The organism is Bradyrhizobium sp. CCGUVB23 (genome assembly GCF_024199885.1).
Classification (GTDB): domain Bacteria; phylum Pseudomonadota; class Alphaproteobacteria; order Rhizobiales; family Xanthobacteraceae; genus Bradyrhizobium.
Genome location: NZ_JANADQ010000001.1, coordinates 7890424 through 7947205 on the forward strand (window position 1 = coordinate 7890424; position 56782 = coordinate 7947205).

General features: G+C 63.3%; 55 protein-coding genes and 1 pseudogene (2 of these 56 running past the window's edge). 28 read left to right on the forward strand and 28 right to left on the reverse strand.

The annotated features are described in order from the left end of the window. The 13 genes from NLN62_RS36685 to NLN62_RS36745 form a co-directional block, all read right to left on the reverse strand. Positions 1–200: the 5' portion of a hydantoinase/oxoprolinase family protein gene (locus tag NLN62_RS36685; RefSeq protein ID WP_027524202.1), read on the reverse strand. The gene continues 1825 nt to the left of window position 1, outside the view; 200 of the gene's 2025 nt are visible here — the first part of the coding sequence; the start codon lies at positions 198–200; its stop codon lies off the left edge, out of view. A gap of 170 nt (positions 201–370) precedes the next feature. Next, positions 371–1330 (reverse strand): helix-turn-helix domain-containing protein, encoded by a 960-nt coding sequence (locus NLN62_RS36690; protein WP_254112018.1) that lies wholly within the window; start codon positions 1328–1330, stop codon positions 371–373. A 106-nt stretch (positions 1331–1436) separates the two neighbouring features. Continuing rightward, positions 1437–2402, reverse strand: a complete 966-nt coding sequence (locus NLN62_RS36695) for a LysR family transcriptional regulator (RefSeq protein ID WP_254112019.1) — start codon at positions 2400–2402, stop codon at positions 1437–1439. 172 nt (positions 2403–2574) lie between these two features. Then, the gene (locus NLN62_RS36700; protein WP_027524205.1) at positions 2575–3552 is read right to left on the reverse strand and encodes a biotin-dependent carboxyltransferase family protein; all 978 of its coding nucleotides are present in this window, start codon (positions 3550–3552) and stop codon (positions 2575–2577) included. After that, positions 3542–4417, reverse strand: a complete 876-nt coding sequence (locus tag NLN62_RS36705) for an allophanate hydrolase subunit 1 (RefSeq protein ID WP_027524206.1) — start codon at positions 4415–4417, stop codon at positions 3542–3544. The genes NLN62_RS36700 and NLN62_RS36705 overlap by 11 nt, the downstream gene beginning before the upstream one ends. Positions 4418–4460: 43 nt before the next feature. Continuing rightward, positions 4461–5855 (reverse strand): acetyl-CoA carboxylase biotin carboxylase subunit, encoded by a 1395-nt coding sequence (locus NLN62_RS36710; protein WP_254112020.1) that lies wholly within the window; start codon positions 5853–5855, stop codon positions 4461–4463. Between the two features lie 16 nt (positions 5856–5871). Next, a complete protein-coding gene (locus NLN62_RS36715; RefSeq protein ID WP_027524208.1) occupies positions 5872–6114 on the reverse strand; it encodes an acetyl-CoA carboxylase in 243 nt (80 codons plus the stop codon). Between the two features lie 43 nt (positions 6115–6157). Next, the gene (pxpA, locus tag NLN62_RS36720) at positions 6158–6886 is read right to left on the reverse strand and encodes a 5-oxoprolinase subunit PxpA (RefSeq protein ID WP_027524209.1); all 729 of its coding nucleotides are present in this window, start codon (positions 6884–6886) and stop codon (positions 6158–6160) included. A gap of 88 nt (positions 6887–6974) precedes the next feature. Further along, entirely contained in the window at positions 6975–8162 is a 1188-nt protein-coding gene (locus NLN62_RS36725; protein ID WP_051389826.1) for an ABC transporter substrate-binding protein, read from the reverse strand. 30 nt (positions 8163–8192) lie between these two features. Next, positions 8193–9266: a branched-chain amino acid ABC transporter permease gene (locus tag NLN62_RS36730; protein ID WP_254112021.1), complete on the reverse strand. Its 1074-nt coding sequence runs from the start codon at positions 9264–9266 to the stop codon at positions 8193–8195. A 4-nt stretch (positions 9267–9270) separates the two neighbouring features. Continuing rightward, positions 9271–10185 (reverse strand): branched-chain amino acid ABC transporter permease, encoded by a 915-nt coding sequence (locus tag NLN62_RS36735; RefSeq protein WP_254112022.1) that lies wholly within the window; start codon positions 10183–10185, stop codon positions 9271–9273. A gap of 1 nt (position 10186) precedes the next feature. Beyond that, positions 10187–10909 (reverse strand): ABC transporter ATP-binding protein, encoded by a 723-nt coding sequence (locus NLN62_RS36740; RefSeq protein ID WP_027524213.1) that lies wholly within the window; start codon positions 10907–10909, stop codon positions 10187–10189. After that, positions 10906–11682, reverse strand: a complete 777-nt coding sequence (locus tag NLN62_RS36745; protein WP_254112023.1) for an ABC transporter ATP-binding protein — start codon at positions 11680–11682, stop codon at positions 10906–10908. Before NLN62_RS36745 ends, NLN62_RS36740 begins: the two co-directional genes overlap by 4 nt. Before the next feature lie 98 nt (positions 11683–11780). Between NLN62_RS36745 and NLN62_RS36750 the strand changes: the two genes are divergently transcribed. Continuing rightward, complete coding sequence (locus NLN62_RS36750) at positions 11781–12701, forward strand: LysR substrate-binding domain-containing protein (protein ID WP_027524215.1); 921 nt, start codon at positions 11781–11783, stop codon at positions 12699–12701. Positions 12702–12804: 103 nt separating this feature from the next. Here NLN62_RS36750 and NLN62_RS36755 read toward each other — a convergent pair whose 3' ends face one another. Then, the gene (locus tag NLN62_RS36755; RefSeq protein ID WP_027524216.1) at positions 12805–13836 is read right to left on the reverse strand and encodes a LacI family DNA-binding transcriptional regulator; all 1032 of its coding nucleotides are present in this window, start codon (positions 13834–13836) and stop codon (positions 12805–12807) included. 326 nt (positions 13837–14162) lie between these two features. On the opposite strand from NLN62_RS36755, the gene NLN62_RS36760 reads away from it, so the two are divergent. The 9 genes and pseudogenes from NLN62_RS36760 to iolB all read left to right on the forward strand — a co-directional run bounded on the left by NLN62_RS36760 (position 14163) and on the right by iolB (position 24670). Continuing rightward, the gene (locus tag NLN62_RS36760; RefSeq protein WP_254112024.1) at positions 14163–14981 is read left to right on the forward strand and encodes a TIM barrel protein; all 819 of its coding nucleotides are present in this window, start codon (positions 14163–14165) and stop codon (positions 14979–14981) included. 82 nt (positions 14982–15063) lie between these two features. Further along, positions 15064–15864, forward strand: a pseudogene (locus NLN62_RS36765) (substrate-binding domain-containing protein); the annotation flags it as partial. A 34-nt stretch (positions 15865–15898) separates the two neighbouring features. After that, positions 15899–17074: a Gfo/Idh/MocA family protein gene (locus NLN62_RS36770; RefSeq protein WP_254112025.1), complete on the forward strand. Its 1176-nt coding sequence runs from the start codon at positions 15899–15901 to the stop codon at positions 17072–17074. A gap of 10 nt (positions 17075–17084) precedes the next feature. Further along, positions 17085–18014 (forward strand): sugar phosphate isomerase/epimerase, encoded by a 930-nt coding sequence (locus NLN62_RS36775; RefSeq protein WP_254112026.1) that lies wholly within the window; start codon positions 17085–17087, stop codon positions 18012–18014. A gap of 28 nt (positions 18015–18042) precedes the next feature. Then, the gene (locus tag NLN62_RS36780) at positions 18043–19053 is read left to right on the forward strand and encodes a Gfo/Idh/MocA family protein (RefSeq protein WP_254112027.1); all 1011 of its coding nucleotides are present in this window, start codon (positions 18043–18045) and stop codon (positions 19051–19053) included. 14 nt (positions 19054–19067) lie between these two features. Beyond that, positions 19068–20978: a 5-dehydro-2-deoxygluconokinase gene (gene iolC, locus NLN62_RS36785; protein WP_254112028.1), complete on the forward strand. Its 1911-nt coding sequence runs from the start codon at positions 19068–19070 to the stop codon at positions 20976–20978. Beyond that, positions 20975–22810, forward strand: coding sequence for a 3D-(3,5/4)-trihydroxycyclohexane-1,2-dione acylhydrolase (decyclizing) (iolD, locus tag NLN62_RS36790; protein WP_254112029.1), 1836 nt, complete (start codon positions 20975–20977; stop codon positions 22808–22810). Before iolC ends, iolD begins: the two co-directional genes overlap by 4 nt. A gap of 8 nt (positions 22811–22818) precedes the next feature. Continuing rightward, positions 22819–23712, forward strand: a complete 894-nt coding sequence (iolE, locus tag NLN62_RS36795; protein WP_254112030.1) for a myo-inosose-2 dehydratase — start codon at positions 22819–22821, stop codon at positions 23710–23712. A gap of 151 nt (positions 23713–23863) precedes the next feature. Then, on the forward strand, positions 23864–24670 hold the full coding sequence (gene iolB / locus NLN62_RS36800) for a 5-deoxy-glucuronate isomerase (RefSeq protein WP_027524228.1): 807 nt from the start codon (positions 23864–23866) through the stop codon (positions 24668–24670). A gap of 146 nt (positions 24671–24816) precedes the next feature. Here the strand turns inward: iolB and NLN62_RS36805 are convergent, their stop codons facing one another. Continuing rightward, the gene (locus tag NLN62_RS36805) at positions 24817–26271 is read right to left on the reverse strand and encodes a short-chain fatty acid transporter (protein ID WP_254112031.1); all 1455 of its coding nucleotides are present in this window, start codon (positions 26269–26271) and stop codon (positions 24817–24819) included. Between the two features lie 49 nt (positions 26272–26320). Further along, the gene (locus NLN62_RS36810) at positions 26321–29725 is read right to left on the reverse strand and encodes a molybdopterin-dependent oxidoreductase (RefSeq protein WP_254112032.1); all 3405 of its coding nucleotides are present in this window, start codon (positions 29723–29725) and stop codon (positions 26321–26323) included. Between the two features lie 172 nt (positions 29726–29897). Here NLN62_RS36810 and NLN62_RS36815 point away from each other — a divergent pair, with 172 nt between their 5' ends. Beyond that, on the forward strand, positions 29898–30578 hold the full coding sequence (locus tag NLN62_RS36815) for a GntR family transcriptional regulator (RefSeq protein WP_035662924.1): 681 nt from the start codon (positions 29898–29900) through the stop codon (positions 30576–30578). Between the two features lie 382 nt (positions 30579–30960). Here NLN62_RS36815 and NLN62_RS36820 read toward each other — a convergent pair whose 3' ends face one another. Both NLN62_RS36820 and pxpB read right to left on the reverse strand, forming a co-directional pair. Then, positions 30961–32013, reverse strand: coding sequence for a biotin-dependent carboxyltransferase family protein (locus NLN62_RS36820; protein ID WP_254112033.1), 1053 nt, complete (start codon positions 32011–32013; stop codon positions 30961–30963). An 8-nt stretch (positions 32014–32021) separates the two neighbouring features. Beyond that, a complete protein-coding gene (pxpB, locus tag NLN62_RS36825; protein WP_254112034.1) occupies positions 32022–32771 on the reverse strand; it encodes a 5-oxoprolinase subunit PxpB in 750 nt (249 codons plus the stop codon). A 145-nt stretch (positions 32772–32916) separates the two neighbouring features. Between pxpB and NLN62_RS36830 the strand changes: the two genes are divergently transcribed. After that, a complete protein-coding gene (locus NLN62_RS36830) occupies positions 32917–33693 on the forward strand; it encodes a LamB/YcsF family protein (protein ID WP_254112035.1) in 777 nt (258 codons plus the stop codon). Positions 33694–33800: 107 nt separating this feature from the next. On the opposite strand, the gene NLN62_RS36835 is transcribed toward NLN62_RS36830, so the two are convergent. Next, positions 33801–34058, reverse strand: a complete 258-nt coding sequence (locus tag NLN62_RS36835; RefSeq protein WP_198031794.1) for a hypothetical protein — start codon at positions 34056–34058, stop codon at positions 33801–33803. A 348-nt stretch (positions 34059–34406) separates the two neighbouring features. On the opposite strand from NLN62_RS36835, the gene NLN62_RS36840 reads away from it, so the two are divergent. After that, a complete protein-coding gene (locus NLN62_RS36840) occupies positions 34407–34781 on the forward strand; it encodes a hypothetical protein (RefSeq protein ID WP_027524235.1) in 375 nt (124 codons plus the stop codon). Between the two features lie 12 nt (positions 34782–34793). Here the strand turns inward: NLN62_RS36840 and NLN62_RS36845 are convergent, their stop codons facing one another. Together NLN62_RS36845 and NLN62_RS36850 are read right to left on the reverse strand one after the other, a co-directional pair. Beyond that, positions 34794–36065, reverse strand: coding sequence for a polysaccharide deacetylase family protein (locus NLN62_RS36845; RefSeq protein WP_254112036.1), 1272 nt, complete (start codon positions 36063–36065; stop codon positions 34794–34796). Between the two features lie 182 nt (positions 36066–36247). Then, complete coding sequence (locus NLN62_RS36850; RefSeq protein WP_254112037.1) at positions 36248–37048, reverse strand: polysaccharide deacetylase family protein; 801 nt, start codon at positions 37046–37048, stop codon at positions 36248–36250. Between the two features lie 82 nt (positions 37049–37130). Between NLN62_RS36850 and mgtE the strand changes: the two genes are divergently transcribed. The 4 genes from mgtE to NLN62_RS36870 all read left to right on the forward strand — a co-directional run bounded on the left by mgtE (position 37131) and on the right by NLN62_RS36870 (position 40893). Then, a complete protein-coding gene (mgtE, locus tag NLN62_RS36855; RefSeq protein WP_027524238.1) occupies positions 37131–38552 on the forward strand; it encodes a magnesium transporter in 1422 nt (473 codons plus the stop codon). 223 nt (positions 38553–38775) lie between these two features. Continuing rightward, positions 38776–39072: a DNA-binding transcriptional regulator gene (locus tag NLN62_RS36860; protein WP_254113811.1), complete on the forward strand. Its 297-nt coding sequence runs from the start codon at positions 38776–38778 to the stop codon at positions 39070–39072. 95 nt (positions 39073–39167) lie between these two features. After that, the gene (locus NLN62_RS36865) at positions 39168–39986 is read left to right on the forward strand and encodes an aldo/keto reductase (RefSeq protein WP_254112038.1); all 819 of its coding nucleotides are present in this window, start codon (positions 39168–39170) and stop codon (positions 39984–39986) included. A gap of 49 nt (positions 39987–40035) precedes the next feature. Beyond that, complete coding sequence (locus tag NLN62_RS36870; protein ID WP_254112039.1) at positions 40036–40893, forward strand: hypothetical protein; 858 nt, start codon at positions 40036–40038, stop codon at positions 40891–40893. Positions 40894–41086: 193 nt separating this feature from the next. On the opposite strand, the gene NLN62_RS36875 is transcribed toward NLN62_RS36870, so the two are convergent. From NLN62_RS36875 to NLN62_RS36885, 3 genes are all read right to left on the reverse strand, one after another. Further along, entirely contained in the window at positions 41087–41374 is a 288-nt protein-coding gene (locus NLN62_RS36875; protein WP_051389829.1) for a hypothetical protein, read from the reverse strand. 76 nt (positions 41375–41450) lie between these two features. After that, a complete protein-coding gene (locus NLN62_RS36880; protein WP_254108197.1) occupies positions 41451–42308 on the reverse strand; it encodes an IS3 family transposase in 858 nt (285 codons plus the stop codon). Further along, entirely contained in the window at positions 42305–42706 is a 402-nt protein-coding gene (locus NLN62_RS36885) for a helix-turn-helix domain-containing protein (protein WP_254108196.1), read from the reverse strand. Before NLN62_RS36885 ends, NLN62_RS36880 begins: the two co-directional genes overlap by 4 nt. A 160-nt stretch (positions 42707–42866) precedes the next feature. On the opposite strand from NLN62_RS36885, the gene NLN62_RS36890 reads away from it, so the two are divergent. Beyond that, the gene (locus tag NLN62_RS36890; protein WP_254107295.1) at positions 42867–43880 is read left to right on the forward strand and encodes an IS110 family transposase; all 1014 of its coding nucleotides are present in this window, start codon (positions 42867–42869) and stop codon (positions 43878–43880) included. Positions 43881–44800: 920 nt separating this feature from the next. Here NLN62_RS36890 and NLN62_RS36895 read toward each other — a convergent pair. Further along, a complete protein-coding gene (locus NLN62_RS36895; RefSeq protein ID WP_198031795.1) occupies positions 44801–45730 on the reverse strand; it encodes a YiiG family protein in 930 nt (309 codons plus the stop codon). 377 nt (positions 45731–46107) lie between these two features. On the opposite strand from NLN62_RS36895, the gene NLN62_RS36900 reads away from it, so the two are divergent. Both NLN62_RS36900 and NLN62_RS36905 read left to right on the forward strand, forming a co-directional pair. After that, on the forward strand, positions 46108–47307 hold the full coding sequence (locus NLN62_RS36900) for a tetratricopeptide repeat protein (protein ID WP_254112040.1): 1200 nt from the start codon (positions 46108–46110) through the stop codon (positions 47305–47307). 61 nt (positions 47308–47368) lie between these two features. Beyond that, on the forward strand, positions 47369–47878 hold the full coding sequence (locus NLN62_RS36905) for a tetratricopeptide repeat protein (RefSeq protein ID WP_198031796.1): 510 nt from the start codon (positions 47369–47371) through the stop codon (positions 47876–47878). Between the two features lie 283 nt (positions 47879–48161). On the opposite strand, the gene NLN62_RS36910 is transcribed toward NLN62_RS36905, so the two are convergent. Further along, positions 48162–48584, reverse strand: coding sequence for a hypothetical protein (locus NLN62_RS36910; RefSeq protein ID WP_027524245.1), 423 nt, complete (start codon positions 48582–48584; stop codon positions 48162–48164). A 39-nt stretch (positions 48585–48623) separates the two neighbouring features. On the opposite strand from NLN62_RS36910, the gene NLN62_RS36915 reads away from it, so the two are divergent. The 3 genes from NLN62_RS36915 (at position 48624) to NLN62_RS36925 (ending at position 51943) form a co-directional block, all read left to right on the forward strand. After that, the gene (locus NLN62_RS36915; RefSeq protein ID WP_254112041.1) at positions 48624–49070 is read left to right on the forward strand and encodes an outer membrane protein; all 447 of its coding nucleotides are present in this window, start codon (positions 48624–48626) and stop codon (positions 49068–49070) included. A 577-nt stretch (positions 49071–49647) separates the two neighbouring features. Further along, positions 49648–50253: a hypothetical protein gene (locus NLN62_RS36920; RefSeq protein WP_254112042.1), complete on the forward strand. Its 606-nt coding sequence runs from the start codon at positions 49648–49650 to the stop codon at positions 50251–50253. A 454-nt stretch (positions 50254–50707) separates the two neighbouring features. Beyond that, a complete protein-coding gene (locus tag NLN62_RS36925) occupies positions 50708–51943 on the forward strand; it encodes an IS701 family transposase (protein ID WP_254108561.1) in 1236 nt (411 codons plus the stop codon). Positions 51944–52101: 158 nt separating this feature from the next. Here the strand turns inward: NLN62_RS36925 and NLN62_RS36930 are convergent, their stop codons facing one another. Then, a complete protein-coding gene (locus tag NLN62_RS36930) occupies positions 52102–52800 on the reverse strand; it encodes a DUF599 domain-containing protein (RefSeq protein WP_027523035.1) in 699 nt (232 codons plus the stop codon). 125 nt (positions 52801–52925) lie between these two features. Between NLN62_RS36930 and NLN62_RS36935 the strand changes: the two genes are divergently transcribed. The 5 genes from NLN62_RS36935 to NLN62_RS36955 all read left to right on the forward strand — a co-directional run bounded on the left by NLN62_RS36935 (position 52926) and on the right by NLN62_RS36955 (position 56086). Beyond that, complete coding sequence (locus NLN62_RS36935) at positions 52926–53585, forward strand: glutathione S-transferase family protein (protein WP_027523034.1); 660 nt, start codon at positions 52926–52928, stop codon at positions 53583–53585. 115 nt (positions 53586–53700) lie between these two features. Beyond that, positions 53701–54069: a YidB family protein gene (locus tag NLN62_RS36940; RefSeq protein WP_027523033.1), complete on the forward strand. Its 369-nt coding sequence runs from the start codon at positions 53701–53703 to the stop codon at positions 54067–54069. Between the two features lie 203 nt (positions 54070–54272). Continuing rightward, a complete protein-coding gene (locus NLN62_RS36945; RefSeq protein WP_156944292.1) occupies positions 54273–54476 on the forward strand; it encodes a hypothetical protein in 204 nt (67 codons plus the stop codon). A 147-nt stretch (positions 54477–54623) separates the two neighbouring features. Further along, positions 54624–55604: a hypothetical protein gene (locus NLN62_RS36950; RefSeq protein ID WP_027523031.1), complete on the forward strand. Its 981-nt coding sequence runs from the start codon at positions 54624–54626 to the stop codon at positions 55602–55604. Between the two features lie 41 nt (positions 55605–55645). Beyond that, complete coding sequence (locus NLN62_RS36955) at positions 55646–56086, forward strand: DUF1489 family protein (protein WP_027523030.1); 441 nt, start codon at positions 55646–55648, stop codon at positions 56084–56086. A 7-nt stretch (positions 56087–56093) separates the two neighbouring features. Here NLN62_RS36955 and NLN62_RS36960 read toward each other — a convergent pair whose 3' ends face one another. Then, on the reverse strand, positions 56094–56782 hold the 3' portion of the coding sequence (locus NLN62_RS36960; protein WP_027523029.1) for a hypothetical protein. 61 nt of this gene lie beyond the right edge of the window; the window shows 689 of its 750 coding nt (coding positions 62–750); the start codon falls outside the window, past its right edge; the stop codon is at positions 56094–56096.

Consider the following 56782-nt stretch of genomic DNA (forward strand, 5'->3'; position numbering starts at 1 on the left):
GTGGCGACCGTGGTGCCGTGCGAGAACAAGGCGACCTTGGACAGATCGATTCCCGCCTTGGAGACGCCGCCCATGATCCCTTCGATCGGATCGCGCGTGGACGAGGTCTTCTCGATCCGGATGAGACCGGTCGTCTCATCCATAATGCAGATGTCGGTAAAGGTGCCGCCGACATCGACGGCCACGCGAAGGTTCTGCACGATGCGTCTTCCTTTCGAACAAGCGTTTCGCCGATCATAGGCAGATCGGCGGCTTGCGTTCTTGACGCTGAGCGCAGGAAGATTTGTGCGAGAGAGCGACGGGCAGGTGTGCCCGGATCGGCGGCGGGTTGCCTAAGAATCGATCACTCGGACGTCAGGTGACGTTGTTTTCAGGAATTGGAAGCGCGCGAGGTCGCTCGCGCCTCGCTCGGTGTGCGGCCGAACCGGCTGCGATAGTTGCGGCTGAATTGTGCCTGGTCGGCGAAGCCCCACTGATAGGCGATTTCCGAAATGCTCTTGCGGCAATTGGGATCGCGCAGCAGGGCATCGCACATCGAAAGGCGCTGGTTGCGAATATAGGCGCAGACGGTCATGCCCTCGCCCTCGAAAATCTGGTGCAGATATCGAAGCGAGATGCCGCAGCCATCGGCGATCATCTGGGGCGTGAGCCGCATGTCGTCGAGGCGAGTACGAATGAAATGCTCGCAGCGGAGCAGGTGGCCATTGCGCACGGACGAGGAGTGCCCGGTCAGCACGCGGTCGTCGGACTCGATGGCCATCGCCAGGAGCTCGATGAGGTGCTTGCCTATCATCGCGCGAGCTGTCTCGTCCATCTCGCCGATGCGGTCGCCGGCGAGGCGCAGCGTGTCGACGAACAGCGCACCGACGCTGCGGCTGGCGTCGATCTGCAGGGTTGCCAGGCGCTCGGGGCGGGAAATCCGCGCGCGCAGCACGGCGCTTGGGATCTTTAGCACCCAGAGCGCGGCAGGATCTTGATGGCTGAACTCATAGGGCAGGTGGCTGCGCTCGATCAGGAAGGCGCCCGGCTTGCAACGCACATCCCTGCCGTCCTGCTCGAATCGGATTTCCGCAAGCTCCGGCACGGTGATCAGGAAGCATTCGTCTCGCTCATTGAGCAGATGGCGTTCATGTCGCTTGTAGAGCAGGCCGTTGGAGGCCTGGCGGGACATCGAGACCGGCCCGAGCGACCACGCGCCCAGTGTGCCGTGAAAGTCCTGCCCCCCGAAAAAACGAAGGTCCAGCGAGTAATAAGTGCTGGAGACGACCTCCTGCCAGTACTGGCGCCGGGCTTGCAATGGAATGTCAGTAGTCGCGTACGTGACTTGCATGTCTCACTCCCGGCCGCCGGCTGTGCCTCCGGTCGTCTTGTCCCAGCGCGAGTGTGGCGAGGGCAGCCGGACGGCGTCAAGTCGAACAAATACGGAAACAGATATCTTAGATTTCGATCGCCTCCTCGGCCCGATGCTGATGGTCGAGGCTCACCGGGGGCCTGGCCGGGCCGACGCCGGCAACCGCAAAGCGCATGAAATCGAGGAATGCCTTGGCGGCTTCCGAGAGTTTTGTGTCGCGCCGCCAGGCGAGGCCCACGTCCATGCTGGGAACCTCATCCTCGATGACACGGGTCTCGATCCGCTGTCCCTCCAGCGACCAGGGCCGGTAGATCAGGTCGGACAGAATGGCGATACCCATGCCGCCTGCAACCATGGAGCGCACCGCTTCGACCGAGGAAGTGCGGAAGACCGTTTTCGGTTCGAGCGCCGCGTGGGTCCAATAGCGCATCGAGGTGTGCTTGGCCTCGTCGACGGTGAGCATAACGTAGGGATAGGTCGCGATCTCCGCGAGATGGACCCGCTCGGCGCGGGTCAGTGGATGCTCAGGCGCAAGCCACAGCCGGCGCGGCGACCGCAGCAGGGTCTCGCTGACGAGCATGGCATTGTCGCGCAGGTTGGAGACCAGCATCACCGCCAGATCGAGCGCGCCGTCGACGAGCGCACGTTCGAGCACGTCGCGCGGGGCCTCAAACAGTTCGATGGTGATACCGGGAAAGCTCGCCTGGAAGCGCATCTGGTGACGCGGCAGGAAATAGCCGGACACCGTGTAGGTCACGCCGATGCGCACCGTCCCGAACAGCGGCCCTGCGGACATGTGCGTGCTCCGCACCGCTTCGGCGACCGCAGCAAGAATCTGACGGCCCTGGGACAGGAAGCGACTGCCTTCCATGGTGACGGTCACGCCGTTCGGCGCGCGCTCCAGAAGGCGTGCGCAAACGGTCGCTTCGAGCTGCTGGATCGCCGCGGTTACGGCCGATTGCGAGACGTTGAGGTCCATGGCCGCCTGGCTGATGCGTCCGGTCTCGGCAGCGGCGACGAAATAGCGGATCTGTTTCAGAGAAACGGACATCGCGGTTATTCCGATGTTTGCATAGTTCATGTCTGGTTTGTCAGCCCCAGCGCGTCCGTTGCAACTCTCGTGCCGAACGAGGAGGTTCGACCGCGGACGTGACGCGCAGACAGAGCTATTCACCCCGACCGCTGCCGGTCGGGGCGTTGACAGATCGTGCGTCCCCTGGCGATTACGCCAGGGCTGTCCGGAGCTTGCCCAGCAGCTCCGTCCGGTTCTTGCGGGCCGCAAGCGCCTGATCCATGCCGACCTTGACGAACCTCACCGGCGTGTTGGGCTGAAGCTGGCCGATCAAATCCATGTCTGCAGCAATCACGGTGCCGACCATGAAATAACCACCGCCCGAGACTGCGTCACGATGCAGCACGATCGGCTCGGTGCCGCCGGGCACCTGGATCGAGCCGTAGGGATAGCAGGCATCGGTGATGTTGGACGGATCGGAGCCGGCGCCGAACGGCGGTTCGCGTGGCACGAATTCGAGCGATTTGCCGCCCTTGAAACGGTAGCCGATGCGATCCGCTTCCGGAGCAACCTTCCAGGTGTCAGAGAAGAAGCCGTTGCCGGCGGCTTCGGTGATGCGGTGCCAGTAGAGCCCCGGCATGGCGCGCACCTCCGTCGGCATCCCGGCCGGCTGGCCGCGCAGGTCCCTCGTGACCGTACGGCCATCTTTCACTGCTGCTGCGACCTTGCCGACCGGCAGTTCGTCGCCGGCTTCCAGCTTTCGGCCCTTGAAGCCGCCGAGCGCGCCGAGCGCGTAGGTCGAGCGCGAGCCGAGAACGACGGGAACATCGATGCCGCCGGCGACCGCGATGTAGCCGCGCGCGCCCTGCTTGAGGAAATCGAACGAGAGGATCTGACCACGCCTTACCTTGAAGCTGGTCCAGGTCTCGCGCGGTTCGCCATCGAGCTTGGGTGGCAGCTCGGCGCCGGCAATCGCCACCGTGGCGTCCTCGGTGAATTCGAGTTCTGGCCCCATGAACACGGCTTCGAGCACGGCCGCACCTTCCGGGTTGCCGACGAGCAAATTAGCCGCCGCGAGCGCGTGACGGTCCATGCCGCCGGAAAGGGGGATGCCGATGTGATAGTAGCCGGGACGCCCGAGGTCCTGGACGGTGGTTGCAAGACCCGGCTTTAGAACCTTAATGGCCATGGAGGACTCCATCGAGCTTGCGGTTATAGGCATCAATATCGCGGTTGAACTCGGTCAGCGAGAACGAGACGTCGCGGATGATCGGCGCAAATCGCCCGGCATCGACGTCGGCGACCGCAGCGTCATAGGCCACCCGGTCGATCGGCTTCCACTTCACGATGTCGCCCGGCCTGAACAGGCACATGAAGTCGCGCAGATAACTGATCTTCTGATTTGGATCGTAGATCGGCATCGGCGTGATGCCGAACATCTGGTAGCCGCCCGCACCGCGCACCGAATAGATGCAACTGAAGCATCCACCGTGCCCGACGGTGAGCTTTGGCGTATCCGTGCGCGGCCGCAGGTATTTCGGCGCCTGAAGCTGCCGCTTGCGCTCCACCATCTGGTAGAGGAAGGGCAGGCCTGCGACGAAGCCGACCATCGAAACAAACCAGGGGGCGCTTGAATGCGCCTTGATGAAGGCATCGACGCCATCGAGCCCGTTGATGCGCGCGGCGTATTCGAGATCAGTCCCATTTGGATCCTGATGCCGCTCGCGGAAGCGCATCAGGGTCTCGTGCGTCCAGGGATCGTTGTAGAGCACGGGGATTTCGATGATCCGCGTCTTGATCACCGGCTCGGACTTCTCGGACCCCGTATCCAGTCGCTTCAGCTCGGTGAGGAGATCGTCGGGCTTGATCTGATCTGGATCGAACTTGATCTGATAGGATGCATTCGCTGGGCAGATCTCGGTCACGCCCTTGATCTTGGCGTCCCGCACCGCATTGGTGACGAAGAGACTTTTGAAGAATGCCTCCAGCGACATCGCTTCACCGACTTCGGCGAAGATATGCTCATCGCCGCCGAAGGAAAATCGGGTTTGCATGACTAGCGGCCTCCTGTTGCTGACGGGACGGTTTCTCTCGCGATCATGGCGCAACCTTTGCGGTCGGTAACGGTGCCGCAAGCGTCGCGGCATGGGATTCCAGCCATGGTTCGAGCCAGGCTGTGTGAAAGCGTCCGGCCTGCACGTCGGCGTCGCGGGTAAGCGCCTGATGCAGCGACTTCGTGGTCGCCAGGCCCTCGACGTTGAGCTCGGCAAGGGCGCGCTCGAGCTTTCGGATCGCGCTGGCCCGATCTTCGTCATGTACGATCAGCTTGGCGAGCAGGCTGTCGTAGAAGGGCGGCACCGTGTAGCCCTGATAGAGCATGCTGTCGAAGCGTACGCCGTCGCCGCCGGGTACGCCGAGTGCGCTGACGGTGCCCGGGTTCGGCGAGAAGTTTTTCGAGGGATCCTCGGCATTGATGCGGACCTCGATCGAATGACCGCTGACGCGCACCTCGTGCTGGCGGATTCGCAGGCGCTCGCCGCCGGCGATCCGGATCATCTCGCCCACGAGATCGATCCCGGTGATCATCTCCGTGACGGGATGCTCGACCTGGATGCGGGTATTCATTTCCAGGAAATAGAAGTCGTGGGTCCGGTCGTCGTAGAGATATTCGAGCGTTCCGGCGCCGCGATAGTTGACCGCTTGGGCCAGCGCGACAGCAGAGGCACAGAGTTTTTCACGGACAGCTGGAGCCAGCGAAGGCGAGGGCGCTTCTTCCCAGACTTTCTGGCGGCGACGCTGCAAAGAGCATTCGCGCTCGAAGCAATGGATGACATCGTGCCCGTCGCCGAGCACCTGTACCTCTATGTGTCGCGCGCCTTCGACCAGCTTCTCGACGTAAAGCCCGCCATCGCCGAACGCGGCGAGCGCTTCGGCCTGAGCCTGCGGCATCAGATGACGGAATTCCTCGGCCGAGCGCGCGATGCGGATCCCGCGCCCACCGCCGCCGGCCGCCGCCTTGATCATGACGGGAAAGCCCGTCTTGTCGACCAGCGCGAAGGCCTCGTCAATGGACTCCAGGCGACCGCGGCTGCCAGGGACAGTGGGAACGCCGGCCGAGGCAGCAGCTTCCCGCGCCGCGACCTTGTCGCCCATCAGCCGGATCGATTGCGCGGTCGGACCAACGAAGATCAGGCCTGACGCTTCGACAGCCCCGGCGAATTCGGCATTCTCGGCCAAGAACCCGTAGCCGGGATGGATGGCGTCCGCTCCGGCACTCTTGGCGGCCTCGAGGATGACGGCCTGGTTGAGATAGGATTTTGACGCCTGGGGCGGGCCGATCTCGATCGACTCGTCGGCGAGCCTGGTGGCGAGCGAGTCCTTGTCGGCCTTGCTATAGACCTGCACGATCACAATGCCGAGCTCGCGCGCTGCGCGAATGATGCGCACCGCGATTTCGCCGCGATTGGCTATGAGGAGCTTTTTGATCGCCATGGAGATGCGACGAGCCTCAAACGTCGATTTCGGCGATCGGCTGACCGGCCATCACGGGCTCCTCGTTCTCGGCGAGGAACCGCAGGATCTTGCCAGCGGCGCCGGCCTTCACCTCGTTGAACGACTTCATCACCTCGACGAGCCCGATCGTGTCGCTGTCCGCGACCACGTCGCCGTCGTTCTTGTAGACCGGCTTGTCCGGTGCAGGCTTGCGGTAGAAGATGCCGGGAAGCGGCGAGAAGATTTGTTGGGTTGCCATGGGTTCCTCATGATGTGATTGCTTTGATTGTTGGCGCACCGGATCAGCGCGCGGTGAGGTAGGGACGGACCGCCTCGCGAACGGCTTCTGCGATCGCCACCGCGTTGGGCGTGTCGGAATGGATGCAGATCGAATCCGCGCCTACGGTGATGTCGTTTCCGGCCACCGTCCGCGTCTTGCCTTCGCTCACGGCGCGCGTGCACCGTGAGGCGGCATCGATGGGGTCCTTGGCCTCGTGTTCGCGGGTGATGATGAGGCTGCCGTCGGCGTTATAGTCGAGGTCGGCATAATATTCGGCGACGAATGTGTGGCCGCGCCGCTCATAAACCTTTTGATGCAGCGTTCCCTTCATGCCGAGCAGTGGCACCTTGTAGACGTCGGCCGCATCAGCCACGGCTTCGGCGATCTCCTCGTTGCGCGACGCCATGCCATAGAGCGCGCCGTGCGGCTTGATGTGGTTGAGCGTCATGCCCTCGGCGTCCAGGAATGCCTTGAGTGCTCCGATCTGATAGAGCAGGCAGTTGGCCAGTTCCTCGCGGCTGATCTTCATCTCCCTGCGGCCAAAGCCCTGCAAGTCCGGCAGCGAGGGGTGCGCGCCGACCTTGACGCCGAACTCCTTGGCGAGCTGCACCGTCTTGCGCATGTGATTGAAGTCGGAGGCATGAAAGCCGCAAGCGACGTTGGCGACGTCGATATGGGGCATCAGTGCCTTGTCGTCGCCCATCTTGTAGAGGCCGTAGGCCTCGCCCATGTCGCAGTTGATCACGACCATCTCTCCATTTCCTCCCAACGGCTTTGCAGACGAAGAAGCAAGGCCGTCCGGGGCGCGCCTGGCGTACCCCGGACGGCGCATTTGCGGGTTACTTGGACACCAGATAGTCGAGCGGAATCTTTTCCGAAATGGTCCACTGATCGACCACCTTCGGCTTGCCGGCCTCGGTGTCGACGATCAGGTAACGGCCCTGGTTCTGGTGGTGGATGTCCTTGGTGAAGGTGCGCGGCCCGAACAGCGTGGCTTCGTTGTTCATCTTCTCGAGCTCGACCACGACAGCGGCCGCATCGGTCGACTTGGCGCGTTCGACCGCCTTGGCCCAGACGTCGATCAGGACGTAGCCGGGATAGACGTACTGGCTGGACGGATCGCCACCGGTGACTTCCTTGTACTTCTTGTTGAACTCATTGACCTTGGGATTGGGATCGTCGCCATACACCGAGCCCTGCACGGGGACATAGAAGTTCGAGAGGTCAGGCACGGCGTTCAGCCAATAGCTGCCGTCGACGCCGGAGCCATTCAGGATCATCGACTTGATGCCGGCGGCGCGGATCTGCTTGATGGCGGAAACGGCACCCGGCATCATCGTGCAGAGCATGATGGCGTCGGGTTCCTTCGGCAGGCTCTTGATGCGCGTGATCTGCGAGGCGATCGAGGCGTCATCGTTCTTGAAAGTGTCGCTGCCGACGAGCTTGGCTTCCTTCAGGTGCGGCATCTGCCAGTCGAAGCCGTCGCAGATGCCCTTGTTGTAGACGGTCCAGCTATCGAGCAGCCGGTAGAAGTTGCGCGCGTTCTTCTTGTTGTAGGCCCATTCCGCCATGGTAGCGCCTTGTACGGCCGCGAGCACCGAGGCCGAGAACGAGAAGGGGCCGACGCCGGGAATGCCGGCCTTGATCGACTCCGCGCAGAGGAAGAAGGAAACCTTGCCGGCCGCCTGCGCTTGCAGCGCTGCGGGTGCGCCGAAATCATAGTCGCAGGAGACGATGACGAGATCGGCGCCCTGGTCGAGCACCGCGAGACCGGCTTTGGCGCCTTCGGCCTGGTCGGTCTTGGTGTCGGCGAAGACGGGCTTGATCTTCTTGCCGAGCAGGCCGCCGGCCTTGTTGATCTCGTCGATCCGGATCAGGGCCGCATCCTGCGCCGGCTTGTCGTAGGCCTGCATGAATCCGGATGCCGCGGTCGCGAAGCCGACGACGATCTCGTCGGCCGCCTGTGCCGGCGTGAACCCGAGCGCGGACGCTCCGGCCAGAAAGCCAAGTACTGTATTCAAACGCATGAGCCACTCCTCCAATTGAGCAAACGAACGTCAGTTCAGTTCCTTCAGCGCCGTCTGGACGGGGCGCGCCAGACGCCGCTGCAACGGCCATCCACGCCAGGAGAATTCCTGGTTGCGGGTCAGTCCCATGGGCAGGTACATCAGGATCACGATGGTGATGATGCCGATCGCGATCTCCTGGACGCCGTTCGGCAATGCGACGGTGTGGCCGCCGAGGCTGATGCCCTTCTCGAGATTGCGGAACAGCTCGATCAGTACCGACATCAAAACGACGCCCGAGACGGCCCCGCTGAGGCTGTACATGCCGCCGACCACCAGCATCGACAGCGTGACGAAGGTCGTCCGCAGATAGAACGCGCCGGGATTCACTATGCTGAGGAAGTGCGCATAGAGCGCGCCCGCGAGCCCGATGATGAAGGCGCTGACGACGAACGCGATCAGCCGCTCGCGGACGATGTCGATACCGGAGGCGCTCGCCGCGACCGCTTCGTCGCGTGTGGCGCGAAGCGCAAGCCCCGAGCGCGAGATCGAATAGAGATAGGCGATCACGATCGCGACGGCGGCACCGAGCCAGCCGATCCAGACATTCATGGTCGGCGGAATGCCGACGATCGAGCCTTGTCCGCCCGTCACGGAGTCCCAGTTCGAATAGACGTTGTTGACGACGCCGAGCAGGCCGAAGGTCGCGATCGAGGCGGCGATGCCCGACAGGCGCATGATGACGCGCCCGATGATCAGCGCGAACAGTGCCGCGAACACGCCCGAGATCGGGGTCGCCACCCACATCGGCAGTTGCGTGTGCAGGAGCCAGGCCGGCAATCCCTTCAGCGTGATCGACTTCATCACCGGCGGAATGGCGAGCCAGGCTGTCATATAGGCGCCAAGGCACATGAAGCTGATGTGGCCGAACGACAAGAGGCCGGAATTGCCGACGAAGACATAGAGCCCGACGACCACCATGATGTTGATGAACATCTCGACTGCAGTGCGGTTGAAGGCCCGGCTGCCGAACTGATAGGTGAGGGCGGCCATGATGAGCAGCGCCACGATCAGGATGATCGGTGTTACGATCGTCTGCCGGATGACGGAGGGCCGCGTCGACATACGATCAGACTCTCTGCTTGGAGGATTTCGGTGCGAACAGGCCCTGCGGCCGCACCAGGAGCACGACGATGACGGCGCCATAGACGAAGGCGTCGCGGAACACGCGGGCGTCGTGCGGCAAGGTTGCCTGGAACACGACGCTCGCCCCGCCGATCAGGAAGCCGGCGGCCACCGCTCCGGGAATGCTGCCGAGGCCGCCGATCACGGTCGCGATGAAGGCGATCAGCATCACGTTGGCGCCCATGCCGATATCGGCGGTGCCGGAGTTGGTGGCCAGGATCAGGCCGATCGCAGCGGCCAGCATGCCGCTGATGGCGAAGGCCAGCAGGATCACGCCGTTGGCGCGAACCCCGAGCATGCGGGCCATGGTGAAATTCTCCGCCGCCGCGCGCATCTCCAGCCCATAGCGCGTGCGCTTGAGGAACAGGACGAGCACGACCAGCACGACCAGCGTGATGATGATGGTCAGGATCTGGAGCATCGGAATGTGGGCCCCGAGGAATTCGACCGGCAGGCCCAAGCTCGGCCACAGTGTGATCGATTTCGGACGGCTCGAATACAACATCAAAAGGAGATGCCTGATGACGAAGCCGAGCGCGAAGGATGCAATCATCATCGTCGCCGGATTGGCGTTGCGGAAGCGGCGGAAGACGACGATCTCCGAGAGGACCGAAAGCACGGCACCAATCAGGAGGAGAAGCGGGATCAGCAGATAGAACGGCAGTTGGCCGGCAAATACGATCGCCGCTGCGTCGACCGAGGGCCACAGCATTGCGAACACGCAGAAGGCGATGAAATCGCCGTGGGCGAAATTGACGAGCCGCATGACACCGAAGATCAGGGCGATGCCGAGCGCGCCGAGGGCGTAGAGGCTGCCGAGGCTCAGGGCGTCGAAGACTATCTGGAGGATCTCCGTCATCTCAGTGATCTCCGAAGCCGAAATAGGCCTGCTTCAGGCGATCGTCCTTGATCATGTCGGTGGCCGCCCCCTCCAGAACGATGCGACCGCCGCGGATCAGGATCATCCGTCCACCGGTCATCATGGCGCGGGTCGAGCTTTGCTCGACGATCAGGAGCGTGAGCTTGCGCTGCGCCCGCAGCCGCACCAGGATCTCGTAGACCTGGTCGATGATCTTTGGCGCGAGGCCGAGCGACGGCTCGTCGATCGCCATGATGCGCGGAGCGGCCATCAGTGCGCGACCGATGACCAGCATCTGCTGCTGGCCGCCGGAGAGCATGCCGGCCGGGGTGTGGCGGCGCTCGGCCAGCATCGGGAATTCTTCGTAGACGGACGCAAGATCGTCGGCGATGTTCTTGCGGTCGCGCCGCATGCCGGTGCCGACCTTCAGATTCTCCTCGATCGTCAGCGCGCCAAAGACGTTCCGCCCCTCCGGCACCAGCGAGAATCCGCGCCGGGCGATGTCTTCCGGTGATGCGCCCGCGACTTTTACGCCGTCCATCGTGATGGAGCCTGATCCGGGCGGCACGACGCCCGCGATCGCGTTGAGCAAGGTCGACTTGCCGGCGCCGTTCGGGCCGGTCACGAACAGAACTTCGCCTTCGTCGATTTTCAGTGTGACCCCACGCAGGGCCGTCAAGCGCCCGTAGCTGACCGTGATATCGTCGACGGCGAGCAGCGTCATGACGCGACCACCTCTTCAGCGACGATCGGCGGAATCAATTCGTCGCGCTGCGTGCCCATATAGGCGTGTCGCACCGCATCGCTGTCGCGGATCTCCGCGGGTGTACCGTCTTCGATGATTTCGCCGGAGTCGAGGACGAAAATGCGCTCGCAGAGCTCGAGAACGAGGCCGATATTGTGTTCGATCAGGAGCACGCCGACGTTGAGCTCACCCGCGATCCGCCGGATGATCGCGGCGAGATCGTGGCTCTCATGCTCGGACATGCCCGCCGCAGGCTCGTCGAGCAGCAGATAGCGCGGCGTGCACATGATGGCGCGGCCGATGGCGACACGCCGCTCGTCCGTGTAGGGCAGGGCACCCGCGATGGTATTGGCCAGATGCGAAATGCCGAGCCAGGCCAGGACACGCTCGGCCTCCGCCATCGCATCACGACGGGCCTGGCCGAGGCCGACGCCGGTCACCTCCAGGTTGTCCATCACCGGCAGGTCGCGGAAAAGCCGGCCCGACTGGAAAGTCCGCGCCACGCCTTTGCGTCGCAACTTGTGCGCCGCAATGCCGTTGACCGGTTCGCCCTCCAGTTCGACGCTACCGATGCCGACCGGCTGAAAACCTGTAAGTACATTGATAAGGGTGGTTTTCCCGGCGCCATTCGGGCCGATCAGCCCGGTGATACGTCCCCGCGGTACGGTCAGGGTAACGCCGGACAACGCTTTCAAGCCTTCGAATTGGACGCTGACATCGCGAGCGACCAACTCCGAGCCACCGGACATCATCTCAACGCCTTCTTACCCGCGAACCGATGGATTGATTTTTCCGTTCCACCGGGTGATTGTAAAATTCGAAATATCGTTCGCTGATATCGGAAATTTTGATGTCTCTGACGTTCCGTCAGGTTCGGCATTTCATCGCCACGGCCGAAACCGGACGCGTTTCGGCGGCCGCGGCCGCTCTGAACGTGACGCAGTCGGCGGTTACGGCCTCGATCAAGGCGCTGGAAGCCGAGCTCGGCCGCAAGCTGTTCGACCGTCACTCGAACGGCGTGACGCTGACCTTCGACGGACAGGAGTTTTTGCAACGCGCCCGCGCCATCGAGGCGAGTGTGTCAGATGCGATGCGCGGTCCGCATCGCTGGGGAACGCAGGTTGACGGCACAGTCGACGTGGCCGTCAGCTACACCGTTGCCGGATATTTCTTGCCGCCGCTGTTGTCCCGCTTCTGGCGTTCCTTTCCAGGTATAACGATACGTCTGCACGAATTTCAGCGCGATGCGATCGAGCAGAGTCTGATCAGCGGCAGTGTCGATGCGGCGGTCATGCTCGTCTCGAATCTGCATGACCGGCACTCCATTCGTTCGCGGCTGTTGCTGCGTTCGCCGCGTCGCTTGTGGACTTGTGCCAATCATCCGCTGCTCCGGAAAGATAGCATCAAGCTGGCAGATCTGGCGAGCGAGCCCTATCTGATGTTGACCGTCGACGAAGCCGAGCGCTCCGCGATGCGTTACTGGCAGCACACGACGCACGTGCCAAACGTTATCTTCCGCACTTTGTCGGTCGAAGCCGTTCGCAGCATGGTCGCGACCGGCATGGGAATCACCATCCTTTCGGACATGGTCTATCGTCCGTGGTCGCTCGAGGGACATCGTATCGATCTCAAGACGCTCGATGACGATGTCCACACCATGGATGTCGGGCTTGCCTGGAAGAGCAAGGCAGAGCTTTCTCCGGCGGCCCGCGCGTTCTGCGAGTTCGTCGCTCATTCCTATCCCGGATCCGAGCCGGTCCAATTCGACTAGCGAGCCGCTTGGCTCTGCCGAGGTGGGTTGAAGCTTGATCTCAATGCCTTCGTCCACGCGCTGGATTTAGGTACTGTTTGGCGCCAGCGGGTTTATTCCCCAGTCATAGCGATTCCGGCAGATAGAGATGAGGTTCCAGAAAGCGCTGTCCAGGTAGGCTTTCGCCGGGGCCCCGCGTGGCATTGACCATTAAAGACACGAGATCCCTGCTGAACTCCTCAAGTGGAGTGCAGACCGCCAACAATACGTAGCGATCAGACAGCGCGGCCCGGGATTCGGGCGTCAACTCGTTCACGATGAGCTTGACCTCTCCCGGCCTGCGCGCTTCGCGCAAAGCCGAGATTGCGCCCTCCATGCCGCCTCCGGCAACGTACAATCCTTTGAGGTCAGAGTGGCGCTCGAGCAGGTCGAGCGTCGCTTCATGCGTGAGTTGAGGTGTCTCCAAGTTGACGAGAGTATCGAGCACTGTGCATCTTGGGTGGTATTCTCGGAAGTAGCTGCGGAAGCCTGTTTCTCGCAATTCATGCCCGTGCCAGCGATGACCGCCGACGAAGACCGCGACTTTTCCCGGCTCGTGCATGGCCGTCGCAAGCATATAGGCCGCGACACGCCCCACCTTGAGATTGTTAAGTCCGACATAGGCTGCGCGTTCACCTTGGGCGTAGTCCGAAAGCAACGAGACTGTCGGCACGCTGGCCGCCTTGAGATCGGTTACGGCTGCAGTGGTGTCCTGATGATTGGCGGCGACGGCGGCCAGCGCATCGACCCGGGAGCCGATCGCGCGCATCATCTGCGCCATGTCCTTGGTTGTCTGTGTCGGGCAGAACTCGATGATCGCCTGCGCTGAAATGCCTGGAGCGGTTTTGACCGCATGTTCCAGATGCCGCGCCATCGACTGATAGAAGCTCTGCTCCGGTTTGGTCAGCAAAAAACCCAGCCGGAAATTCGGCAGATCCGGGTTCAGACGCTGCTCGATCAGCCGCGTGGCGTGATAGCCGACTCGTACGGCGGCCGCGAAGACGCGGTGCGCAGTGTCGGAGCGGACGTTCTGGCGCCCGTTGAGAACACGGTCGACGGTCGAAGGGCTGACACCCGCTTCCCTCGCCACGTCGATGATGGTCGGTCTGTCAGCCATTTGCACGGCCCATCCTGATGTAATTTACATCATTTAGCCTCAACGTATTGATGCTTTTACGGCGCGTCAAGCTTGATCGACTGAATGAGCATTGGAGTCAGTGGGCGAGAAATGAGGTTCATCTATCGGAAAAGCGAGGGACATCTGTTCTGATGGCTATCACGGCTAGCGTGGTGGCGTCGCCTCATAAATACGTCATGATACGTCATACAATGACGTGAAATACCCCACTTTCCTTGACGTTCACTGCTTCAGCATCGTTACATCCTCGCGTCGACACGCCGAATAAACAAGCAGACATCAACAGGCCGGAGGAACAGGCGGACATGCTGCCCATAGCGATCAATCACATGACGGTGCCGGGGCTGCGCTACGAGGGCCTCTTTGCGCTTGCCAAGCGGCTCGGTTGCATTGGCGTCGAACTGCGCAATGATCTGGCTCAGCCGCTATTCAATGGCGACGCCCCCGGCGTCGTGGCCGCCAAGGCCAAGGACCAGGGGTTGCGGATCGTCGGCCTGTCACAGGTCTATCCGTTCAACGACTGGTCGGATGCCCGTCGCGCCGCTGTAGATGCCCTGATCCGGACGGCGTCGGCTTGCGGGGCGGAGACCATCAGTCTCATTCCGCGTAACGACGGCCGGGGCCTCGGCGCGGGCGAGCGGATCGGCAACCTGCGCCTTGCTTTGCGTGAGATCGCGCCCATGCTGGAGGCGGCGGGCATGATCGCCCTTGTCGAGCCGCTCGGCTTCGAAACTTCCTCGCTCCGTAGCAAGGCGGAGACGATCGAAGTGATCGAGAGTCTCGGTGTGGCGCGCCAATACAGGCTCGTTCACGACACCTTCCATCATCACCTCGCCGGCGGCGGTCCCCTTTTCCCGGAATACACGGGCATCGTCCACGTCTCCGGCGTTGTCGATGTCGATCTCGCGGTAGCCGACATGCGCGATGCCCACCGGGTTCTCGTCGACGAGGCGGACCGGCTCGGCAACATCGCCCAGATCGAAGCTCTGCTGGCAGCCGGATATGCCGGACCGATCTCGTACGAGGCCTTCTCTCCGGCAGTGCACGCGCTGGCCGATCCGGAGAGCGCGCTGCGTCGATCAATTGGCTTCTTGAACGAAAGGGTCTCTCTCACGCCAGCGTAACGGCAGCCGCCGGCATGCGGCGGAAAACACGACCGGCGTAATCAGCGTGGACGCCGGCCACGCAGAAAAACGGGAGGAAATAATGAGGAAGCTTGTGCTCGCGGCCGCCATTTCGGCGCTCATGTCCGGATCGGCCTTGGCCGAGAACATCGGCGTCTCGATGGCCCTGTTCGACGATAATTTTCTGACAGTGCTGCGCAAGGCGATCCAGGACAGTGCCGCGAAGCAGAACGTGAAGCTGCAAATCGAAGACGCACAGAACGATGTCGGCAAGCAGCTGAACCAGATCCAGAACTTCGCCGCGGCCAAAGTCGATGCCATCATCGTCAACCCGGTCGATACCGACGCCACGGCGGCGATGAGCAAGGCCGCGGCGGACGCCGGCATCCCGCTCGTCTTCGTCAACCGCATGCCGGTCAATCTCGAAAAGCTTCCGTCCGATCAGGCCTTCGTTGGCTCGAACGAGGCCGAGTCCGGCACGCTTGAAACCAAGGAAATCTGCCGCGCACTGAAGGACAAAGGCAAGAAGGAAGCCCGGATTGTCGTCATGATGGGCGAACTTTCGAACCAAGCGGCCCGCCAGCGGACCAAGGACATCGAGGATGTGATCGCCACTCCGGACTGTAGCTTCATGAAGATCGTGGAGAAGCAGGCCGCCAACTGGTCGCGCACCCAGGCGGCCGACCTCATGACCAACTGGCTGTCGGCCGGGCTCAAGTTCGATGCTTTCATCCCGAACAACGACGAGATGGCGATCGGCGGCATCGGGTCGATCAAGACTGCGGGCCTCTCGACGAAGGAGATCCTCGTCGGCGGCATTGACGGCACCAAGGACGGACTCGCGGCCATGCAGGCCGGCGATCTCGCGGTGACCGTGTTCCGGAAGAAGTAGTCGGAACGGAAAGCGAGGAGCGTCCATGCTGAACGGCGAGAGAGTGATCCAGCGACCGCTTCGCTGGGGTTTGGTGGGCGGTGGGCGCACGAGCCAGGTGGGCTACAAGCACCGCACCGGCGCGCTGCGGGACAACACGGCCTATACGCTGGTGTGCGGCGCCTTCGATGTCGATGCGGCACGCGGGCGGGATTTCGGGATCAATATCGGCGTCGATGGTGAGCGCTGTTATCCCGACTACCGGACCCTGATAGGCGAAGAAGCGAGGCGACCGGATGGGGTGGAGGTCGTCACGGTGGCCACGCCCAATCACACGCATTTCGAGATCACGACAGCCTGCCTCATGGCCGGACTTCACGTCATCTGCGAGAAGCCTCTCTTCTTCAAAATGGAGGAATGCCGCGAGATCGAGCGGCTCGCGGGCGACAAGGGATTGATCGTCGGCGTTGCCTACAGCTATTCGGCCTTTCCCATGCTCCTGCAGATGCGGGCCATGGTCGCCAAGGGCGTGCTGGGTGATATCCGCATCGTCGACCTCTGCTACATCCACGGTTTCAATTCGGCTGACGATTCCAACGCGTCCGAAGCGCAGAGGTGGCGGACGAACCCCGCAACGAGCGGGCCGACATTCGTGCTTGGCGACCTCTCCACGCACACTTATTACATGAGCCAGATGGTGCTGCCGCATATGAAGGTCACCAGACTCCTGTGCGACCGGCAGAGCTTCATCAAGTCGCGCGCGCCGCTCGAAGACAACGCCTATGTGCTCTTCCACTACGACAACGGTGCCGTCGGCCGCTTATGGTGCTCGTCGGTCTGTGCAGGCTCGATGGACTCGCAGACGATCCGTATCGTCGGCTCGCAAGGTAGCCTCATCTGGCGTGACGCCCATCCCAACGAACTCTGGTATGAGGTTCAGGGCCGGCCGGTTCAACTCATGAGCCACGGCATGCCTTACCTCGACGAGCTGTCGCTTGGCAGCGATCGGATGGGCGCCCTGCACGCCGAAGGTCTTGGGGACTCCTGGTCGAACGTCTATCTGCGCCTCGCGCAGGCGATCGACGCGAAGCGGCGAGGCGACCAGGCAGCGCTCGATGGCCTGATCTATCCGGGTCTCAAGGACGGCGCCGAAGGCGTCCGCTGGATCGAGAACTGCGTACGCTCGGCCGATGCCGGTTCGGTGTGGGTGGATTTCCACTGAGGGGTCGGGGATGATCAAGCCGATCACCATCACGACCGCCCCCTGTTGCTGGGGCGTTGACGACGTCAGGAATCCCCATCTGCCGGCGTGGGAGAAGGTGCTTGACGAAGCGGCCGCGGCCGGGTTCGGCGGTCTCGAGCTCGGGCCCTACGGCTACCTGCCCCTCGATTCGGCCCGGGTCTCGGACGCGCTTGAGCGCCACCGGCTCAGCATCGTCGCCGGGACCATCTTCGATGATTTGGTCTCTCCGGAAAATCGTGACAATCTGCTCCGGCAAACTGATGAGATCTGCGCGCTGATCGTGAGCCTTCCCAAACCCGCGACCCATGATGGCCAGCGTCATAAGGCGCCTTACCTCACGGTCATGGATTGGGGACACGACGTGCGCGACTTCGCAGCCGGCCATTCGGATCGCGCGCCGCGCCTTGGTGCGAACGGCTGGCGAATCATGGTCGAGACCATTCGCGCCATCGCGGCGCTCGCCCGGAACAAATACGGCGTGCGCGCCGTGATCCATCCCCATGTCGGCGGTTACATCGAGTTCGCCGACGAGATCGAGCGCATCGTTGCGGATGTTCCGTCCGAGCTAGCCGGCCTCTGCCTCGACACCGGTCATCTCGCCTATGCGGGCATGGATCCGGTCGACATGCTGTGGCAATACCGTGAGCGCGCCGACTACATCCATTTCAAGGACATTGACGCAGGCGTCTTCGGCACCGTGATGAACCAGCGTATCCGTTTCTTCGATGCTTGCGCCAAGGGCGTGATGTGCCCGATCGGCAAAGGCTCTATAGACTATCCGGCCATCCGGACGCTGCTTAGCGACATCGGCTATGGCGGTTACATCACGATCGAGCAGGAGCGCGATCCCCGCAATACCGGCTCGATCCTCGGCGATCTCGCGGCCAGCCGCGATTTCCTGCGGCGAGCAGGCTTCTAACACCACCGAACAGAAGGTGAGACCAGCAATGACAGTCAAGATCGGCGTGATCGGCTCGGGAGCCATCGGCCGCGACCATGCCCGCAGGATCAATTACGTGCTCGCGGGAGGCAGGATCGTTGCCGTCACCGACATGAACCGGGCGGCGGCGGAGGCCGTCAAGGCGGACGTGGCGCCGGATGCGGCGATCTACGCGACGGGGGAGGAGCTGGTCGCGGCGAAGGACGTCGATGCAGTTCTCGTCACCTCCTGGGGCGCGACGCACGAGCAATATGTTCTTGCGTCCATTGCTGCCGGCAAGCCCTGCTTCTGCGAGAAGCCGCTCGCCACGACGGCGGAGGGCGCGCGGCGGATCGTCGAGGCGGAGGCGGCTCTCGGCCGCCGGCTCGTGCAGGTCGGTTTCATGCGCCGCTATGATGCGGGCTACGTCGCCCTCAAGGAGGCGATCCGGACGCGAACGGGCGCACCGATCATGGTCCACGCCGCCCATCGAAACCCCACGGTGCCCGAGGCCTACGTCACGCCGATGGCGATCCACGACACGCTGATCCACGAGATCGACGTGCTGCGCTGGCTGCTGGACGACGACTACGTCTCGGCCCGTGTGCTGTTTCCGCGCCGGGCCGCGCGGTCGCATGCCAAGCTGCGGGACCCGCAGGTGGTGGTGCTCGAGACGAAGAAGGGCGTGCTTATCAACGTCGAGATATTCGTGAACTGCCACTACGGCTATGACATCCAGTGCGAAATCGTAGGCGAGGACGGAACCGCGTGCCTGCCCGAACCCATGGCGGTCGAGCTGCGGCTCGGTGCGAAATTGCAGAACGACATCCTGACCGATTGGAAGGACCGTTTCGTCGCGGCCTATGACGTCGAGCTTCAGGACTTCCTGAAAGCAGCCGCGGCGGGGACGGCAACGGGTCCGAGCTCCTGGGACGGCTATGTCGCAGCGATCACCTCCGATGCCTGCGTCGCTGCACAGGAAAGGGAAGGCGCGCCCGTCGCCATCAAGATGGCAGACCGGCCGTCGCTCTACCGCTGACGAGGAGCTGGCCGATGAAGAAACTCGACGTCATCACGATCGGAAGGTCTTCGGTCGATCTCTACGGCGCGCAGGTGGGCGGCCGGCTCGAGGACATGGGATCGTTCAACAAGTATATCGGCGGCTCTCCGACCAATATCGCCTGCGGGGCGGCGCGGCTCGGGCTGAAGTCCGGGCTGATCACCCGCGTCGGCGACGAGCACATGGGCCGGTTCATCCGCGAGCAGCTCCAGCGGGAGGGCGTCGACGTGCAGGGGGTCAAGACTGACCCTACGCGTCTGACCGCTCTGGTGCTGCTCGGCATCCGCGACGAGGACCAGTTCCCGCTGATCTTCTATCGCGAGAACTGTGCCGACATGGCACTCTCCGAGGACGACATCGAGGAAACCTTCATCGCCGATGCTCGCGCCGTCGTGGCGACCGGCACGCATTTGTCGAACCCGCGCACCGAAGCCGCCGTCCTCAAGGCGCTGCGGCTCGCCCGCGCCCACGGCGCCCGCACCGCGCTCGACATCGACTATCGCCCGAACCTCTGGGGCCTCGCCGGCCATGGCGCAGGTGAAAGCCGCTTCATCGAAAGCGCGGCGGTCACGAAGAAGCTCCAGGGCACGCTCCATCTCTTCGACCTGATCGTCGGCACGGAGGAGGAATTCCACATCGCTGGCGGTTCGACCGACACGGTCGCGGCCCTCCGGGCGGTCCGCGCGCTGACCCCGGCGACGCTCGTCTGCAAGCGCGGCGCGAAGGGTGCAGTCGCCTTCGCTGCCGCCATCCCCGACAATCTCGACGACGGCGAGATGGGCCCGGGATTTCCGATTGAAGTCTTCAACGTGCTCGGCGCCGGCGACGGCTTCTTCGCCGGGCTCCTGCGCGGCTGGCTCGACGACGCGAGCTGGCCGAAGGCGCTCGAATACGCCAACGCCTGCGGCGCCTTCGCGGTCAGCCGCCACGGCTGCACGCCGGCCTATCCGTCCTGGGAGGAGCTCCAGTTCTTCCTGAAGCGCGGCATCAAGGTGAAGGCGCTGCGCCACGACACCGAGCTCGAACAGATCCACTGGGCCACCAACCGGTCGGGCGACTGGTCGGAATGCCGGGTGTTCGCCTTCGACCACCGTTCGCAGCTCGAGCAGATGGACGGCTACACGCTCGCCAGGGGCGGCGCGTTCAAGGAGCTATGCCTTGAGGCCGCGCTCGAGGTGCAGGGCGGGAAGCCCGGCTACGGCATCCTTTGCGACAACCGCATCGGTCGGCGCGCGCTCCACGCCGCCTCCGGTTCGGGCCTCTGGATCGGCAGGCCCTGCGAACGGCCGGGCTCGCGGCCGCTCTCCTTCGAGCCGGAGCTGGGGTCAGACTGTGGGGCCCTCGGTGAGTGGGCGCGCGAAAACGTCGTGAAGGTGCTCTGCTTCTGCCATCCGGACGACGACTCGGCGACGCGCGCCGCGCAGGAGGAGAGCGTCAAGCGCCTGTTTGAGGCATCACGGCGCAACAATCTCGAATTTTTGCTGGAGATCGTGGCCTCGAAGGTCGGGGCGGTCGACGATGAGACGATGGCGACGCTGATCCGGCAGTTCTACGCCGCCGGAATCTATCCCGACTGGTGGAAGCTCGAACCGCTGGCAAGCGCTGCCGCCTGGGATGCCGCCTGCAAGGCGATCGAAGAGCACGACCGCTATACCCGCGGCATCGTCGTGCTCGGTCTCGATGCGCCTGACGCCGAACTCGCCGCGAGCTTCCGCGTCGCCGCCGGCTTCCCGCTAGTAAAAGGCTTTGCGGTCGGGCGCACCATTTTTGGCGAGGTGGCGCGGGCGTGGTTCAAGGGTGAGACGTCCGACGAGGCGGCGGTCGCCGAGATGGCACGGCGCTACCGCCGGCTCTGCGAGATCTGGGACGAGGCGCGCGCGACGGCGCGGGAGAAGGCGGCATGACCAAGACGATCCGACTGACCGCGGCGCAGGCCATGGTGCGCTGGCTCTCGGTGCAGATGACCGAAGAAGGCGGACGCTTCATCGAGGGTGTCTGGGCGATCTTCGGTCACGGCAACGTCGCCGGTCTCGGCGAGGCGCTGCACGGCATCGGCACGGCGTTGCCGACCTGGCGGGGCCAGAACGAGCAGACGATGGCGCATACGGCGATCGCCTATGCCAAGACCATGAAGCGTCGTAGGGCAATGGCGGTGACCTCGTCGATCGGCCCCGGCGCCACCAACATGGTGACGGCGGCGGCGCTCGCGCATGTCAACCGCCTGCCGGTGCTGCTCGTCCCCGGCGACGTGTTCGCCAACCGTCGCCCGGATCCGGTGTTGCAACAGGTCGAAGATTTCGACGACGGCACGGTCTCGGCCAACGACGCCTTCCGGCCGGTGGTGCGCTACTTCGATCGCATCACGCGGCCCGAACAGTTGTTGACCGCGCTGCCGCGCGCGCTCGCCGTGATGACCGATCCGGCCAATTGCGGCCCGGTGTGTCTGGCCTTCTGCCAGGACGTTCAGGCCGAGGCCTGCGATTATCCGGAGAGCTTCTTCGAGCCCAAGGTCTGGCGCATCCGCCGGCCGCTGGCTGACCCGCGCGAGGTCGAGGAGGTCGCGAGCCTGATCCGCGCGGCCAGGAAGCCGGTGCTGATCTCGGGCGGCGGTGTGATCTATGCCGGCGCCGAAGCGACGCTCGCCGCTTTTGCCAGGAAGCATAACATTGCCTTCCTCGAGACCCAGGCCGGCAAGGGGGCGAACGCCTGGACCGATCCTCTGAACTTCGGCTCGCCCGGCGTGACGGGTTCGGAATGCGGCAACGCGCTCGCGTCCGAGGCAGATCTCGTCGTTGGCGTCGGCACGCGTTTCCAGGATTTCACGACCGGCAGCTGGGCCCTGTTCAAGAACGGCGCCCGCAAGCTCGTCTCGATCAATCTGCATGGCTACGACGCCACCAAGCACGGCGCGATCGGTGTGGTCGGCGATGCCAAAGTAACGCTCGAACAGCTCTCGGCCCTGCTAGGCGACCACAAAGCGCAAGCCCCGGATGCTGCTTCGCGCGCCGCCTGGCACGCCAAAGTGAAGGCTGTTACCGGTGCGCCGGAGGGGATGGCCAACGTGCTGCCGACTGACGCGCAGGTGATCGGCGCGGTGCAGCGGGTCGCGACCGATAAGACGGTCGTCATGTGCGCCGCCGGCACCATGCCGGGCGCGCTGCAGGTTCTGTGGCGGGCGGCCGCGGGTGGCTACCACATGGAATACGGCTATTCCTGCATGGGCTACGAGGTCGCCGGCGCGCTCGGCATCGCGCTCGCTGCGCCGGATAAGGAGGTCATCTGCTTCGTCGGCGACGGCTCCTACATGATGGCGAATTCCGAACTTGCCACCGCCGTCATGCGCCGCGTGCCCTTCACGATCGTTCTGACCGACAATCGGGGCTACGGCTGCATCAACCGTCTGCAGATCGAGACCGGCGGCGCGGAGTTCAACAATCTCTACAAGGACTGCGCCGTCGAGGGCGGGCCGGAGATCGACTTCGTCGCCCATGCCCGCTCCATGGGCGCCCACGCCGAGAAGGCGACGAGCATCGCCGATCTCGAGGCCCGCATCGTCGCCGCGCGCGGCCGGACCAAGCCGACCGTCATCCTGATCGACACCGATCCCGTGCCGGGCACCGGCGCCGGCGGTCACTGGTGGGACGTCGCGGTGCCCGAAGCCGGCGGTCCAGAGCGTCTGGAGCACGCGCGAGAACGCTACGCAGTCAATTCACAATTTCAACGCACTTTCGATTGAGGCCTCTCATGATCCTGTACGGTACCAACCCCATCGCCTGGTCGAACGACGACGACTGGAGCATCGGCGACCATCTCTCGCTCGAAGACTGCCTCGGAGACTGCCGGACGATCGGGTTTGACGGCATCGAAAAGGGCCACAAGATGCCCGATGATGGCCGGGCGCTCAAAGCGAAGCTCGCCGAATACGGCCTGCGTTTTGCCGCCGGCTGGCATTCGACCAATATTCTCGTGAACGATATCGACACCGAGAAGAGGAACCTTCAGAGCTTCATCGACATGGTGAGGGCTGCCGGTGGAGATCATGTCAACGCGTGCGAGTGCTCGAACACGGTGCATGGCAATGACGGTGAAGCGGTCAACAACCGTCCGATCATGACCGATGAACAATGGGATCGCTTTTCGAAAGGATATGAGGAGCTTTCGAAATACGCCCACGATCAGGGCGTGAAGATGGGGTACCACCACCACATGGGCACCATCATCGAAAGCGGAGCCGACATCGACCGCTTCATGGAGATGGCCGGTCCCCATACCCGGCTGCTATTCGATACCGGCCACGCTTTCTTCGGAGGTGCCGATCCAATGGAGGTCGTGCGCAAATATATCGGCCGCATCACGCACATCCATTGCAAGAATATTCGCCCCCCGATCATGCGCGAGGTGCGTGAGAAAGGGTTGAGTTTCCTCGAGGGCGTGCGGCGCGGCGCGTTCACGGTGCCGGGCGATCCGGAAGGCTGCATCGACTTCGAGCCGGTGCTGACGACCGCCGCCCAACATGGCTATTCGGGCTGGATCGTCATCGAGGCCGAGCAGGACAGCCTCGTTCGCGAGCCACTGAAATATCAGGGCATGGGCTTGCGCTCGCTGAAGGAAATTGCCGCCCGCGTCGGGCTTGCGTAACTACTAAAGCGCGATGAGATTGGGATGAACCGTCATCGCGCTTTAGATTATTGTTTGAGCATGATCTTTTCGGAAAACCGCTTCACACTTTTCCGGATCATGCTCTAGCGGTTGTCATGCCGCCGACCGTGCGGCACGTCGGGAGAGACACATGGCGGAATTGCTACGCAAGCCCTTTGGCACACACGGCAAGGTGCACGAGATCACGCCGCAATCGGCGGGCTGGCGCTATGTCGGCTTCTCGCTCTACCGGCTGCGTCCGGGCGAGCGTGCCGCGGAAACGACGGGAGATCGCGAGGTCGTCCTGGTCATGGTCGAGGGCAAGGCCTCCGTGACTGGCGGTGGGCAGGATTGGGGCAGTTTCGGCGAGCGCATGAACGTCTTTGAAAAGACGCCGCCACATTGCGTCTACTTGCCGAACGGTGCGGCCTGGGAGGCGACCGCGGAAACCGAGTGCACGATCGCCGTGTGTTCGGCCCCTGGCAAGGGGCTGCACGCGGCACGCCGGATCGACCCGCAGGGGATCCGTCTGACCGAGCGCGGCAAGGGGACGAATACGCGCTACATCAACAATATCGCGATGGAGAACGAGGACTATTGCGACAGCTTGCTAGTCACGGAGGTCTTCACCCCCGCGGGCCACTGGTCCAGTTACCCCTCACATCGCCACGACGAGGACGATTTCCCGCGCATCACTTATCTCGAGGAGACGTATTATCACCGCATCAATCCATCCGTCGGCTTCGGCATTCAGCGTGTCTACACGGACGATTTGCAGCTCGACGTGACGATGGCCGTGCATGACGGCGACGTGGTTCTGGTTCCGCGCGGGCACCATCCCTGCGGCGCGCCCTATGGCTTCGAGATGTACTATCTCAACGTCATGGCCGGCCCCTTGCGCAAATGGCGCTTCGTGCCGAGTCCGGCGGTCGAATGGATCATGAAACGCGACGCCTGAGATGAGGACGCCTCGTCGTCCGGAGCGCAGACCCGAAACCGGGGCAATTCTGGCGGTACAGATGGCGGCGAGGGAGCGGACATGAGCGACCGGGATGTCGGGTCGGAGAGATCCCGACATCCCGCATTGTCAGGTTCGACGATCGATCACGGCAGAATTGGTGCGTGGTACGTGAAAGTCGTCATCAGGATCGCAGCCAAGATCATGACGATCGGGAAGTGCACGAAGAATTGCACGGAGGTGTAGCCAACCAGGTCTTTCGACTTCAACCCGAGCACGCCAAGCAGTGGCAGCATCCAGAATGGGTTGATAAAGTTCGGCAGCGTCTCGGCGATGTTGTAGACCATGGTAGTCCAGCCCAGATGAGCTCCGATTTCGTTGGCCGCCTTCATGATGTAGGGCGCCTCGATGATCCATTTGCCGCCGGCCGACGGGATGAAGAAGCCGAGCACTGCGGAATAGATTCCGATCAGGAAGGAGAAGACGGTCGAGTTGACCGAGACGCTTGCGAACCAGTGAGCGACGGTATCGGAAAGCGTCAGACCGCTGGCGTTCGGGACCTTGGTCAGCATGTGGGCGATTCCGGCATAGAAGGGGAACTGCAACAGCAGGCCCGAGATGCTCGGCGTCCCCTTGGAAAATGCCTCGAGAAGGCTGCGAGGACGCCAGTGCAGGAGAATGCCAAGCACCAGAAACACGAAATTATAGGTGTTTAGGCCCGACAGGGTGATCAGCGGATTGCCGGATTGAAAGGTCTGCCAGAGCCAGCCTGATGCCAGCGCCACGATCAGAATGGTCAGAACGGGGCTGAACTCGAGAAAGTCACCCGGCCGTGCCGGCTTCTTTGGCTCGATCCGGTCGTCGCCGAGAGATACGCCGAGATCCTCTGCGGTTCTGGTCAGCGCCTCAGTTGGCGCCGTCAGGTAACAGATCGCCGCGGACAGTGCGGTCACGACGATGATCGTCACCAGGTTTTGCCATGTCAGGATCGTCTCGGCGAAACCGATGACACCGGTGATCGGCAGCAGCGAACTCGGAATGCTTGCCGCGTTCGCCTGAAGCTGCGCGACCGAAGAGGTGATGCCGAGCGTGAAGCCGCAACCCAGACCCAGATAGCCTGCCGCACCAGCTGCGCGATAATCGAGCTTGATGTCCTTGCGTCGGGCGATTTCGCGCACCAAGAGGCCCGAGAAGATCAGGCTCAGACTCCAGTTCAGAAGTGACAGAAGGATGCTGAGCACGCCGACGAAAACCACGGCGCCGCGCGCGCTGGAGGGGACGCCGGCCAGCCATCGCATCAACGCTGAGACAGGCGGGGACATCGCAACCACGTAGCCTCCGACGGCGGCCAGAGCCAGCTGCATGGTGAAAGGAATGAGATTCCAGAAGCCGTCGCCGAAGGCGCGGCTGACCGCAAGCGGTGAGCCACCGTGCGCGATCGTACCGAGCGCGACCGCGACAACGGCGATCAGCACAAACACGTAAGCATCGGGAAACCAGCGCTCGGCAAAGCTCACCATGTACTGCGAGAATCTTGCAAGCGGGTTGGCTTGCGTTGGTCCTTTGTCCAGGAAGATGGCTTTATCTGTCGTGTCGGTCATTGCGGCCCCCATAGTCGCGTTGATGTTGCGTCTGTTTCGTCATTGCCAATCAAAGTGCGAGCGTGAGTTCCGAGAGCGGAACGGATTGACAGGTCAGGCACTGATCGGTCGCGCTGTGATCGCCGTCGAGCCGCGCGACGTTGCCGTCGACGACGCGCATGAGGCAGCTCTCGCACTGGCCGACCCGGCAGCCGCTGGGTAACGACAGACCGGCCGCCTGGGCCGCATCGAGAAGCGTTCCGAGCTCGGGCGTCCAGGTGAAGCTTCTGTCACCGTCCGCGATGTGGACGGTCTGCGGCTTCAGCGTCCGCGGCACATTCGGGGGTGACGCGAAAGCTTCTGTGAATATGTCGAAGCTGGGGACGCCCCGCTCGATCAGCCGGGTCGCCATTGATGTCGTGAAGTCCGGCGAGCCGCAGAGATAGGTGAGGGGGCTTAGCGGCAGCAACGGATCGATCGCCGACAGGTCCAGCCGGCCCGCGTAATCGTAATCCGCGGGGCATCGATCTTGCGCGCGCGGGGCCGAATACGCCGTCACGAGCTCGAGCTCCGGCAAGAGGTCTGCGAGCTCCCGCAACCGCCGGGCGAAGGCATGCTCGCCGCCATTGCGGCAGCCATGGAGCAGCAGGACCCGGGCGACGCGTTCAGCTGGCCGCTGTCTCGCCAGCGCCTCCAGGTGACTGATAAAGGGCGTGATGCCGATTCCGGCAGCAAGAAAAATCAGGGGCCGGCGTCCTTGCAGCGGTGGAGTGAAAATGCCCTTGGGCGATTCGATCTGAACTTCATCTCCGACCGCCAGACGATGGATGCGATCGGAAATGTGAACCGCTTGGCCGGCAAATCCGGAATCGTCGGACCGGCGCTTCTTGACCGCGATCGACAGCACATTTCGGTCGTCGTGGCCGGTCAACGAATAGGCGCGCGCAGCATCGAATCCCGGCAGGCTCAGCAGCACGTGTTGTCCCGGGCGAAACGCAGGAATCGCACCGCCATCGCGCGGCGCAAGCTCCAGCGCGACGACATCGTCGGCCTCGCGGCGAATGGCGGCGACCGCGAAGCCGCGCTTGCCGGTCCAGTGACCGCGGCTCGCAGCCTCGTCCTTGCGGATGTCGCAACTTGTGGCGCGCAGCGGCACCGAACCGCTGACCGGATCGCGTGTCGCGTCACTCAAGGCATCGTTGATATTCGAGGTCGGCGATCCGGCTGCCTGAATTGCGGCGCGTCCTAGTGGCGGACAATCCTCCCACCAGCCGAACTCGGCGACAGTGACGCGGTCGTCGAGCGCTTCGTTTAGCCGTACGCGCAGCCGGACTTCGCCGGCTGAGGTTGTGACGATCACCCAGTCACCGTCCGTGAGGCCACGTTCCGCTGCGAGCGTTGGGCTGATTTCGAGCGCCGGATCGGGCGTCTTCTTGCGAAGGGAAGCGACGTGACGATGTGAAGTATGGACGAACCAGCCGCTCTTGGCCGTCGTGAGCACCAGCGGAAAGCGGCTGTCGGCGCGCTCAGCGAGCGGACTTTCGGCAGGCTCGATATGGCCCGGCAACGGCGCGTAGCCGTGCTCGAGCATCAACTCCGAATAGATCTCGACGCGGCGGGTGGCGGTGGCAAAGCCCGCAACCGTGCCATCCTGTTGCGGCAGCGCGTATTTCTCGTGACGAAGGAGTTGAGGGAAACGCAGGCCCTCGGGATGGCGGCGCAACTCTTCGACGGTAACACCGAGTGGTGCGAGCTGATAATTCCAGCCGGCCTGGATATCGCCGCCGAAAAACTCATCGGCCAGGCCGAGCCTGACCGCAAGTTCGGCGACAATTTCATAGTCCGCCTTGCACGCGCCGAACCGCGGCAACATCTGCGGGCGGAACTGGATCGTTTCGACGGCCTCCTGCGTGATCTCGAAGCCGATCTTCAGGGCGTCTCGTTCCCACGGCATGTTTGCCGGCAGCACGATATCGGCGTTCTCGGCCGTCGGATTCATGAACATATCGACGTGGACGTGGAAGTCGAGCGCGCGCAGAGCTTCGCGATTACGCGAAGAGTGACCCTGCGACACCACGAAATTGGTGCCGAAGCTCATCAGCGCCTCGACCCGGTAGGGTTCGCCGGTCAGAACCGCGCGGCTGAAATCCCGTGCCGTGATCCAACCCCGGCTTGGCGGTCCGAGCGGCAATTCGCTGAGGCCGAGCGCCTTGGCCTGCTGCTCCGGCGGCAACAAGGTGTAGTCGTTGACGGTTCGCGTCGGGGGCGGTGCTGGCCAGACATTGCCGCCACGCCTGTCGCAGGCGCCAGTGAGTGCGTAAAGCGTCGCAATGGCTCGCTCAGTCATGGTCGCGTTGGTGTGCTGGCCGACGCCGGTCCAGGAATGATACGCGAGCCGCGGACAGCTCTCGAACAACTCGTAGAAGGCCGTGATCTTGCTCTCGTCGAGCCAGGTCAATTCGGCCACACGAGCGACCGTATAGGGAGCTGCCTCGGCAGTCAGCAGACTGAAGGCTGTCGCTGCAACGATCGTACGACCGTCCTGCGCGGTGAGCGTTACCCAAGCATCCAATTCGCAGCTGCCGGGATCGAACGCCGCAACGCGGGTATCGACGGCGCGCGCCGCTCCGGACCTGTCCAGCGCAACGAAATTGTCGTTTGCTTGATCAGCCCAGAGTTCGCTCGCGCGAACGAAGCGACCCGTCTCGGTGTCGATCAGCAGCGGTCCGTTGGTCCACCGCGTCACGAAGTCCGCGTCGAACGATCTCGTCGTGATGAGGTGCCGGATCGCGCCCATCGCCAGCGCGCCGTCCGCGCCGGGACGAATACGCAACCAGATGTCGGCCTGTTGCCCGGATCCGTTCGGTTTGGGATCGACCACCGCGACGCGCGCGCCACGCCGCCTTGCATCGGCGACGCGTGTTGCCTGGGCAAGCCAGGTGCGGGCCGGATTGTGTCCCCATAGCACGATAGCGTCGGCGCGCTCATAATCGGGAACGCCGATGCCGCGCCCGAAAGTCAGGGCATGGGCAAAGTCCTTGTGCCAGCCGCAGATTTCGATCGCGTAGACCAGGTTTGGACTGCCGAAGCAGCGGATGAATCGCTCGACCCATTCGAAGCTGTCGACCATCGGCGTGCCGCTCGGCGTGGTGAGGGCGAAGGCCACCGCTTCGGCACCGGATGTCTTGCGGATATCGCCAAGCTTTTGGGCGATCTCGCCCAGCGCCTCGTCCCAGGAAATCTCGGTCCAGCCGGGATCGGCAGCATCCCGTGGCGCCGTCCGGCGAAGCGGTTTGGTCAGCCGGCGCGGACTGTGCACCATCTCGGGCGCGGCACGGCCTTTCGCACACAGCGCTCCGCCGGTCGGATGTCCGGACAACGGCTCGACACCGATCAGTCGCCCATTCTCGATCACCATGCTCGAGCCGCAGCGGGATCGGCAGAGCGTGCAATAGCCGGGTACGCGCTGCGCCATAGGGGAGGCCGCACCGTTCCAAAGGGTCAATAGTGGCGCATTACAGTAAAGCGCTACACAGTTTCATCTGCTGCATACCCTTCGTCAAGCCCATTTATTGTGCCGTAGCCAAACGCGATTATTGTGCCGCGGACGAGCCGGATGATTCCGGAGCCGACGAAGCGGGAATGAAATGGACCAGAATTTGCGGGAGCAGGTGCTGCAGCAGGTGCGCACGGAGATTATTTCCGGCCAGAGCATGCCGGGGTCGATGTATTCCGTGCCGACGCTTGCCGCGAGCCTTGGCGTGTCGACGACCCCGGTCCGGGAAGCACTGCTCGAACTGGCGCGCAGCGGGTTGATCGAGCCGATGCGTAACCGCGGCTTCAAGGTGGTCGAGCCGACCTTGACCGAGCTTCGCAATCTCTTTGATCTGCGCGAGGTGCTGGAGCTCCACGCAGCGACCATCGTCGCGCGCAAGAAGAAAAATCTCAAGGAGCTGGTTCGCTTTGCCGACGAGGTCGCCCGTGCGGTCAAGATGGAGGACATCAGGCTTTACCTCGAAGCCGATCGCACCTTTCACCAATTGCTGACGGCAGCCGCAGACAATGCGCGCCTGACCGAAATGGTGATGGGGCTCCGCGATCAGATGCGGCTTTACGGCATCAAGTCGCGTGCGGGTCTTGCCCGCCAGAACGAATCCGCCGCGGAGCACTATCAGATCATCGAGCTTGCGATGGCCGGCGAGGAAGACGCCCTCGCCGATCTGCTGCGGCGTCATATCAGGGCGTGGGAACCGATCTTCATCGAGGCCTTGTCGCGGATGGCGAACCCGCGCGAGCCGATCGTCGCCAGTCGCGGCCATGGCCGGTGATTGCCGGGCAAGATCAAAGCGCCCGAGCGGCCGCCTGCGCGCATGCGCGTGAACGCCGGCGGAGCATCACCTTCAGCAATGGGCTCGATGATCGCGAGGTGCTCGCGGCATCATCACGAACGCTGCGGCTATCGAAATGGCCGCCGAACCAATTTCGCGCCGGCAGCAGTTGTTGACGTTTCTGTCAGTTGAGTTCTTTGAGGCGGCGAGTCTGACGCGCTATCAGACGTTCGATATCGGCAATGAGTCGGTAAACGGTGTTACAGCGATCACGTAAACGCCGCTCGCAGTTTCGCTAAGCAAAGCCATGGATAGTTTCCCTTTGTCTTCAGGAGGCTATTAGGCATGGGACGGTCAGTCGATCTCGCAACGGCAGACAGAACTAGGATGTCGCGACATCGGCTTGAACCCATTCGAGAGCAGAGATCACGCCGCTGATGAGGTTGCTGGCCAGGAGATGCTCACTTGTGAGATTGCTGCCGCCATGAACCTCGATCATTGAATCGCCCACACGATCGATCTGCCGTCGCATCTCACGCACGAGCTTCACGGCTTCGTCTTCCTCGATCGATTGAAAATGGACGCGCTCACCAGGGCGAAGCTGGGCCAGCCGGGGAAGATCTGCGGAGATGACGGTGGCGATCTTCGGATAGCCGCCGGTCGTCTGGCGATCGGCAAGCAGGATGATCGGCTGTCCGTTGCCGGGGATCTGGATACTGCCGAAGACGATGCCATCGGAGACGATCCCCACGGCGCCCGCATGGGCGACCCGGGGTCCTTCGAGCCGGCAACCCATGCGATCGGACAAGGGAGTGACAGCGTAGTCGGAGCCGAGGAACGTTGCGATACCCTCGGCGCTGAAGGCGTCGTCCTGCGGGCCAAGGAGGACGCGGACAGGTCCATTGGGTCGGACGCGGTTGGTGGGGGACACCATGAGATGCGGCCTGCCCGGCAGGCCCGGGAGCGCCAGCGGCAGCAGGTCGCCCTTGCGCAGCGGACCGCCGTTCAGCCCACCGAGTTGGCTACGCGACTGCGTCGCCACGCTGCCGAGCATCGGCTTGATCTGGAAGCCGCCAGAGACGGCGAGAACGGCACGCGCGCCGTCCCGCGCCGCGCCGATCACGAGATGCTGGCCTGATTTCAAATCATGCGTCTCGTGGGAGGCAACCGGACGGCCATCGATCGCTATCGCAAAATCGGCGCCGGCAAGCGCGATGCGCGTGTCGCCATTGATGCAAGCGAGCACCGGTCCGGCCAGAGTGACTTCGAGCGCAGCGGTCCCGACGGTGTTGCCGACCAGCGCATTCGCGGTTGCAAGCGCAACGGGATCCATCGCCCCGGACTCGGAAATGCCGAACCGTTGCCAGCCGCGACGGCCGAGATCCTGAATTGTCGTGGCGAGACCGGGCTCGATCACTTCGAGATGTACAGACATCGCGCCGCTCACACCGTGTGCTCGTCTTTTTCGGCGATGATCTCGCCGGCTTCCGCGGCGCGTTCGAGTGCAGCACATTCGGCACCGTCGATCGGACGAAAGCGAACGAGATCGCCGGCGCGAAACAAAAAGGGCTCGGCCTCGCGCCGCGGATCATAGGAGCGCACCGGCGTGCGTCCCAACATGTGCCAGCCGCTCGGCGCGGGGAGCGGCGGAGAAATGGCGGCCTGCTGGCCTCCGACGGAGACGCTGCCTGGAGGCACGACCAGCCTCGGCTCGGGGCGCCGGTCGACGTGAAGGAAGGGGTCGAGCCCGCCGAGATAGGTCAGCCCGGGCATGAAGCCGATCATGTAGACGCGATATTCAGCCGCGCTGTGCCGCGCCACGATGTCGTCGGTCGTCGTATCGAGGCGCTGCGCGAGCCAGTCGAGATCCATCCCGTTGTCGCCGCCATAGGCGACGGGAACGGTCCAGCGACGACGAACCTGTCCCGCCGGCGGCGCCGGTGGCCACAGCGACATCACCTCGGTTTCGACGGCGCGTCGCGATAGCACCGTCGGATCGAAGCAGACCAGCAGCGTGCGGTAGGTCGGTACGATCTCCACGATACCTCGCAGTGCGCGCTCGGTCAGCGCGCGGTCGAGATCGACGACGCGCGCATTGACGTCCGCGTCGATCCCGTCTCCGACTTCGATCGTCAGTGCTGCGTCGCCGGACCGGCGGAAACGCGGCAGAGCGTAGAGAGCGTCGGTTGTCATGCTGGTTGATCGCTCGTCATGAGATTTATGGCCGCGCATCTACTCTTCGAAAACTGACGCCGTTCCATGCAAGCAGCGCGCCGGATTCCTCGTGACCTGCGCCTCACGCCATGTCTATATCGCACACGCGCGAAACGAGGACGAGATGACTCTGATCGATATGAACTGCGACATGGGTGAGGGTTTTGGTGTCTATACGCTCGGCGATGACGCCGAGATGTTGCGAACCGTCACCTCCGCCAACATCGCCTGTGGCTTCCATGCCGGTGATCCCCTGGTGATGCATCGCACCTTGACGGAGGCGAAGGCCAAGGGCGTGCAGGCCGGCGCGCATCCTGGCTTTCTCGATCTCTGGGGTTTTGGCCGCAGGCCCATTCAAGGCGAGCGCCCCGCTGACATCGAGAAGATCGTGCTCTATCAGGTGGGCGCACTGATGGCGTTGGCATCCGACGTGGGTCACGTCATCCGCCACGTCAAGACCCACGGCGCGCTCGGCAACATCGCCGCCGAGGACCGCGATCTCGCCGAAGCGGTGGCGCGGGCGATCCGCACCATCGACCGCAACCTGATCTTCGTGGTGATGCCCGGTCAGGAGACCGAGCGGGCAGGCGAGAAATTCGGCCTGCCGCTGGTGCGCGAGATCTATGCCGATCGCGCCTATGCCGACAACGGCAATCTGGTGTCGCGTCGTCTTGCGGGCGCCGTGATTCATGATGCGGAGGTCGCTTCCGAGCGCGTCATTCGCATGGTGGAGGATGGCGCCATCACCTGCCTGTCGGGAACGCGGCTGCCGACCCGGATTGACAGCGTCTGCGTCCACGGCGATACGCCGGGTGCGGTCGCAATGGCACAGCGCCTGCGCGAGCGCCTCGCCTCGGCCGGCATCACCCTTGCCCCGATGTCGAAGGTCATTGGCGCTTGATCCTCGTGCTGGTCGTCATCGCCTCACTCTAGGATCTCCGAGCGGCCAACCTTCCTTGTTTCCCGGTTTTCCGGAACGCGCGGGCCGGACGGGCCTTCGGGCTTCGCTCAGCCATATTCCTCGCCGATCCCGTATTCCTTGTAGATCTCGAGCGGATCGGTGTCGGGGAACAGGCGGCATTTGGCCTGGGCGAGGTGCAGGCTCACGGTCGCCGGCTCCTTGCCGTTGGCGAGCATCTTGCGGATGTCTTCCATATGGGCGCGCGGCTGGTGCTTTGGCGCGAGCTGCTCCAGCGCGACCAGCGCGGTTGCCAGCGCCTCGGTGAGCACCCATTCGTCGTGGCCCGTGATTCCCTTCTTCGGCATCGGCAGACCCCACATCGGCTGGCAAAGTCTGGTGGCAAGCGCAGTGTAACGCGACTTCCGCCGAATCTCCATTGAGCCGATGTGGCCGCCGCTGTCTACGCGCGGCGTCGCGGCAAGCCGCCTGGGCTCTCTTGCAATATGGCCAAGCGCAGCTAAAAGGCGCAGTCGCGCGCGTCCGGCCACCCGGTCGATTCCCGGCCTGCACCGCGCGGGCACTCTTAATCTTGGCTGCACAAAGTTGGCGTAGACCAGCACCCACAGCATTCCAGGCCGGCCGTTCCGGCTTGCGTGCAACATCTCCGCAATTCGCAACGTCGCACGATCGCGCCGCCCTTCGCTGGAGCCAGCATGGTCTTTCTAAGCTTCGTCTACCGCTTCGTGACCAACTTCGCGTTCCTGGCGATGGTCTATTTCAGCCTGAACTTCATGGAGAAGTATCCGAACCGCGCGATGCTCGCGATTCTCGTGCTGGTCTACACCGGCATGCGCGCGGCCTCGACGCTGCGCGCGTTCTATTTTTACCAGAAGATCGAGAAGCTGGAAGGCGAGACCCGGCGCCTGCAGGCGCCGATCAATGACGGCAGCGGCGGAACCAATGCGCGCAAGCAGATCGTGACCGACGTGGCGCGGCTGCGCCGCGACGGCGAGCTCAAGTCCTATATGGACCTGTTCTTCCTGGCGCTGATCGTGCTGCTCTGCGTCGCCGCCATCGTGCGGCAGTAGGCGACTTCCAGGCTACTGCGGCCGCTTCTTCAGGCTCGCGAGCTTGGTCGGGCGCGCCGCGCTTGCGTTGGCGTTTTGTGCCATGCGCTTGGCCGTGGCGCGTGCGGCCGGTGGGTGCTTGCCACCATGCGTTGCGACCGCCGCAGCCCGGCCGCGGCCCTTCGCATTTCTTGACGAGATCGCATCGACCGCGTTGGTCCGCGCCAGCCGCGCGACATGACGCGACGCCGACGTGGACATCAGGACCTCGAGCGAGCCTTCCTTGATCTCGAAAAGGTCCCGGCTCGGAACGGCCAGGCTCTCCGCGCCGGCCTTCGCAACGCCCCAATGCGACGAGCCTGCCTGACGCGGCAGCTCGGCATTCAGATCCGACAGCAGCGGGGCCCGCAGCGTTTCGTTCCGCGTGAAGACGAAGCTCGGAATCTTCGGCCAGCGCACCACGGCGACGTTCTCGCTCGCCGGATGCAGCATCCATTCGACCGGCTCGGTCGGCGTTGCCGGCCGATCGGCAGTGGCGGGCACCACATGCACGATACGATAGCCGCGTGCCTTCAGATCGCGGATGATCTTGGGTAGCGCCGCGACGGTGCGCGGCTGGATGTCGTGCAGGAGCAGAATACCCTTGCCCTTGGCCTCCAGCCGCTGGATGGCAAGCTGATAGACGCGCTCGGGCGAGACGTGCCGCCAGTCGTCGGCCAGAAAATCGGCGCTCCAGAGCTGGATGCCGCGAGAGGCGAGCAGGTTCTCCACGCCCTCGGCGCGGAGCAGGCCGGGAATGCGGAAGAACGGCGCGAGCGCGGACGGATCGGTCATCGCCGCCGTAACCGAGGCGATGCCCGTATCGATCTCGGTCTGCGCCTTCTCGATCGGCATTTTCTCGAAGGTGAGCGGATGGTTTTGGCTGTGCGTGCCGACGGTATGGCCGGCGGCGACCAGCTTGCGCACGCCTTCGGGATTGGCCTGCGCCTGCGCCCCAATGGTAAAGAAGGTGGCCTTGATGCACTCATTGGCCAGGATCTGGAGCACCTGGTTCGAGTATTTCGGCAGCGGCCCGTCATCGAAGGTCAGGACCACCTCGTGATCCCGCAGCGGCAACGTTTCCCGGTACTGCATCGTGCCGATGCGTGGGTGCTCGCGCGGATCGACCACGATCGTGCGCGAGGTGCCGAGTGCGTCGGGATGGCCGGGACAGTCGGCCGCGAGCGCCGCGGCTGGGCCGGCGGTCAAAAATCCGAGGCAGACGATCCAGGACCGTGTCCGGCAGGAAACTCTACGACCGATCATTGCTCTTCGTTTGCCCTCGTACGCGATCCGCGACCGAACATCCACGCGATATCAGAACCTTGGTCGAAGCCCGGCCGAAACGGTTCAGGCCCGGGTCCCCATCCAATTTGCATGGCCTAGCATGAACGGAGGCTTAATTGCCCCGCGATCACCCCAATTTGGGCCGCCGTGACATTCCGGCATCAATGCGCATTGGCGCTCTTTTGCGTCACTGCCGGGACAATGTGAACGACGTGGTAGCCGTTGTCGTGCAGGTACCGCAGGAACGCGGGCATCATGGCCGCGGTTCGCGCCTGCGCGTCATGCAAGAGGATGATACCCTTCCTGGCGGCCTCGAGCCGCTCGGTGACCTTCTTCAATTCCTGCTCCGGGGTCATCTCTTCCCAGTCGCTGGCCCAAAGGTCTGCCCCGAACACGGCGATCCCGCGTGATTGCAGGAGATCGAGGGTTGCGGGCGTCGAGTCGAAATAGGGGAAACGGAAGAACGGGGTCGAGGGTGTGCGGGTCGCAATCCCGTGGAGCGCCTTCTCGTCGGCCTCGATCCCGCGATCGATGTCTTCTTTAGCGTGCTCGAAGGAGATCTTCGACGACATCGGATGCGACCAGCTGTGATGCGCCACCGTATGGCCTTCGGCAGCGATCCGTTTGACCAGTGCCGGAGATTCTGCCGACGACTGGCCGACCAGGAAGAAGGTGGCGCGCACGCACTCATGCGCGAGCGCCGCCAGCACCTTCTGCGTGTGCGGCGGCCGGGGTCCGTCGTCGAAGGTCAGCACGACCTCGTGATCGGCGAGCGGCAGGGTCTGCGGAAAGCTCTTCAGCCCGACCCGCGGATAGGTCTTGGCATCGACGCTGAGTACGCGCGCAGTGCCGAGCGCATCCTTGCGCGGGCAGTCGGCCGCGTCCGCCGCCGTGATGCCGGCAAGCACCGCCGTCGCGGCAGCGAGCAGCAGGGGCCATTGGTGCAGACGCATCTTTCTCATTGCGCTCGATGTTGCCTTGTGACTATTGCCTGAGCCCCAGCTCAAACCAATTGAACCATCCTGTCAAACGGCGAGGCGCGCCATGGACGAACATATGGACGTTGCCGCAACCGCCGAGGCCTCGGTCCTCGACCATGTTCCCATGCGCAACGAAGATGGCGAAATTCGTCACGAATTCGTCACGGAGATCGCGCGGGCCATCGAAGCCTCAGACAGCGCCCAGCTGCGGGCCATCGTCGCGGAACTGCACGAGGCCGATCTCGGCGACCTCATCGGGGCGCTGCAGCCGGACGACCGTGTCCGGCTGGTCGAGCTGACGGGGCGCGATTTCGACTTCTCGGCCCTGAACGAGGTCGACGAGGCCGTGCGCGAGGAGATCCTCGAGGAACTGCCGCCGGAGACGGTCGCCGAGGGTGTCCGCGAGCTCGAATCCGACGACGCCGTCGAGCTGCTCGAGACCCTCGACGAGGCGGATCAGGAGGAGATCCTGGAGAAGCTGCCGCTGCCCGAGCGCGTCGCGCTCGAGCGCAGCCTGCTTTATCCGGAAAACTCGGCCGGCAGGCGGATGCAGACCGAGTTCATCGCGGTGCCCCAGGATTTCACCGTGGGCCAGGCGATCGACTACATGCGCGAGACGCCCGACCTGCCGGACCGCTTCTACGAGATCTACGTCGTCGACAAGGAACAGCATTGGCAGGGCGCCGTTCCGCTCGACGTGCTCTTGCGCACCCGCCGCCCGGTGCCGCTCACCGACCTCTGCGACGAGGATCGGCGCCGTGTCTCCGTCCTGGAGGACCAGGAGGAGGTGGCGCGCATGTTCGGCAAGTACAATCTGGTTGCCGCTCCCGTCGTCGATACCCAGGATCGCCTGGTCGGCGTCGTCACCGTCGACGACGTCGTCGACGTCATCGAGGAGGAGGCCGACGAGGACCTCAAGGCGCTCGGCGGCGTCACCAGCGACGAAGAACTGTCCGACAGCGTGCTGACCATTGCGCGCGCCCGTTTCAACTGGCTCCTGGTCAATCTCGCCACCGCGTTCCTGGCGTCGTCCGTGCTCGGCCTGTTCGAGGGGCAGCTCGAGAAGATGGTGGCGCTCGCCGTGCTCGCGCCGATCGTGGCGAGCCAGGGCGGCAACGCCGCAACCCAGACCATGACGGTCGCGGTGCGGGCGCTCGCCACCCGCGAGCTCGGCTCCTCCAATGCCTGGCGCGTGGTGATGCGCGAGACCTTCGTCGGCCTCGTCAACGGCCTCGCCTTTGCGGTGATTACGGGCATTGCCGCTGTGGCCTGGTTCAAGATCCCGGGCCTCGGCGTGGTCATCGGGCTTGCGATCATCTGCAACCTCGTCGCCGGCGCGCTCGGCGGCATTCTGATCCCGATGGGGCTCGAACGGGTGCGGGCCGATCCCGCGGTTGCCTCCGGCACCTTCGTCACGACGGTCACCGACGTCGTTGGCTTCTTCTCCTTCCTCGGCATTGCGACCTTGTGGTTCGGGCTAAAATAGGTCTCGTGTCCCGGGCGCGCTGCGGCGCGTAAGCGCTGCTGCGCAGAACCGGGGCCCAGCGACACGGACCGCCCGTTGAGATGGGCCCAGGCTCTGCAGCGCGCCGCTGACGGGACGATGCTTCGCATCGCCAGGGAAGCGCTGCGCTGCGTCCGGGGCACGCGTGCCCCGCTATCGTTAATCCGAACTTAAGCCGGAGCGTGCATGATCACTCCACTTGGGGATGAACATGCGGTTGCGGCTGAAAGCGGACGGACGGATCGTCGAATTGCGGAACGGGCAGGAGCTTCCGCTGCGAGGCGCGGCTGCGCCGAGCGAAGTCGGCTCGCTTGAAGTGCGCGACCTGCGCCGCCGTGCCTGTCTCACCCAGATGGAGTTCGCCGCAAAGCTCGGCGTGCCCGTCGAGACCATCCGCAACTGGGAGCAGGGCAAGCGCGCGCCGCGTGGACCCGCACGGGCGCTGCTCGCGGTGATCGCACATGCGCCCGACACGGTCTTCCGGGCGCTCGCCAAAGCCTGACAACAAGGCCTGACGGCCAATGCCGGCGGCCTCGGTTGGCAGCCGCGTGCGTGGGGTCCATAATGCGACCGGGGCGGGCGAGGAGAGGATTCCTCATGCTGTTCGTCGAGGCCAATGGTGCAAAGATTCCTGCGCTCGGGCTCGGGACCTGGGAACTGAGCGGCCGGACCTGCGCGCGCGTTGTGGAGCAGGCGCTGCGGCTCGGCTACCGCCATGTCGACACGGCGCAGGTCTATGACAATGAGCGCGAGGTCGGCGACGCTGTTCGCGCCTCCGGCGTGCGCCGAGACGACGTCTTCATCACCACGAAGGTCTGGACCAATCATTTTGCCCCGAACGATCTTGAGCGCTCGGTCAAGGAGAGCCTGGTCAGGCTGCGCCTGCCGTCCGTCGATCTGTTGCTGCTGCACTGGCCCAACCCGCACGTGCCGCTGCGCGAGACGCTGGGCGCGCTGGCGCACGCCAGGCGGCTGGGGCTGACGCGGCATATCGGCGTCTCCAACTTCACGGTGGCGCTGATCGAAGAGGCGGTTGCCGCGTGTCCGGAGCCGCTGGTCTGCGACCAGGTCGAGTATCATCCGTATCTCGATCAGACCAAGGTGAGGGCGGCCTGCGACCAGCACGGCCTCGCGCTCGTCGCCTACAGTCCGATTGCCAAGGGCCGCATCAAGAGCGACGAGACGCTTGGCAGGATCGGCCGGGTCCATCGCAAGACGGCCGCGCAAATCTGCCTGCGCTGGCTGGTGCAGCAGAACGTCGTTGCAATTCCGCGTACTTCCCGCGTCGAACGTCTCTCGGAAAACATCGAGATCTTCGACTTCGAATTGTCAGACGATGAGATGAGCCAGATTGCCGCGCTCGCTCATGCCAAGGGCCGGTTGACCGATTTCGGCTTCGCGCCGAAATGGGATTGAGGCGCCACGTCCATATGCTAGGAGCGTGGGTAGCAACCGAAGTTGGGCCATGGATTGGCGGCGGATCATACGGACGGACATTGCGGCGTCGGCCGTCGTGCACGGGACGCTGGTGGCGCTGATCGTCCTGATCAGCGAGGTGCATCCGTTCCATGCCCCGCCGAGCGACACGATCGCCGTGGACATCGTCACGCCGGAGGAACTGAAGCAGAAGGAGCCGGAGCCGACGCCGTCGCCGCAACTTCAGCTGCCCGAGCTGGCCGCGAAGGACAAGGCGGAGGCGCCCGCGCCGCCACCGCCTCCACAAACAGCACAGCAGCCATCGCCGCAGCCGGCGCCGCAGGCCTCGCCGCGGCCGCAGCCTTCACCGCAGCCATCGCCTCCCAAGCGCGAGGCCAAAGCCCAACCGCAACCGCAACCGCAGCCTCAGCCACAGCCGCAACCTGCGCCGCAGGCCCCGAGCTACACGCCGCCGGAGCCCGACGTCACCCTCAAATACGGCGTGATGCTGGGCTTGCCCGCGGAGCTGCCGCCCTTGTCGAAAGACGCTCCCAAGGAAAACGAGAGCGGCGGTGCCACGACCACTGAGGCGGCCAAGCTTCCGGCCAATATCATCGCCGAGTTCCGCCGTCACTTGCGAAGCTGCGCCAAACTGCCGGACACGATCGCGCCGTCCGACAACATCCACATCAAGATGCGCACCTTCATGACCACCGACGGCCAGCTCGCCACCGTTCCCGCACTGATCGAGGCCAGCGCATCGCCCGCCAAGGGCCTTGCCCTGATGGAGGCCGCCAAGGCCGCGCTACAGGCCTGCCAGCCCTACACCATGCTGCCGGCCGACAAATACGAGGAGTGGAAGGTGCTGGATCTCACCTTCACACCAAGGGACTTTGGGGCGCCATAGGTTCCGTCGTGGCGTGCGAAGCGACGCGATCGGAGCTTGAGACTTTTGTCCCGGTCGCAGATCCGATTTCATATTTCTCGAAATCAACCCCATGCAAAGTAGGATTAGCCCGATGCGTCGACGCGCAACACAAGATGTTGTGGCCCGGCTTCCTCGGTTCAGACCAGATCGACAACATCCTGAAACACCACATCTAGCGCCCGCAGGCGCTGCTCACCATCGGCGCGAGCTGGCTCGCGAAGGCCGCGTGGCCCCCGGCGCTGAAGTGCTGCCCGTCGGCGAGGCGCTCATGCGATGGTGCGAGGCGTCCGAGGTGCACCAGCATCACCACCTTGACGCCGCGCGCCTCCGCCGCCTGCCCGATCGCGGCGATATTATCGGCGGTCGCAGCCGACTCGCCGCGCCGTGCGTCGTTACCGCCTGGCTGCAGCACCAGCACTTTCGTGTCGGACTTCAGGAGGTCCGGCAGCCGGCGCAGCATGCCGGTGGTGGTGGAACTGGACTGCACCCCTTAAGTGAGACACGATAATTCCTGTGACAGTGCGGTTGCCACGACGTTATCGTATCTTGTTTTGCGCGAACGCGGTTTCGAACTCAAGAGGCGATTGGTATCCAAGCGCCGAGTGCAAGCGCTCCTTGTTGTAGACATCTGCGATGAAGCTATCGATCCGGCGGCGGGCGTCGCCGAGGTCGGCAAATGCCTTTCCGTTGACCTCTTCGGCCTTGAGCGTCTTCATGAAGCTTTCGGCCTTGGCGTTGTCGAAGGGATTGCCGGGCCTGCTCATGCTGATGGTGATGTCGCGATCGGCCAATCGCTGGCGATAGGCGATGGAGGCGTATTGCACGCCGCGATCGGAGTGGTGGATCAGGCTGCCGGGTTGCGGCTTACGGGCCTGGAGAGCGATATCGAGCGCGGCGATCGCGAGCGAGGCATCGAGTGTGTTCTCGAAAGCCCAGCCGACGGCCTTGCGCGAGAAGGCGTCGAGGATGACAGCGAGATAGGCGAAGGTTCTGGCGAGATGCACATAGGTGATGTCGGCGACCCAGATTTGATCGGGCGCGGACGGCACCAGGCCCCGCACCAGATTGGGGACGACGAGAACGCGCCCTGGTCGCTCCGCAGGTGGCTTCAGGAACGGCGCCTTGCGCTGCGCGAGAAGATTGTCCTCGCGCATAAGCCTCAGAACCTTCTTGGCATTTACGACCATGCCTTGGCGCCGGAGGGTGGCTGCCACGCGTCGATAGCCGTAGAAAGGATGCTTGAGGCAAATACGCTGGAGCTGGTCGCGCAGCTCGCACTCGGCCGTCGCACGATTGCGCCTGTTGAGATGCCGGTAGTACGTCGCGCGCGGCAGGCCCGCCAGATAGCAGAGGCGCTGCACGTCGGCGTGAGAATTGGTCGTCTCCGACGTCATGGCTTGGATGACTTCGACGATGCGGATGCGGGTTTGCCTTGCGCTGCCGGCCGCTCCAATGCGCGCAAGGCTTTCCGAAAAAAATCGATATCCATCTGCTGGCGGCCCACCAGCCGCTCGAGCTCGGCGATGCGGGCATTCGCACGCGTGAGCGCAGAACGCTTGTCGTCATACGTCGGTACAGGCTTGAGCTTCCGGGGACCAGGCTTGGGTCCGGGCTTGCGGTTTAGTCCCTCCGGCCCATGCGCTTTCCACGCCTTGATCCAGTCGTGCAGAATCTTGCGTGATATCCCAAGTTCGCGAGCCACAGGCAGAACGCCTTCGCCCCGCTCAACCCGCCTGATCGCCTTCAATTTGTAGGCCGTCGGAAACTGACGGTTCTTTCCTCTTCCTGCCACAGGTCATCCTCAAAATGCCTGTCACAGGAATTATCGTGTCTCACTTAAGGGGTGCAGTCCAGAACTGAAGATCATCTAGCCGGCCTTCGCTAGCAAGAAGGCGGTGGAGCTAAAGTGAGTTCGCAATCATCGATTCACTTTAGGCCACGAGGAGGCGAAGATGATGTACGGCGGGATTGATCTGCATTCCAACAACAGCGTTGTCGCTGTTATCGACGATGCCGACCGGGTCGTGGCGCAGAAGCGCTTGGCAAACGACATCACGAAGATCGTCGGCTTTCTGGCCCGATGGCAAGACCAGTTGGCCGGCGTCGTCGTCGAATCGACCTACAACTGGTATTGGCTGGTCGATGGCTTGCAAGACGCAGGGATGCACGTGTATCTCGCCAACACCGCTGCGATCAAGCAATACGAAGGCCTCAAGCACAGCGGCGACGAGACCGATGCGCAGCATCTGGCCCATCTCTTGCGACTGGGCATCCTGCCGACGGGAACGATTCTACCGAGGGGACACCGCGCGCTGCGCGATCTGGCACGCAAGCGCATGCAGCTGGTGCAATCGTGCACGACACATATCCTCGCGGTCGAAAACATCATGGCCAGGCAGTTCGGTGGGCGGATGACCAGCAATCAGATCAAACGGCTGACCGACGATACGATCGACAGCTTGCCACTGGCGGCGGACGTAAGCTTGGCAATCAAGGCGAACGTCGCGGTGATCGCGACATTGCAGTCACAGATCGATGTTCTGGAGAAGCGCCTGCAAGAACGCGTCAGGCCCCGGCCGCAATACCGCTTATTGACCAGCGTGCCAGGGATCGGCCAGACGCTTGCCACCGTCATTCTTCTGGAAGCAGGTCCGATCGACCGGTTCGCCGACGTCGGCAACTTCGCGTCCTACGCTCGCTGCGTCGACAGCGTGCATACCAGCAACCGGAAGAAGAAAGGCGAAGGCAACGTCAAGAACGGCAACAAGTATCTTGCCTGGGCATTCGTCGAGGCGGCGAACTTTGCCAGGCGCTTTTGCCCCGAAGCCAAACGCTTCCATGAACGCAAGAAGGCCAGGACCAACAACGTCGTCGCCACCAAGGCGTTGGCACACAAGCTGGCGCGCGCCAGCTATCATATCCTGAAGGAGGGCAAGCCGTTCGAGGTAACGCGCTGCTTTGCCTGACGGACGACGACGATCCGGCGAGCCACGTACGGTGACTGGGGCGACAACCAGCAGCACTGAATTGGACGCCGGATCGCCGTCACCAGCCGCGGTGACAGCGGATCGCCCGAACCGTAAGCCATCCGGAGATTGGCGCCGGCTCGCCGGCAGCCACGGTTCTGTGAAACTCTTTTGGATACGGGGCGGTACCAACGTTCTTCTGGGGCGGCCATGCCGCCAGGGCGCAGGCCTCATTTTGGGCCCGATGCTTGATCCCGATGGGTGTCTGGCGCGATCCGCGATACGGACGCAGCCATCAATCGAAGAAACGGGTGCGGTTCGAGCACCGCAGCTGAAAGCGACGAATGAAGAAATTGGCAGCTAGCGCTGCCAAAAAAAATGCGCTGCGCCCTTGACGACCGACCGGCTAATGGGTGTCACCGTAATAGCGGCGCTGAGGCTAACCGGCTTACGAATTCACGAAAGGTATTCGCTTGGACCGTGGCGTCTTCGAATTCGGGTTCGTGACCACTAACGATGGTGCCGAAGCCGGGTTCGGTCACGCGGATTGCGCAGTACGCGTATTCTGCGCCGACGGAAAGCGTGATCGGAAGGTGTTCGGACCAAAAGGTCCGGATCGATCGGCACAGCGTTGAATCACCGCCCGCGGCTTCGAGTGACATCAACTCGAACTCGTTCCACGCGAAGGCCGACTGCGTTTCGCCTCGATAGTCAGTGGGGCACAAAAGCCATGTAGCTTCACCAGGACCAACGCAGCACGAGAGGTCGGTGACGAATTGCTCGAACTCACATGGAAGGTCTGGATAGCGCAAAGCGAGGCCTGGCGGGAGTACCGCCTGTTGGTTCGGTAGACCCTCCACTGTCCAGCCGTTGTTCCGAAGACTCCCGATCGCTTCTTGCTTCCACTTCATATTGTCAATTCAACGGAATGCGTTCGACATCGTCACCATCATGTTATACCGCTGGATGACGCCGTTATAGTCCATCGAGTACGTCATGTTGTCGGCGTGGCCCTTGGCGATGTTGTCGCGCATCTCGCGCAATTTTCCGAGAATCTCTCGCGGAGACGAATCGATCGGGGTGGATTTTCCGGACTCGCGGATCGCCGTGTCGAAGTCACGCACGGCGTTGCCGAAAGCCGCAAGCGCTGCATCGAACTGCTGGAGGTCTGCGCCGCCCTTCGGGTTCGATGGCATCAGGTCGACGGCCTTCTTCGCCAGTGTCATGGTATTGCGTACGTGCCAGTGCACGCTCCTGCCTTCGGCCTTTTCGATCTTCGCCAATTGCTGACGGTCGAGCATGTCCTTGAATTGGTTCTGCAGTGCCTCGGTCGTGGCGCGCGCAGCGAGAAACGCCGTTGCCGCCGGCACCAGCTTTTCATGCAGCTCCTTGCCGCCGGTCATGTTGTCGGAAAGATAGTCCTTTCGATCGTAGTAGGCTTCCGCTTCGTTCAGGATCGGAATCAGCGTTTCGAAGGCCGAGGCGAGCTGCTTCGTTGCGTCATCGAGTGCAGGGATCGCCGGCTTGTCGCCCGCTGCCTTGCGTGCCTTCTCTATCGCGTCCTTGGCCGACGATCCGACCGAATACAGGCCATAGATGATGCGCTCCTTGCCTGTCGGGCCGCGCTTCACATCGACCCAGCTCAGATACCTGTTCCAGGATTCCTTGCCGCGCAGCGAGGCGTTCAGGAGGCCGACGACGCCGTTGGACTTTGCGATGTAGCGATCCGTGTCGGAATCGGCGATCTCGTGCAGGCCAAGATCGGGAGGCGGCGATTGTTGTTGCTGTGCCATGGCGGTCGTACAATGCAGGATCACCGCGGCGGCGAAGATCGTAGATGAGATTTTCAAGAGCGCCCTCATGAATTAACCCGGCCGTGCATGATGAACGGCCGCTTCCCGCGCTGTTCGTCGCAGGATGTCGTCTGCCGGTTCAAACGACCCGTGATGGGGGAGGGGCGGTGTAAACAATGCAATGAAGAACTTGGCAACTCGCGCAGCCAAAAGAAGGTGGCCGCGCCCTTGACGACCGACCGGCGAATGGGTGTCACCGCAATTCCGTCCTGCCCCAAGTGACGCCGGCTGTACCCTACAGCAACAGCGTATCCCAGACATAGCCGACGCGGCCACGAACGCCGGAAAATCACTTCTCCCCGCCATCTCTGAACCGCAGCCTCTGCAACTGCGACAAAAAGGGCCGTCAAAATCTGCTAGTCGTTGGACCGAACATGGCATTGCCGCAATCTCGCCGCACCACCCTCTCATTCAACCGCCTCAACCGCTGGCTGGCCGCTCTCGCGATCGTATTGGTTGGTTCGGCTCTTGCGGGGATAGACGCCGCCCTAGCGCAGACCGCTAGCGGGAGCATCGCACAATCAAGCGGCACCGACGAAGAGATCGCACGTTACGACGATATCGTGCGCCGGTTCGGCACGTCCGACGACGCCAGCTCGCGCGTGAAGGTCGCGGAGGCGCTGCGTAGCAAGGCCATGGCCCTAGGCTACTCGGGCTACAAGGCCATGATCCGAGCCAACCCGGGTCAACGAAACGAAGCTTTCAACGAAGCTATCGCGGTCCTCGACGATCTCCTGCGCCGGTTCGGGACGGCGACCGAGCCAGCATTGCGCTATGAGGTCGCGGAGGCGCTTGTCGACAAGGGCACCACCCTCGGGCTACTGGATCGCGACGAGGAAATCGCTGCTTACGACGATGTCGTGCGGCGGTTCGGGACGGCGAGCGAGCCAGAGTTGCGCGAGCAGGTCGCGGAGGCGCTGAGCCACAAGGCCATGGCCCTGGCCTTCTCGGGTCGAGGAAACGAAGCTTTCAACGAAGCTCTCGCAATCTACGACGATGTCGTGCGGCGGTTCGGGACAGCAAGCGAGGCGCGGTTGCGCAAGAAGGCCGCGAGGGCACTTCACGAAAAGGGCTACGCACTCAAACGATTTGACCGCAACGAGGAGGCGATCACGGCCTATGACGGTGTGGTCCGGCGGTTCGGGACAGCGAAGGAAAAGGGATTGCGCGCGGAGGCCGCGGAGGCGCTGTTTGACAAGAGCTCATTGCTCGGACAATTGGGCCGCAAGGAGGAAGCGATCGCGATCTACGACGACGTGGTACGCCGGTTCGGGATGGCGGGCGAGCCGGAGTTGCGCATGATGGCTGCGAAGGCCCTGTTTGATAAGGCCGGCGCCTTACGACAATTGGGCCGGAAAAAACAAGCGGTCGCTGTTTATGACGAGGTGGTAAGACGGTTCGGGGCGGTGAGCGAGCCAGACTTGCAGGAGCAAGTCGCGAAGGCGCTCTACGACAAGGGCGTAGCAGTTGCAGAACTGGGCCGGCGCAAGGAAGCACTGGCGACCTTCGACGATATCGTGCGCCGGTTCAGGACATCGTCGCACGAATGGGTGTCGAAGGCCCTTTCTCTATAAGGGCGACATACTCGGGCAATCGGGCCGGAGCGAGCAAGCGGTCCAGGTCTATGACGACGTGGTGAGCCGGCTTGGAACTGAAACCGATTCGTACTTTCTCTGCGTGGTCGCGAACGCCCTCGTCCGCAAGGGCGACACCCTCGGAGATTTGGGCCGCAACAAGGAAGCGATCGCGCTCTATGACGACGTGGTGAGCCGGTTCAAAACTGAAATCGAAGCGATGGAATGCGAGTGGGTCGCGAAGGCCCTCGTCGGCAAAGGCGTAGCACTTGGCAAGTTGGGCCGCGAGGAGGAAGCGATCGCGATCTATGACGATGTGGTCCAGCGGCTCGGCGCGGTGGACGTGGTCGGGACGGCGGAGAGCGTGAAATTGCTCGAGGCGGAGTTGCACGAAACGATCGCGGACGCTCTCGTCAGCAAGGGCGCCGCGCTCGAACAATTGGGCCGGCGCGAGGAAGCCGTCGCGGTCTATGACGACGTGATAGGTCGGTTCGGGACAGCGGAGGAAAAGGGATTGCGCAAGGCGGTCGAGAATGCTCGACACAAGCGAGGCGTCATGCTGCGGCAATGACCTTGCGACAGCGGCGTCAGTTGAATGCTCCGCAATCACGGGAGGGCGCGGAAGCAGGATTCTTGGAATGAGAAGATTCTTGGAATGAGAAAGTGGCTTATCGCTCTGGCTACCCTGCTGCTCGTCGGTCTTGCGCTGCTTGCGGCCAATCTCCTCGCCGATTTTGTGGATATCCCATGTCAGGATGGAGTTTGGGACAAAGCCCGAAAGACATGTGTCCCTGATTGAGCGGCTTGCCGCGAATGATACGGCAATTCCGGTAAGACGAGCCGTGGCGTCTCGTTCAAACCACCGAGCTCGAGAAAAAAAGCTGCTTCAGGTTGTTGGACCAGTCGATCTCTTTCACGGGCTTGATCTCCACCTTGAACGCGGGTTCGGCGGCTGCAATCACGGTTGCCCTGAGTTTTTCCTCTTCTTCAGGAGTGAGGATCTCTCGGCCTCCAATTTCCACCGTGATGGTATCGATCGATTCCTGTCGAAACCGGCATTCCTTGAACTCGACCGCTTCGCGCAGTACCCGAGGGGACAGATAAAAAGGCAGATACCTCCCATCGGGGTGCCGCAGAAAGTGCTTTCCTCTTCCATAGATGTGAGAAATCGTGGGCCCGTTGTGTCCGCAAGGGCACTGATGATGCAGCTTTCCAAAATCTCCAATGTCGTAGCGGAGGAGGGGAGTTGCATGAGAGTGCAAGTGCGTGATCAACAACCGACCGACCTTCTCGCCGTCGAATGTGGTCGTTAATTCTTGATCGCATTCGACGACAACATTTGTATGGGCTACATGGTAGTGGCCTTCATTGGTGGTGGCACCGACGACTTCACCATTGCTGCTCGTGTCGGCATCACCTTCGATCGTACGCTGATCTACGGGAAGGGCGGATGGGCTTGGGGCGAATTTAAGCAGGCCTCGACCAGCATTTGCTGCTCGACTGGAAGCCTCACCACGACCACCACCTCAGCAAAGGGCACTTTGGACGGCTTCCTCGTTGGCGTCGGCATTGAGCATGCCCTGACCCGCAATTGGACCGTCAAGGCCGAATACGACTACATGGGTTTCGGCGCCAAGGAGGTCAGCTTTACCGAATGCACGACCACCTGCTCTGTGCCCGGCACTACGACCTTGAGTGCGACCAAGCAGGTCTTCAAGGTTGGCGCCAACTACCTGTTTGACTTTGGTGGAGTTCGGCCCTGAGGCTCGCAAACCGAGTTCAGCGACAAGAGCCCCGGCAATGGCCGGGGCTCTTTGTTTTGTAAGCATGGTCGACAGCTGGTGAGACCCTGCCACCACGTTCGATTACGCGATTGCGGTCGATTACGGTGCACCAAACTGCTCGTCGTCAATTGAGTGCACTGGCACTGTAATTCCAAAAATCGCGTGGCACCGATTTGGCACCGCCAAGTCTGGGTGATGAATCAAGCATTTTTGATGACGTCGAGAGCATTCGAGGAGCAAGTGGGCCGGCCAAAGCCAACTGAAGGCGGTGGGGTGAGGGAGGCTCCTCCACACGTCAGTTATGGTATGTTGTGCCGTTCTTCATCGCAGGAGATAGTCTGACGTGTCCGACACCCAGAAACTGACGCCCGCACTCTCGACGCCTGGGCGCGACCTGCTGAGGCGAGAAGTATATAAAGGACTGGCGGACAGAGCGGTTGGCCGCGTCAAAGACCTCGATGTTGACGCCATCCTTGCCAAAGGAAAGGAGCTATTCCAGAAGCGCTCAATCTCCGATGTAAGGCAATTCGGAGTTGATGGTCGAAAGACGCTCTTCTTGCTGCTTCTCCTTTTCGCGATCCCCGCGGACGACTGCTCCGCGCAGGCATCGCCGCCGCCAGTCGACGAACATGCGTTCGAGCGCGTGCCGCCGACGGTCGTGAAGAGATTGGCGACCCGCTTTTCGCTAGGCGCATTCGCCGGCCGCTTCGAGAAGACGCCGCTCGGCGCGGTCCGCAAAGCCGTGGGCGAAGGGACCATCCAACACCAGGGCGACGCTGCAGGTAGCATCTATTGGCTGTGTTATAGGCGCGCGCAGCATCGATTATGGGTCGTGTCCAGCGGAGAGATGGGCGGCCCGGACCATCTCGTCACAGAGATCGTTGAAGAGCTCACCGAGAAAGACACCGAGACCTCGACCGATTGCGCCATCATCCCGGAAAAGTTCGCGCCCCTCGTCTTCGATGGCAAGCTGCATTTGGGTATGTCGCGTTTGGAGGTAGTCTCGGCGCTGGGACCGCCGTCGAAGTCGGAAGCTGCTCAGATGGTGTATTCTCACGACGGAAAGCTCGCAGACGGTTTCGATGAGACCGCATGGCTCATTCTCCGATTTCGTGAGGAAAAGCTCGTGTCCATGCGCGGCGGCAAGACCACGACGAATTGAAGTGGCTGCTAGCAGCGTTCATGCTTCACAGCGTGATGCGAGCGAGTCACGCTCGCTCCCGCACGATCCCCATCACATACCCCGGCTTCTCCACCACCTTCGGCGAAAGCAAGCCAACGGCACTTGGTCATCCACTTTGGCTTCGATGCCCCCGAAGCAGCGGCCGAACTGACCCAAGGTGATGAGCAGCCGGGATCAAAAGTTCGACGTTTGCGGATGCGATTGAATCCGTCTGTCGCCTCATGTCGCCTTTGAAGGGTAGATCGGACCTGCCTAAGAGCGGTCCAAAACGACGCGATTGGCCCATCGCGAGATATTGCGCTGCCGCACGAACTCGCGCGCTATAGGGGGCAAAGCGGACATTGCGTTCGTCGCATCACGTCGCTGGGTTTATGGGTACACGGCCTAGCATCACAGTTGCGTTTTTCGCGGAGTTCTGAATCCATGGGCAACCATGATTCGAATGTCGTGGGCGCGGGCCGCGTCGGTTGAGGAGACGCTTGCGTTGTGGGCGGCGTCGCTTCGAGAGATCAAGCAGCGGATACGTCCGTTGTTCACGCAAGAGCGTGTTGCGACGAATGCGGGTCTGTTCCTGGAAGGTCTGCTCGGAGATGAGCAGCGCAAGACCGGTTGGATGCGCGCGGAGGCGGCAGGCGATCCTGGCCCATGGCGGCAGCAGGCGATTCTGGGTCGTGGGGATTGGGACGCCGATGCCCTGCGCGATATCGTGCGCGACTATGTCATCGAGCATTTGGCGGATGACGATGCGGTGCTGGTGATCGACGAGACCGGTTTTCTCAAACAAGGCAAAGCGTCATGCGGAGTGGCGCGGCAATACACTGGTTCGGCAGGGAAGATCACGAACTGCCAGATCGGCGTCTTCGCTGCCTACGTTTCGCGTCATGGCCATGCGTTCATCGATCGCGCGTTGTATCTTCCGAAGGAATGGACCGACGATCCAGATCGTCTGGAAGCCACCTATGTGCCTGCTGATGTCGGCTTTGCGACCAAACCAAAGCTTGCGACGAGAATGATCGCACGCGCGATAGCCGCGTCTGTACCATTCAAGTGGGTTGCCGGTGATACCGTCTACGGTGTTGGCAACATCGAACAGCAACTACGTCGGGCAGGCAAAGGCTACGTGCTTGGGGTCAGCAGCGCTCATGTGTTTCGATCCTGGGGCAAGCGACCGCCGGTCGCCGGTACGGCTGCAGACCTCGCCCGGACGCGACGCTCATCCGACTGGAAGCGCCTGTCGGCGGGAGCCGGAACCAAAGGACCGCGGCTGCACGATTGGTGTTATCTCGAGTTGGCCGATCTCGAGGCCGAGCAGTTCAACAGTGCAAATGACGGCTTGTGGACACGCGGTCTACTGATCCGTCGTCGCATCGCCGATGATGACCTCGCCTTCTTCACCACCTGGTGCCCAGCGGGAACCGCCATTGAAACGCTGGTCGCGGTCGAAGGCCATCGATGGGCGATCGAGGACAGCTTTGAAACCGCGAAAAACGAGCTCGGGCTCGATCACAACGAAAGCAGATCCTGGCATGGCTGGCACCGTCACGTGTCCTTGGTGATGCTCGCCTTCGCCATAATGGCCGCGATCCGACATCGCGCTAACCCGCCACCGCCCAAAAAAACGAAACGGCGCCCCCCGGCAAAAGCCAAAGCGCAACCACCCCACCGCTGATCCGTTGGTCAATCCAGGAAATCCGCCGAATTGCTATCAGACTTGCTCGAAAGCGGATTCAACCCGCACACATCATCGCATGGTCTTTCTGGCGCAGAGCTCACCAGGCTGCCGCTCAACGCGCCCACTTCAAATCAAAACAGCAACTGTAATGCTAGCTAGCCCTTCGGCGACGCTTCCTCCGGCGCCATCGCCGCCCACGCGCTGGATGCGAACTGCCGCCGCCACGTCACGATGACGACCGCCGCCGTGGTCACGAACAGCACCCAGGGGCTGACGAACCAGCCGAGATAGCCGAGCGCGAAGAAGAAGGCGCGCTGGCCGCGGTTGAAGTGACGGCCGGCCGATTCGAACAGGCGGGAGGTGCGGATGACGTGGGCTTCGGCTTCCGGTGTGCCGCGCTGGGAGGCCGGCGGCATGCCGCCGAACAGGATCGCGACATAGTTGAACAGGCGATAGGCCCAGGCGAACTTGAAGAAGGCGTAGACGCAGATCAGGACGAGGCCGACGCACTTCAGCTCCCACAGCGCGGGCGAGGGGCTGAGATCGACCGGCAGCTTTGAGAGGATGACGAGTGCATCGTTGGTCGCATGCAGCAGCGCCAGCGCGCCGCCGAGCGCGATGAGGCTGGTGGAGGCAAAGAAGGCGGTGCCGTTCTGGAGCGAGGCCATGATCTGCATGTCGACCATGCGCGCCTCGCGGTCGAGCAGCCGGCGCACCCAGACCTCGCGGTAGCGGTTCATGCGCGCCGACAGGCTGTCGCGGCCATAGGCCGAGTGCTCCAGCGTGGCGGCGTAGACCAGCCATTCCAGCACGAAAAAGCCGACCGCTGCCATGTCGACCCAGTATCCGCTCATTGTGATCCTCTCGTTGCCGCGCAGGATTGCCATGCATGTTCCGTCGCGGCAACGATTGATTGCGTGCACGCGATGGCGTTAAAAGCAGCGGCTTGATGGACCAGCATTTGAGAAGGACCAGTCACATGGCGCTGAAGCTCGCGATCGGCAACAAGAACTACTCGTCATGGTCGATGCGGCCATGGCTCGCGCTGCGCGCCAACGACATCCCGTTCGAGGAGGTCGTGATCCCGCTCTACACCGACAATCCCGCAGACAAGCAGCGCATCATCTCGTTCAGCCGCGCCGGCAAGGTGCCGGTGTTGGTCGATGGCGACGTCACGGTGTGGGATTCGCTCAGCATCATCGAATACATCGCCGAGCGCTTTCCGGAGAAGAAGCTGTGGCCCGATGACGCCGCGGCGCGCGCACATGCCCGTTCAGTGTGCGCCGAGATGCATTCCGGCTTCATGGCGCTGCGCAGCGAATGCGGCATGAACCTGCATCGTCCGGTGCGTCCCGTGACACTGTCGGCGGATGCGCAGGCCAACGTCGCCCGCGTGCAGGAGATCTGGCAGCAGTGCCGCGAGCGCTATGGCGCGGGCGGGCCCTACCTGTTCGGCCGCTTCGGCGCGGCGGATGCGATGTATGCGCCGGTGGTACACCGCTTCCGCACCTATGCGATCGAGGTCACGCCGCAGACGCGCGCCTATATGGACACCATGCTGGCGCAGCCGGCATTCCAGGAATGGACGCGCGACGGGCTCGCCGAAACGCTGGTCATCGAGAAGTTCGAAACCGCGTAGGCGAGGCGGGGCCGGGCGCAGACAGGAATGTGATTGGGCGCAGCTTGACGGCCGACCGGCGGGCGGCGCTCAATCGACGAAGGCAACGCGCATCAGGCGCAAGGGGAGACGGCCCATGGGAATCTTCGACGCGCTGGAAAACAACCCCGCGTTCCGCAGCGCGCTCGGCCAGCTTGGCGCAGCGGTGTTGCCGGCCGTGCTCAACGAGGTGCTCGGCAGCAACAACCAGGGCGGCCTGGGTGCCATCGTCGCCAAGCTCGAGCAGGCGGGCTTCGCCGATCAGGTCAAGTCGTGGCTCGGCAACGGCCAGAACCTGCCGATCTCGGCCGACCAGCTCCGCCGGGTGCTCGGCAACGACACGGTCAGGCAGCTTGCCGCGCGCTACAACATCCCGGTCGACCAGCTCAGCCAGATCCTGGCCCAGGAGCTGCCCAAGGCTGTGGATAATGCGAGCCCCGACGGAAAGCTGCCCCAGGGCTCGTGAGGTCGGCCCGTAGTTCTACGGTTCCGGGGTCTCATTGGTGGGCCCATGTGCCCGCTATCGTGCTGAAAATATTACAAAAATCACACATTTGCTATAGTGGCATAGCGCTGGCCAAGAAGGCCGGCCGCGTGCTATACACCGCGCCGGGCTTCCGGCCGGCCGCCGCAGCGGGACACGTGGGCGCGGCAGGCGTTGTTTGAGTGATGGAGAGGGTGTTGAAGCACAAATTCCCCGTGGGCGCGCGCGTCCTTTTCACGGCCAGCAATATCGCGCGCCCGGCCGCCAGCGGTACCTACGAGGTCATCCGCCTGCTGCCGACCGAGGGCGACGATTGTCAGTATCGGATCAAGAGCTCGACCGAAGCCTTCGAACGGGTTGCCAAGGAAAGCCAGCTCGCCCTGTCCTGATGCTACGCAAGGGTGGGATGACGAATTGGATGTTGTCCCGCCGTCAAAAGGTCCGGTTCAAGTCAACATGGTGAGAGGGCTGCTGTCGCTTCGCGGGCAGTTACCATCACTGAATTTGATCTCGGCTCGCGTGAGGGGACGTCGCGCATGAACTGGGCATGGGCCAATTCGCTCGACGACATCTGGCGCTCGCCGGGCTTTCCGATGTGGCTGACGCTGGCGGCCGCCGGCTTCTTCAGCCTGATCCTGCTGATCACGTTGCTGCGCGCCGAGCGATCGGTCGCCAACGGGGCGCTGACCGTGATCACGCTGCTCGCGATCGGCATCGCGGGCGCTGCCACCATTCGCGCCTATGGACCGAGCGGCAGGGAAGCACCCGCGAACGAAACCCGCGCGAGGCCCGTGACGACCGCCGCGCTGCCCGCACTGTCCTGCATCGACGATCTGGCCGGCGACACCGTTCTGGCGGCCTGCGAGAAGGCGCTGTTCGGATCGCCTGAAGCGACCGCCGCCGCCGTCTCCTACACCGCGGCCCAGATCAGCCGTCTCACCGCGCTCGGCGATGTCGCTGCCGCCGGCAAGAACCCGCCCCCGGAACTCAAGGCGTTGCGACGGGCGATCGAGCACGACCGCTACGGCCTCGTCGCCCAGGTGCTGGTCGCCCGCGACGGCTGCACGCAATTCGATTGCGCCGTGTTCCGTTCGCTGACGGACCAGCAACAGATCGCCTCCAATATGGACGCCCATCTCTATGAGGGGCTGGTCGCGCGCTACGCATCGAACTGGAACACGCCGGTGGCGGCGATGCCGGGTGCCGTCGCCGCGCTGCCGCCTTCAATGCCGACCGGCAAGCCGACCAACGCGGAGTTCCCGAGCGCCGCATCGACGCCGGCGGTCAGCATCATGGCGCCGGAGCCGGCCACGCGGCCGGCGCCGCCGTCGGGAACTGCGGCCGCACCGCCTGCGCGCGCGCCGGCGGCCACCGCGGCCCAGGCCTCCGCGCCGCCACCTGCGAAGAAGCAGCCTGCGCCGAAGGCCGCGCGCGCACCTGCGTCTGCGCCGGTTCAGATTGCGCCGGCGGCTCAGTCCGAGCAGGCTCCGGCTCCCGCGGCTGCGGATAACAATTAGTTCGGCTTTCAAAGGCGCGGCCGGCCCGCTAATGCTGGGGCATGCCACTCCACCTGATCAAGCTCGCCGTCGGCTGCGACTCCGTCAAGGAATTGAAGGAGTGGATCGCCGAACGGATGCAGGCCGCCAAGAAGAAGGGCCTGCCGCAACACCACGTCCACGTCACCCGCATGGTGCCCAAGCGCGGTGACGAGATCCTCGCGGGCGGATCGCTCTACTGGGTGATCAAGGGCGAGATCGCCGCACGCGAAAAGATCATCGGCATCGAGCCGTTCCGCGACAAGGACGGCATCGGGCGCTGCCGCATCGTGATGCAGCCCAAGGTGATCTCCGTGTCGCCGCGGCCGATGCGGCCGTTCCAGGGCTGGCGCTATCTGACGGAAGATGCCGTGCCGCCCGATCTCGGCAAGGCCGCCGCCGGCACCATCGCGGCGATGCCCGAGCCGATGCGGCGCGAGTTGCGCGATCTCGGATTGCTCTGAACCGCCGCTACGGCGGCGTGACGAGGTGCAGCCGCGCCCAGTCGGTTGACGGCATCTCGATCCGGCGCCCGCCTTCGCCAAGACTGTCCACGATGTCGATCAGCTCCGGCTCGACGCCCATGTCGTGCAGGTATCGGCGGTAGTGCTCGCCAAAATGCGCCGTCAGGCTCTCGCGCTGCTCGGCCGAGACGTTGGGCGCGACGCGGTTGCGGATGAAGCGACCCGACAGCACCACCTTCGCGCCCTGCGGCAGGCTGCGATGCACGCCGCCGGCGAGCACGAGCAGGCAGGTGAAGTCGCAGGCCGGGTCCGGCACCATCACCTTGGCGTCGAGCGGTCCGCCCGGACGCTTTAGCGCAAAGCATTCGGCCTCCGGCTTGCCGGCGCAGGCTTCGACCTCGGTTGCACCGGCGGTGGCGTCAAGGCCGCGGTCGCGCAGGATGCGGCCGAGACTGGTCGCGACATTGAGGTCGGACTCGCCCCAGCTATGGATGACGAGCGGCAGCTTGCGCCCCTGCTGGCGGTCGAGGATCGCGATCAGCCGCTTGTAGCTGTCCCACTGCACGGTGCCCTCGGCAGCGATCCAGTCCGAGCAGCCCGGTCCGCAGGCGCCGGCCGCACCATGGGCGACATAGAAGATCATGGCGTTGGGCGGCGAGCCGAACACGCCGATCGGCGGCCGCTGCTGCGCTTGTG

Coding starts and splice junctions, on each gene's coding strand:
- NLN62_RS36690 (WP_254112018.1), bottom strand. CDS start 1,330: ATGCAAGTCACGTACGCGACTACTGACATTCCATTGCAAGCCCGGCGC.
- NLN62_RS36695 (WP_254112019.1), bottom strand. CDS start 2,402: ATGTCCGTTTCTCTGAAACAGATCCGCTATTTCGTCGCCGCTGCCGAG.
- NLN62_RS36700 (WP_027524205.1), bottom strand. CDS start 3,552: ATGGCCATTAAGGTTCTAAAGCCGGGTCTTGCAACCACCGTCCAGGAC.
- NLN62_RS36705 (WP_027524206.1), bottom strand. CDS start 4,417: ATGCAAACCCGATTTTCCTTCGGCGGCGATGAGCATATCTTCGCCGAA.
- NLN62_RS36710 (WP_254112020.1), bottom strand. CDS start 5,855: ATGGCGATCAAAAAGCTCCTCATAGCCAATCGCGGCGAAATCGCGGTG.
- NLN62_RS36715 (WP_027524208.1), bottom strand. CDS start 6,114: ATGGCAACCCAACAAATCTTCTCGCCGCTTCCCGGCATCTTCTACCGC.
- pxpA (WP_027524209.1), bottom strand. CDS start 6,886: ATGGTCGTGATCAACTGCGACATGGGCGAGGCCTACGGCCTCTACAAG.
- NLN62_RS36725 (WP_051389826.1), bottom strand. CDS start 8,162: ATGCGTTTGAATACAGTACTTGGCTTTCTGGCCGGAGCGTCCGCGCTC.
- NLN62_RS36730 (WP_254112021.1), bottom strand. CDS start 9,266: ATGTCGACGCGGCCCTCCGTCATCCGGCAGACGATCGTAACACCGATC.
- NLN62_RS36735 (WP_254112022.1), bottom strand. CDS start 10,185: ATGACGGAGATCCTCCAGATAGTCTTCGACGCCCTGAGCCTCGGCAGC.
- NLN62_RS36740 (WP_027524213.1), bottom strand. CDS start 10,909: ATGACGCTGCTCGCCGTCGACGATATCACGGTCAGCTACGGGCGCTTG.
- NLN62_RS36745 (WP_254112023.1), bottom strand. CDS start 11,682: ATGATGTCCGGTGGCTCGGAGTTGGTCGCTCGCGATGTCAGCGTCCAA.
- NLN62_RS36750 (WP_027524215.1), top strand. CDS start 11,781: ATGTCTCTGACGTTCCGTCAGGTTCGGCATTTCATCGCCACGGCCGAA.
- NLN62_RS36755 (WP_027524216.1), bottom strand. CDS start 13,836: ATGGCTGACAGACCGACCATCATCGACGTGGCGAGGGAAGCGGGTGTC.
- NLN62_RS36760 (WP_254112024.1), top strand. CDS start 14,163: ATGCTGCCCATAGCGATCAATCACATGACGGTGCCGGGGCTGCGCTAC.
- NLN62_RS36770 (WP_254112025.1), top strand. CDS start 15,899: ATGCTGAACGGCGAGAGAGTGATCCAGCGACCGCTTCGCTGGGGTTTG.
- NLN62_RS36775 (WP_254112026.1), top strand. CDS start 17,085: ATGATCAAGCCGATCACCATCACGACCGCCCCCTGTTGCTGGGGCGTT.
- NLN62_RS36780 (WP_254112027.1), top strand. CDS start 18,043: ATGACAGTCAAGATCGGCGTGATCGGCTCGGGAGCCATCGGCCGCGAC.
- iolC (WP_254112028.1), top strand. CDS start 19,068: ATGAAGAAACTCGACGTCATCACGATCGGAAGGTCTTCGGTCGATCTC.
- iolD (WP_254112029.1), top strand. CDS start 20,975: ATGACCAAGACGATCCGACTGACCGCGGCGCAGGCCATGGTGCGCTGG.
- iolE (WP_254112030.1), top strand. CDS start 22,819: ATGATCCTGTACGGTACCAACCCCATCGCCTGGTCGAACGACGACGAC.
- iolB (WP_027524228.1), top strand. CDS start 23,864: ATGGCGGAATTGCTACGCAAGCCCTTTGGCACACACGGCAAGGTGCAC.
- NLN62_RS36805 (WP_254112031.1), bottom strand. CDS start 26,271: ATGACCGACACGACAGATAAAGCCATCTTCCTGGACAAAGGACCAACG.
- NLN62_RS36810 (WP_254112032.1), bottom strand. CDS start 29,725: ATGGCGCAGCGCGTACCCGGCTATTGCACGCTCTGCCGATCCCGCTGC.
- NLN62_RS36815 (WP_035662924.1), top strand. CDS start 29,898: ATGGACCAGAATTTGCGGGAGCAGGTGCTGCAGCAGGTGCGCACGGAG.
- NLN62_RS36820 (WP_254112033.1), bottom strand. CDS start 32,013: ATGTCTGTACATCTCGAAGTGATCGAGCCCGGTCTCGCCACGACAATT.
- pxpB (WP_254112034.1), bottom strand. CDS start 32,771: ATGACAACCGACGCTCTCTACGCTCTGCCGCGTTTCCGCCGGTCCGGC.
- NLN62_RS36830 (WP_254112035.1), top strand. CDS start 32,917: ATGACTCTGATCGATATGAACTGCGACATGGGTGAGGGTTTTGGTGTC.
- NLN62_RS36835 (WP_198031794.1), bottom strand. CDS start 34,058: ATGCCGAAGAAGGGAATCACGGGCCACGACGAATGGGTGCTCACCGAG.
- NLN62_RS36840 (WP_027524235.1), top strand. CDS start 34,407: ATGGTCTTTCTAAGCTTCGTCTACCGCTTCGTGACCAACTTCGCGTTC.
- NLN62_RS36845 (WP_254112036.1), bottom strand. CDS start 36,065: ATGATCGGTCGTAGAGTTTCCTGCCGGACACGGTCCTGGATCGTCTGC.
- NLN62_RS36850 (WP_254112037.1), bottom strand. CDS start 37,048: ATGAGAAAGATGCGTCTGCACCAATGGCCCCTGCTGCTCGCTGCCGCG.
- mgtE (WP_027524238.1), top strand. CDS start 37,131: ATGGACGAACATATGGACGTTGCCGCAACCGCCGAGGCCTCGGTCCTC.
- NLN62_RS36860 (WP_254113811.1), top strand. CDS start 38,776: ATGAACATGCGGTTGCGGCTGAAAGCGGACGGACGGATCGTCGAATTG.
- NLN62_RS36865 (WP_254112038.1), top strand. CDS start 39,168: ATGCTGTTCGTCGAGGCCAATGGTGCAAAGATTCCTGCGCTCGGGCTC.
- NLN62_RS36870 (WP_254112039.1), top strand. CDS start 40,036: ATGGATTGGCGGCGGATCATACGGACGGACATTGCGGCGTCGGCCGTC.
- NLN62_RS36875 (WP_051389829.1), bottom strand. CDS start 41,374: ATGCTGCGCCGGCTGCCGGACCTCCTGAAGTCCGACACGAAAGTGCTG.
- NLN62_RS36880 (WP_254108197.1), bottom strand. CDS start 42,308: ATGACGTCGGAGACGACCAATTCTCACGCCGACGTGCAGCGCCTCTGC.
- NLN62_RS36890 (WP_254107295.1), top strand. CDS start 42,867: ATGATGTACGGCGGGATTGATCTGCATTCCAACAACAGCGTTGTCGCT.
- NLN62_RS36900 (WP_254112040.1), top strand. CDS start 46,108: ATGGCATTGCCGCAATCTCGCCGCACCACCCTCTCATTCAACCGCCTC.
- NLN62_RS36925 (WP_254108561.1), top strand. CDS start 50,708: ATGATTCGAATGTCGTGGGCGCGGGCCGCGTCGGTTGAGGAGACGCTT.
- NLN62_RS36930 (WP_027523035.1), bottom strand. CDS start 52,800: ATGAGCGGATACTGGGTCGACATGGCAGCGGTCGGCTTTTTCGTGCTG.
- NLN62_RS36935 (WP_027523034.1), top strand. CDS start 52,926: ATGGCGCTGAAGCTCGCGATCGGCAACAAGAACTACTCGTCATGGTCG.
- NLN62_RS36940 (WP_027523033.1), top strand. CDS start 53,701: ATGGGAATCTTCGACGCGCTGGAAAACAACCCCGCGTTCCGCAGCGCG.
- NLN62_RS36945 (WP_156944292.1), top strand. CDS start 54,273: ATGGAGAGGGTGTTGAAGCACAAATTCCCCGTGGGCGCGCGCGTCCTT.
- NLN62_RS36950 (WP_027523031.1), top strand. CDS start 54,624: ATGAACTGGGCATGGGCCAATTCGCTCGACGACATCTGGCGCTCGCCG.
- NLN62_RS36955 (WP_027523030.1), top strand. CDS start 55,646: ATGCCACTCCACCTGATCAAGCTCGCCGTCGGCTGCGACTCCGTCAAG.